The sequence below is a fragment of the Brevundimonas basaltis genome, assembly GCF_014202075.1.
In the GTDB taxonomy this organism is placed as follows: domain Bacteria; phylum Pseudomonadota; class Alphaproteobacteria; order Caulobacterales; family Caulobacteraceae; genus Brevundimonas; species Brevundimonas basaltis.
This window is the reverse complement of record NZ_JACHFZ010000002.1, coordinates 384,874-440,480: the sequence shown is the minus strand read 5'-3', so window position 1 is coordinate 440,480 and position 55,607 is coordinate 384,874. Positions and strand designations below refer to the sequence as shown.

Sequence of the window (55,607 nt, the reverse complement as noted above, 5' to 3'; positions counted from 1 at the left end):
GAGAAAGGGGTTTTCGACGCGAACCGACCCGTAGGTCTGACCGTGGCTCAGGCCTTCGGAATAGAGGACGCGTGCGCCGAGGCGTTCGGCGGCGGCGATGATGGCGCCGTCCCAATCGCTGATCTGATAGCGGCGGGCGTGGTCGATGCCGGCCAGCACCACCTCGGGCGTCACGGGCTGGCAGGGCTTCATCGCGACGATGCGGACCCATTCGCGAGCCTTGTCCGGGGTCAGGGGCGTTGCGCCCTTCCGGGTGGCGTTGTTGTAGAATTCGGCCAGCACCTGACCGGAGGTGCAGTAGTCCTCCGTCAGCACGATCTCACGCGCCCGCGCCCACCGATGACCAGCGTGATCGCGGCCCAGGGCGGCGTAGAGCAGGATGTTGGTGTCGAGGAAGACCTCAGAATTCGCGATCAAACCGTGGTTCCCCGCTGTAGGTCTCTTCCCGGGTGGGGGGACGCCAGCCCTCACCCCCGCGGCCTTCGGACTCGTCGATCAGCTTCAGCAGGGCTTCGCGAGCCTCGTCTTTCGACTGCTCCTGTTCCACCAGTCGGGTCAGGAAGCCGCGCACCATCTCGTTGACGCTGGTCCGCTTCATGGCCGCCAGCACCCGCACCTTGTCCAGCAGGTCGTCGTCGATCGCGAGGGTCAGGTTGCGGGTCACGGCAGAGAGCTACACGGGTTATGTGTGGCACACAATCCGTGGAGCGCCCTCACCAGAAAACATAGCGGCGGACCAGGGTCACGCCGGTCTCGCCGGGCTTCGGCGCGAGCAGATCGGTTTCGACATACTGGTCCGGGTTGTTGCCGTTGACCCAGCGCCATTCGGCGAACTGCCCCAAGGGGGCGGCGGCGGTGACGGTGCCGGGAAAGGTGCCGATCCCCATGCCGTCATAATAGCCTTCCCTGTACTCGCGCAGCATCGCCGTGGCGTCCTCGCGCGTCGCCCCCTCGATGTGCAGCACGCAGCTGACCGCCGAGGTAAAACGGCGCTGGTCGCCATCCCAACCGCCCCGGATGTTGCGGCCGTCCTTGTCGGGGATGGTAAGGAAGCGGGAGTCGTGCACGCCCGGCTTGAGCTGACCGATCCAGAGCGTCGCCCGCACAGGCTGTCCGTCACGCCCGGTCAGGCGCCGGCTGCTGACCCAGCGCGAATCCCGCACCTCCCCGTAGCGGGGATCCGCAACCGGCGCCCCGTCGTCGGGACCCAGTTCCAGTTCAGCCGCCGTCCGTTCGAAATAGGCGAACGACGCCCCGTCCGACATGGCTCCGGTCGGGCAAAGTGCCTCGAGATGGGCGCGCGGCATTTCGTTCAACCGGATCAGCTCGGCGGCGGTTGGCGGCCCGGCGGGGGCGGGCTCGCCGCCACAGGCCGACAGCAAACCGGCCAAACTGAGGGCAGCCACGAACCGCTCACGGGACCCAATCATCTTCATCGCCTGACACCTCGAACGACGGGTCGTCGGACCCACGGAACGCTCCTCCGTCACGGCGGCGATCGCCGGGCCAGGCCAGAACCCCGTCAGTGTGGAAGTGGACCGCGCGACCGGTCAACCCGCGAACGCGGGTATCCCGTCGGGGATCATGGAGGGGCCCGGATGCCGCAACCCCTCCAGAGGGCAGACTAAAAGCCGTTGATGGTCAGGACGAACAGGCCGGGTCCAGACGTCACCCCACCGCCGCCACGATCTTCTGGGCCGCGTCGTCGAGGTCGTCGGCCGCCGTGATGGCCAGGCCGGACTCGTTGAGGATGCGCTTGCCCTCGTCGACATTGGTGCCTTCGAGGCGGACCACCAGCGGCACCTTCAGGCCCACTTCCTTCACGGCCGCGACCACGCCCTCGGCGATGACGTCGCAGCGCATGATGCCGCCGAAGATGTTGACCAGGATGCCCTGCACGGCCGGGTCGGCGGTGATGATCTTGAACGCCGCCGCGACCTTTTCCTTGGAGGCGCCGCCGCCGACGTCGCAGAAGTTGGCGGGCTCCTTGCCGTACAGTTTAATGATGTCCATCGTCGCCATTGCGAGGCCGGCGCCGTTGACCATACAGCCGATGTTGCCGTCCAGGGCGACATAGGCGAGGTCCCACTCCGAGGCCTCGATTTCCTTGGCGTCTTCCTCGGTCTCGTCGCGCAGCGCCTTGATGTCCTCATGGCGGAACAGGGCGTTGCCGTCGAAGCTGACCTTGGCGTCCAGCACGCGCAGGCGGCCGTTGGTCATGACGATCAGCGGATTGATTTCCAGCATCGACATGTCCTTGTCGACGAAGGCCCGGTACAGCGTCGGGAACAGGGTCTCGCCGTCCTGGGCCGCCGCGCCGTCCAGCTTCAGCGCGGCGTTGATCGTGGCCACGTCGCCCTCGGTGACGCCGGCTTCCGGATCGATGACGATGGTCTGGATTTTCTCGGGCGTGTCGTGGGCCACGGCCTCGATGTCCATGCCGCCCTCGGTCGAGACGACGAAGGCGATGCGGCCGTACTGCCGGTCGACCAGCAGCGAGCAATAGAGCTCGCGCTCAATGTCGGCGCCGTCCTCGATATAGAGTCGGTTGACCTGTTTGCCGGCGTCGCCGGTCTGGGCGGTGACGAGGGTGTTGCCCAGCATCTCCCTCGAGTGGGCCACCACCTCCTCGATCGACTTCGCCAGGCGCACGCCGCCCTTGGCGTCGGGGCCGAGCTCCTTGAACTTGCCCTTGCCGCGCCCGCCGGCGTGGATCTGCGATTTCACGACGTACAGGGGTCCGGGCAGTTGCTTCGCCGCCGCTTCGGCCTCGTCGGCCGAGGTGATGGCCACGCCGGCCGCGACCGGGGCGCCGAAGCCCTTCAGGACCTGCTTGGCCTGATACTCGTGAATGTTCATGGATGCCGCCTTCGGGGAAGAGTCGCGCGCTTATAGGACCCGGGCCTTCGCGGGTGCAACCGCCTGGCGCGCGCCGGACAGCGAAACGCCCCCCGCCGGTCGGGCAGGGGGCGCGTCAGGCGGCGGGCGAACCCGGCCGGCTTACTTGACCGGACGGATGGCGGTCAGGCTGGTGCTGTCCGCCTCGCTGGTGACCTGGACGAAGGTCACGTCGCCGGCGCGATAGGCGTCGGCGTCGGGGGCATAGGCGTAGAGACCCGGGTTGGCCTCGACGGCCATCGACACGCCGCCCAGCATGGTGGCGATGCCCGTGGTCAGTCCCGGCTCGGCCGGCAGGCTGGTCAGCATACAGGCCAGACGCTTGCCGTCCGGAGCGGCCTGTTCGCCGACGACCAGATTGCGCTCGACGCCCGCGGCGGTGTGGGTCCAGACGGTCAGGCCGTCCTGCTGGACCGGGGCGGACCAGGCGCCCTGGGCGGCGGTGGCGGCGGTCACCGCCGCGACATCGCCCTTGGTGGCGAGGCAAAGGGTCTTGAAATCGTCGGCCGGCGCCGGGGCGGCGGCGGTCACGGCGGCGAACAGAAGCGTGGCGATCATCAAATCGTACTCTTTCGGCGTAGGGGGGAGGAACCGGGCGCCGCGACGCCCGGCGAGGTTCAGTCTGCCTCGAAAAACAGCCTCAATAAGGCGGCGGGGCGGCGGAGGCCGGACCCGGCCGCTCCGGCTTGGCCTCCCCCGAAGGCGGATCAGCGCACCCAGTCGCGTTCGATGGTGCGCGCGGCGAGGAGGAACAGGACCCCGGCCACCACATACAATGACGCGCCCAGCATGATCGAATACCGCAGCGCCTCATCGCCGAACTGCGGCGTCAGCAAGGTCGAGACCTCGCCCAGCACATAGACGCCCCCGCCGATGCCCAGCAGATTGTTGATCAGCAGGAAGATCGCCGAGGCCATCGCCCGCATGTTCGGCGGGGCCAGGTGCTGGAATGCCGACAGGGTGGGCCCAAGCCAGCTGAGCCCGAGGGCCGTGGGAATGAGGAACAACAGCACCGCCAGCATCGCCGACGGGGCGAGAACCCCGGCGACATACATCGGGAAGGCCAGCAGGAACGCCACGGCGGGGACCACGGCGTAAGCGGTTTTCCTGCCCTTGCCGAGCCAGTCGGCCAGCACCCCTCCGGCTATGATCCCGAGGCTTCCCCCGAAGAACAGGACGGCCCCGAACATCCATCCGGTTTCGATGATGTCCAGTCCGAAGCTGCGCGCAAAGAAGCTGGGCAGCCAGAAGAACACGCCATAGCCCATCATCGACGAACAGGACGCTCCGAGCGTCAGCAGCCAGAACGACGGCTTTTTGGAGAGGTGTTTCAGCGTCGCCACGAGGCCGGGGCGGGACTCGGTCTCCAGCGCCTTGCCCGCCAGGCCCTCGCCTTGCTGGGGGGGATGTTTCAGCTCGGGCGCGGCCGCCTTGCCGGAATCCAGCCCGCCGCGAACAGGCTCGCGCACGAAGAACAGGAACAGGGGTGCGAGCGCCAGGCCCGCCAGGCCGACGATGACGAAGGCGGCGCGCCAGTCGAGATTCTCGCCCATGGCCCCGCCCGCGATCTGGGCGCCGGCGATCACGCCGAAAGCGCTGCCGATGGGAATGCCCAGCGAGTAGAACGCCAGGGCCCGGGCCCGGCTCTGGGGCGGGAAGTAGTCGGCGATCAGCGAATAGGACGGAGCCACGCCTCCGGCCTCGCCGACCCCGACGCCAATGCGCGCGGCGAACAACTGCCAGAAGTTCTGGGCGAAGCCGCAGACGGCCGTGAAGGCGCTCCAGAACGTCAGGGAGATGGCGATGATCCGCACCCGGTTGGTCCGGTCGGCCAGCCATGCGATCGGCACTCCCAGCGTCGAATAGAGCAGGGCGAAAGCGATGCCGCCCAGCAGACCCAGCTGCCGGTCCGAGAGGTCGAGTTCCTCGCGGATCGGGATCGCCAGGATCGAGATGATCTGGCGATCGAGGAAATTGAACGCATAGACGAGGAACAGCATCGCCAGCACCCAGTAGCGGTAGCGCGGGCGTGCGGCCGGATTGGCGGCGACCGTATCGGTCATGACGTTTCCCTCGACTTGTCTGTTCGTTGGTCGGAACGGTAGCTGCGCCGTGGCGCGGCGTAAAAGAAAAAGGGCGGCGGCTCAGGTGAACCGCCGCCCGTGATCACATGCGATCAGGCTTCAGGAGTCTTTCGGATCAGAACTTGACCTGCAGCGAGGCGGTCACCGTCTGCGGCGGGCCGTAGTAGCCGACGACCGAGTTGTTGAAGAGCGCGCCCGGGAAGTTGTAGGCGCCGACGCGATATTCCTCGTCGGTCAGGTTCTTGCCGTACAGGCCGACGGTGTAGCGGTCGGTCGGATCGATCCAGACGATCGACAGGTCGACCAGGGCATAGGCCTCCTGGTCGAGGGTGGGGCTCGGGAACTCAAACATGCTGTAATCGTCGCGGTACGAGACCGACGGCGTCACCGCCAGCTCGCCGCCGCCCACGTCGCCGAACCAGGTCAGACCGAGGTAGCCGGTCCATTTCGGCGCGTTCTGCAGCACCACCTGGTCGGCGATATCTTCATAGACCCTGGTGGTCAGGTTGTAGCGCAGGAACTCGTCGAACTGGGCGTCCAGATATCCGACCGCGAAGTTGGCGTGCAGGTTGTCGAGGATGCGCAGCCGGCCCTCGAATTCGGCGCCGGTTATGGTCGAGGATCCGACGTTGTCGACGAAGCTGGCCACTCCGGTCACCGCGGGCACCTGGGTGGTGACCTGCTGGTCGTTGTACTCGTTACGGAACACCGCCGCCGCGAACGACAGCCGGTCCAGCGAGCCCTTCAGGCCGATCTCGTAGGAGTCGACGGTTTCGGGCTCGTAGCCGTTGACCGTGTCCGGAGTGAAGATGGCGTCGCCGCGCATGTCGAACCCGCCCGACTTGAAACCGCGGGAGTAGGACGCATAGGTCGTTACGTCGTCGGTCAGATCGTAGGACAGGGCGATGCGCGGCGTGAACTGATCGTAGTCGTTCGACGCCGTGTAGTCCGTGCGGATCAACGTCGGCGCGCGCGGCGTGCCGCCCAGCAGCGGACTGCGGGTGGCCGTCGCATAGTTGGCGCGGAACACGGTGGCGGTCTTGTTGTCCAGGGTGTAGCGGGCGCCCAGACCGAGGTGCAGGCGATCGGTCAGGTCCAGGTTGACGTCGGCGAACCCGGCCCAGCTTTCGGTCTCCACCGAACCGGCGGTGCCGATCACGAGGTTCAGGTTGCCGGCGATGGTGTCGAACGCACCCTCGGCGTGGCCGTCGAGGTAGAAGAAGCCGACGACGCCCTGGATCCGGTCATAGTCGAACAGGAGCTGGAACTCCTGGGTGAACTGGTCGTCCGCATAATAGGCCGGGATGTCCAGCGTCGGCGCCGGGGTGTTGTCGAAGTCGATCACGGTGTCCGTGTCGCCTTCCCGCCAGGCGGTGATCGACTTGAAGGTCAGGTTGTTGTTCAGACGGGCTTCCATCGTCGCCGAGGCGCCCTGGTTCATGACCGAGTTCTCGTCGCCGATGCCGGCGTAGGTGTCGTAGACACTGTCCGGCGAGCCGGCGCCCGGCCCGACGCCAGCCACTTCACGGTGTCCGTGACGAGGGTTGGAGTCGTCCTGGACCCGGTCGTAGGCGAAACGCAGCGAGACGTCGTCCCGCAGGTCCCATTCGGCGCTGAGCCGGCCGGCGAGGACATCTTTGTTGTAGTGCTCGGCGCCGGTGTTCAGGTTCTCGCCATAGCCGTCACGCTGGAAGCTGGCGACAGCGCCGCCGACCCGGAAATTATCGGCCAGCGGCAGGCTGCCGGACGCCATCAGATCGATCTGGTTGTAGCTGCCGTAGGCTCCGCGGAGCGTGAGTTCCGGGTCCAGGGCGAGGCGCGAGGTGACGTATTTGACCGCGCCCCCGACGGTGTTGCGGCCGTACAGCGAGCCTTGCGGCCCACGCAGAACCTCGATGCGCTGGACATCATAGATGTCCAGAACCGCGCCCTGCGGACGGGCCACATAGACGTCGTCGACATACAGTCCGACACCGGGCTCGAAGCCCCACAGCGGGTCCTGCTGGCCGACGCCGCGGATGAAGGAGATCAGCGTCGAGTTGGAGCCGCGCGCGACCTGAACGGTGGCGTTCGGGGTCTGCTGCTGCAGCGCGGTGATGTCGGCGGCGCCGGTCTGCTCCAGGCGTTCGGCGCCGAGCGCCGAGACCGAGATCGGCACATCCTTCAGCGCTTCGTCGCGGCGGCGGGCCGTGACGATGACCTCGCCGACGTTGGCGGCGGCTTCCTCGGTCTGGGCCGGCGCGTCCTGCGCGACGGCGATGGTCGAAAGCGCGCCCCAGGCGGCGCCGGCGAGCAAGGCGGTCTTTACGTAGCGGTTCATGTGAAGCCCCATTCTAATGTTTCCAGCCGGAGACGCTTTTATTCAGCGTTCAATGATTTTCCGGGACCGTAACCGTTTTGGCCCTGCTGTCAAACGGTGGCGCTTGTCCGTCGGCAAGGTTCTCGGGACTGTGGCGCCGTTGCCAGCACCGCCCGACCGGGCCTAGCTTCGCCGCCATGACCAAGCTCGACGCGCCCGCTCCCGTCTCCGAGCCCGCTCCCGCCCGGCGCGGCCGGCCGTCGAAGGCCAAGGCCCAGGGCGCCGGCGACACCCGCGAAGGCATCCTCGACGCCGCAGAGGACCTGTTTTCGAAACACGGCTTCTACGGCGTGACCATCCGCGAGGTGGCCCGCGAGGCCGGCGTCGACACCGCCCTGGTGCACTACTACTTCGGGGCCAAGCGAGGCCTGTTCGACGCGGTCTTCCTGCGCCGCGCCGAGGTGTGGAACAGCGAACGCGTCGACGCCGTCAACCGCTACGCCAAGGATCCCGGGCCGGACGGCATGACGCTGGAGGGGCTGTTCGAGGCCTTCCTGCGCCCGCCGTTCCAATGGTCGCTGAAAGGCGGCCCCGGCTGGAAACACTACGCGGCCCTGGTGGCCCAGACCAACGCCAACCCGACCTTCGGCGGCGAAACCATGGCCCGCTATTTCGACCCGGCCATCCGCCGCCTGATCGAACTGGTCCAGCAGATCATGCCCGAGGCGCGCGAGGTCGATCTGTACTGGGCCTGGCACAACATGTCCGGGGCCCTGACCCTGACCCTGGGCGAGACCGGACGGCTCGACCGCCTGTCGGGCGGCCTGTGCCGATCGGGCGATCTGGAAAGCGCCTGCGACTACATGATCCGCTTCGCCGCCGCCGGTTTCCGGGCGGTATGCGCGCCCGAGCCCCGCGCCGGCTGATGGGCGCCTCGATCGTACCCGACGGCGACGGGCGACGACTGCGGCTCGACATCCGCCTCGACCGGGGCGTCGCCATTTCCGTCGGCGCGGGCGTCGTCCTGGCCCTGACCGGCGCCTTCGGCACGGACGCCGTCCCCCTGTGGCTTCGCCTGGCCTACTGGGTGCCCCTGATCCTTGCCGGCGCGGTCTGGGGTCACCTGAGTTCCCGCCTTGTCGAGCGGGTCATCGACCCCGACGAGCGGCCGTGGTTGACGGTGCTGCTGGTATCCGCCGCCACGGCCGGGCCGGTGACGGGCCTGGTCTGGCTGGTCACCGGTCTGGTCTTCGGCGGTGCGATCTATCCGCTCAGCTGGCTCGCCTACTTCATCGGGCCGGTTCTGATCATCACCCTGACCCTGAGCGCCTTGAGCGTCTTCCTCGACCGGCCGCCACCGGTTCAGACCCACGCCGGGGCAGGCGGGACCGCCCCGGCCCGATTCCTCGAGCGCCTGCCGCCACGGCTGCGCGGCGCGACCCTCTTCGCCGTCCAGGCCGAGGACCACTATCTGCGCCTCCACACCGACCGCGGCTCGGACCTGATCCTGATGCGGCTGTCCGACGCCGTGGCCGAACTGGAGGGTCTCGAGGGCGCCCGCACCCACCGCAGCTGGTGGGTGGCCCGCGACGCGGTGCGCGACGTCTCGCGCGGCGACGGCCGGGCCGTTCTGACCCTCGAAGGCGGCGTGACCGCCCCGGTCAGCCGCCGCTACGCCCGGTCCCTGCGCGAGGCCGGCTGGTACTGACTACCCCGCCGCCCAGACGCCGTGGAAGCTGACCGGCAGGGCCGTGTCGGCGCGCCAGCTGACCACCGGCCCGTCCTCGATCCGGGCGGCGTCGAGCACATGCAGCTCGCTCGCCCGGGCGGCGAGGTTGAGCGTCGGCCCGACCAACCAGCCGTCGTCCTCGGTCGTGCCGCCGGGCCGGGGCACAAAGACCATCTCGTCCATCACCTGGTCGCTCCCGAAGTCGAACGTCCGCGTCCGCCCCTCGCGCCAGTCGGTCATCCCGAGCCCGCTGGCGAACGGCCGCCCGGGAGTCTCCTCCGCCGTGTGCAGGGTGAAGCGGCGCGGCAGGCCGGCGCGGCGCGGATCACCGCGCGGAAACTCCGCCACCATTCCGGTGCGCTGCAGGTCCGCCGATCCGTCCGCCCGCAGGTGCGCCAGGGCCAGCCGGGCCGGTTCGCCGCTCAGCGGCACGCCGTTCAGGACCTCGACCGCGCCGCGCGCGGCGAAGTCCATGTCCGGATGGGCGCAGACGTCGAAGCGGATGTCGTCGCCGTCCGACCAGGCGTCGCCGAGGTGGAAGAAACCGAAGGCCGGCAGGTCGAACACCCGCCGCTTCGACAGGTCGTCCTTGTCGACGACCAGCACCTGCGTGCCCTCGTCGGGGCGCCATTCGAAGCCCTCCGAGAAGGGCAGGGTCATCCGCGTCTGCACCCACGGCTGCAGCACGATGACCAGATGGCGGGCCGTGGCCGTGAAGTCGTGGACATAGCTGGCGCGCGGCAGGTCGACCATGGTCGCCGCTTCGAGCTCGCCCGCCGCCGACAGCCGCCAGACCATGGCCTGCCCCCGACCCATACCGAGGTTCCAGATTCGCCCGTCCGGTTCGCGCCGCGGGTGTGCGAGGAAGGGCACGGACTTCAGGTCCGGGCGATGGGTGACCATACCGCGGGTCTCGAGCGTCTCCGGGTCCATGGCCACGGCCGATCCGCCCTCCCACAGCGCCCACAGATCGTCGCCCGCCATCAGCACCGAGGTGTTGGCGGCGTTGACGTCGTCCGGACCGCCTATCCCGGCGCGGGGATCCCCGAGGGTGCCGAAGCCCGGCATGACCATGGCGTCCAGCCGGGACTCCTGCCGTCGTTTCGGCGTGTCGACGAAGCGGGCCGCCAACTCCGCCCGGCCGTCGGAGATGCGGAACCGCCGCACCAGGCCGTCGCCGTCGAACCAGTGCGTCGCCGACCGCCCCGGCCGCCGGAACTTGGCCGGGCCGTTGCGGTAGAGCGCCCCCTCCAGCGCCGCCGGCGCCCGGCCGTGGATCAGGCGCATGGCCGTCGGCGCCACATCGGCCTCGACGTCGGCGGTCGCCAGCCCCCAGTCCGTGGCGATCCGGATCGCCGTCATGGCGCGGACGGCCTCGGGGGTGACGACGGCGGCCGACAGGGCCGCGGCCCCGGTCAGGAAGTGGCGGCGGGAAGCGATCATCTCGTCCTCCCTCAACGCAGATGTATGGTCTGGGCGGTCGGACCCGAGACGGTGAAGCGGGCCCGGTCCCAGCTGGCCGGACCCATGTTGCCGACGGCGTTGTTCGAGAAGGCGTAGGGCTCGACCGGAATGCCGAACGGATTGAAATTCATCTCGCCGTCGCCGTTGACGTCGTGGAAGGCCTTGGCCGCGTAGTCGCCCGCGGGCAGGCCCTCGAAGACGGCGGTCCGCTGTCCCGCCGCCACATCCAGCCTCTGGCGGCCGACCGGCCGGTCTCCGGCGTAGCCCGCCTCGGAATCAAACAGGGCGACCATCACCGCGCCGCGGTCCGCGCCGGTCTCGAAGGTCAGGGTCACGGTGCTTGCCGGAGCGGTCTGGGCCAGGGCGGCGCCGGCCGGCAGCATCAGTCCGGCGGCGGCGAGGGCGATCAGTGACAGGCGCATCATCAACGTCTCTCAAGCGGGTGAGGCCCGACCACCGGACCTCCGGGACCTCGACCGTGAGCGGGTCCCGCGACGGCCGCCACGCCCGATGCGGCGGGCGACGCCTCGCCTTCGTGAACGGCGGGGGGCTGTTCGTTGGCGAAGCGCGAACGGACGCCTAGCTGCGCCGGATGCGCCTTCGCAGCAGCCGGTCGGACAGGGCCTCGGCGTGTTTCAGCGTGAAGGCCAGGGCGGCCGGGCTGCCTCGCTTGGGTCCGACCGTGTCGGCCACCACGGCGCCCCGCTCGCCCAGATCGGCCGGGGCGCCGGTCGTCGTGTCGATCGCGGTCTGGTGCTCGACCTCGGCGTTCAGCTCGGCCCCCATCAGGATGATCTGCACGCTCAGCCAGGTCCACAGCAGGAAACCCATCATGGCCGCCAGCGGCCCGTAGGACGCCGTCCGCACGAAGGTCTGCAGATACCAGCTGAACACCAGCGACAGGGTCAGACTCAGCAGGGCCGCGAAAATCGCGCCTGGCGTCAACCAGCGCCAGCGCGCCCGCGCCCGGCACGGCCCAAAAGCGTAGATCACGGTCAGGGCGGCGACATAGACGGCGCCGAGGATCGGCCAGCGCAACGGCGCCAGATGCGACCACTCGGCGGCCAGGCCGAACACCCCCAGCGCCAGGGGCGCCCCGACGATCAGCAGCGCCGTCACCAGAATGCTGACCAGGCCGGTGACCGTGAAGGCCATGCAGATCAGGTTGTATTTGACGATATTGCGCCGCTCGACCTCGTGATAGGCGATGTTGAGCCCGTAGAAGAGCACCTTGATCGCTCCGTTCGCCGTCCACAGCGACAGGGCCAAGGTCCAGACGAGGGTGAAGGTCAGGGTGGTCTTGGCGTTCTCGGCCAGCCGCTGCATCTCCCCGCCGAGAAACTCCGCCACCCCTGACGGCAGCACCGAATAGAGGAACTGCAACCGTCCCCAGGCGTCCGCCGGATCGGCGAACAGTCCGTACAGGGTCACGAAGGCGGCCAGGGTCGGGAACAGCGACAGCACGACGAAGAAGGTCACGCCTCCGGCCACGAAGCCGACCCGGTCGCCGAAATAGGACGCGCCGACGCGCCAGAAGATGTCGACCCAGCCCTTGTGCGGTATCTGCTCGGGGCGCTGCGCCAGCCGCCCGCGCCCCGGCTCCTTCGCCTCGAAATCCTCGGGCGTCGGGACCCGCGGGGGCGCAGGCGCCGGGCGCGGCGGCCTGAGCTCGACCCCGTATTTGTGCCCGTGCCGGTAAAGCAGGTGCGCCGCCCCGGCTCCGGCGGCCAGCCCGCCGACCACCGACCCGACCAGACCCCACAGCCCGAGGCCGCCCCTTGCTCCAGACCGCTTCTGCATTCTCGCCGTAACGGCTCCGCTCGGACGGCGTTCCGGCGCCGTCGTGCTTGATATCCGCGCAAACCCGCGCCAAGGCCAGAGCATGACCGACGCCGCTCCCACCCTGCTCACCGCCTGGAAGGCCGCCACGGCCCGGCTCAAGGCCGGCCGCATCGACAGCCCCTCGATCGACGCCCGCCTGCTGCTCGAGGTCGCCGCCGGCTGTTCGCGCACCGACATCCTGACCGATCCCTACCGCGCCGTGACGCCGGCCCAGCAGACCGGGCTGGACGCCCTTCTCGAACGCCGACTGCGCCGCGAGCCGGTGTCGCGCATCCTCGGCAAGAAGGGCTTCTGGAAGATCATGCTGAACGTCACCCCCGACGTACTCAGCCCGCGCCCGGACACCGAGGCCCTCCTCGACGTCGTCCTGCTGGCGTATCCTCCGAACAAGGCGTTCGAGATGATCGACCTCGGCACCGGCTCCGGCGCCATCCTGCTGGCGGTCCTGGCCGAGCGTGTCGGCGCCCGCGGCGTCGGCACCGACATCTCGTTCGAGGCCCTCGCCGTGGCCCGGGAGAACGCCACCAACCTGGAGCTCGACAACCGGGCGACCTTCCTGCGCACCGAATGGGCCGCCGGCTTCGGCGATCACAGCTTCGACGTCGTCGTCTCCAACCCGCCCTATATTCCGTCGGGCGACATCCCCGGCCTCGACCCGGAGGTGCGCGACCACGACCCGCATCTGGCCCTCGACGGCGGCCCCGACGGCCTGCAGGCCTATCGCGACCTGGCCCCGGAGATCATGCGCATCCTCAGGCCCGGCGGCCTGTTCGCCGTCGAGATCGGCTGGGACCAGGGCCCGCAGGTCAAGGCGCTGTTCGAGGCGGCGGGCTTCACCGACGTCATCGTGGTCAAGGACTTGTCGGAACGGGACCGCGTCGTCACCAACGGCCCGAACCCCAGGACCAACCCCGTACCGAAGATGTAGCGCTCCGCCCCTCCGGGGAAGGGACCGCCCGAAGGGGGTGGATTGCGGCCCCAACAAAACCGCTTGGAAACCGCACACGCACACGCTAAGTCTTCGATGTCTCCCACCCAAACGCACGCCGATGGACCGCTTCAGGCCCATCCCGCGCGCCCAGGGCATCTGACGGTCAGGTCACTCGGCCCGGCGGACCAGGGGGCGGCAACGGATTTCCGATCACATCGTCAGCGGGGATTGGCCCCGGAACGAAGCGGAACGACCAGACGGACAGCGCCGGAGGCCTTCGCCCCGGACCGTCCCTCATGCAAAGCACGGTAGCGTCCGATGAGAGATTTCAAGGGCATGAAGCGTCAGCGCGGACGCAACAGGAAGCCCGGCGGCGGCGGCGGCAACGCCAATGCGACCAATCCGAACCGTTCCTGGGACTCCCAGGGCCCGGAGAACATCAAGGTCCGCGGCAACGCCCAGACGGTCTATGAGCGCTATATGCAGCTGGCGCGGGACGCCTCGGCCGCCGGCGACCGCGTCCTGGCCGAGAACTACACCCAGCACGCCGAACACTATTTCCGCGTCCTGCGCGCCCTGCAGCCCTCGCGCCCGGTGTCCGAGATCGCCCAGCGCGAACTGGCCGGCCAGGGCTTCGACATCGATTTCGAGGACGAGACCGGGGCCCAGGCCGCCGCCATCATGGCCGCCGAGAAGGCCGAGGCCGACCGTCTCGCCCAGCAGGAACAGCGCCAGCGCGACAACGAGGATCGCCAGAACGACCGCCAGAACGACCGCCAAAACGATCGTCAGGGCGGCGACCAGCCCCGTCGCGAATGGCGCGACCGCGACGACCAGCCGCGCGAACCCCGCGCCGACGGCGACAACGACGGCGGCCGCCGCGAGACGCGCCGCGAACGCTGGGAACGCCGCCAGCAGGAGCGCAACCAGCGCTTCCAGAACGAACGCGCCGAGGCCGGCGAGGGCGGCGACGCTCCCGCCGCCGCCGAACAGGCTGCGCCCGCGACCGAAGTCGTCGCCGACGCTGCGCCGGAACGCGCTGAAAAGCCCCGCCGGGAGCGCCGCCCGCGAGCGGAGAAGGTCCCCGCCGCCGGCGACGACGCCCCGACCGCCCTGCCCGGCTTCCTGACCCGCTCGGCCGCGCCCGCCGCCGAGGCTGCGTCTGGAGACAGCGACGCCGAGACCCCCGCGCCGAAGCGCCGCGCCCCGCGCCGCAAGGTCGAGACGCCGGCCGCGGAAGGCTGACCCTCGATCCCACGCTCAACGGGCGAGGCTGCTTGACGCGCGGCGTCGGCGCCGGTCCAAGCCAGGCTACTGTCGTTGATGGACGCGCGCCCCGCCTTCCGCGGGACGGCGGGTCCGCGAGCCACGGGAGCACCGTATGACCCGCCTGACCCGGCCGTCGGTCCTGATCGCCATGGCCGCTCTTTCCATCGCCGCCTGCGCGGCCGTTCCGCCCCCGCCGCCGATCCCGGACGGGCCGGGCTCCCGCCCTGTGCTGCGCGACTGGCGCGGCATCGTCACCGCTTCGGACCGGAACCGATACAGCCGACTCGACGCCGCCTGGGACCTGGCCCTGCAGCAGGCCCGGCGCCAGCGCGGCTCGGGCGACCTGGCCTCGACCGGCGAGCTGATCGATCCCGACGCCGCCCGCCCCGGGGTCGCGCCGCCCCCCGGGGACTACCGGTGCCGCACCGTCAAGCTCGGTTCGCAAGGCGGCGAGGACGGCCTCGGCTACGTCGTCTACGGCTGGTTCGGCTGCCGGATCGAACAGACGCCGGGCGGCCTGAAATTCGTCAAGACGACGGGCAGCCAGCGTCCGGCCGGCCTGCTCTTTCCCGAGGACGAGCGCCGCATGGTCCTGCTCGGCTCCATGGCCCTCGCCGACGAACCGCCCGCCAATTCCTACGGCCAGCGGCCCGAGCGCGACCTGATCGCGGCGCTGGAGCGGATCGGCGAGGCCCGCTGGCGCCTGGTCATTCCGTGGCCGCAGTATGAATCGAACCTCGACCTGATCGAACTGGTGCCGGCCTGATCTTTTCCAGGGGGCCTGAACCGTCCCGCTTCCCATCCGTTCGGACAGTCCATTCGACTGGAGATTCCCGGATGCGGACGCTCGCCGCCGTCGCCTCGCTCGCCGCCCTGCTCGCCGCCTGCGGCGACGCCGCGCCGCCGCAAGCGCCCGCAGCGTCCGATAGGATCGAAACGCCCGTGACCGGCCCGGCGTCTCCGCCGTCCCCCGAAGGCGAGCAGGGCGGGACCGCCGACTGGCACGAGGTCGCCTCCAGCGCCGACGCCTCGCGGCTCGGCCGTCTCGACCAGGCCTGGCGGATGGCCCGGGCCGAAGCCGAGGAGAAGGGCTTCGCCGACCAGGTCGAGGCGCTCGGACCGCTGGTGGATCCGAACGCGGCCCAGGCCGGCCGACTCCAGCCCCCGCCCGGGACCTACCGCTGCCGCACGATCAAGCTGGGCTCGAATTCGCCGGGCGGCCTCGGCTATCTCGAATACCCCTTCTTCCGCTGCACCATCGAGCTGACCCCGGGCGGCGACCTGATCCTGACCAAGACCACCGGCTCGCAGCGCACCCGCGGCCTGCTCTACCCCGATACCGACCGCCGTCTCGTCTTCGTCGGGGCCCAGGCCTGGGGCATGGATGAGACCGGCTACCCGGCCTACGGCGACCAGCCGGTTCGGGACCAGGTCGGGGTCTTCGAACGCATCGGGGCCGAGCGCTGGCGGCTGGTGGTTCCCTGGCCGAAGGTCGACTCCAAGCTCGAGATTCTCGAACTGGTCCGGTGAGCTTGACCCCCGCGTCCCGGGCCGCGAGTCTGGGCCGGCGGGACCACTCCCGCGTCTTCAGGGGGTCGCCATGCGCGGAGCCAGTTTCACCATCGGCGTCGTGATCGCCGTCGTCGTCGTCGCCGCGCTCATGCTGATCGGCCTGCCGACCTACAACGTCTATTCCAAGACCATGGCCGGCAAGGCCGCCTACGAACAGGCCGTGCAGGACCGCCGCATCCGCGTGCTCGAAGCCCAGGCGGCGCTCGACTCCGCCCAGCTCACCGCCCAGGCCGAAATCGCCCGCGCCCGCGGCACCAACGAAGCCAACCGCATCATGGCCGAGAGCCTTGGCGGAGCGGAAAATTATCTGCGCTGGGCCTATATCAACATGCTGGAGGAGACCGCCGGCAAACAGGGCCGCGAGGTCATCTACATCCCCACCGAGGCCGGCATGCCGATCCTCGAGGCCGGCCGCCGGTCCGGCCAGTAGAGCGGCAAGCCTATCCTGCCGTGCAGGCGATCGCCTGGCGGTACAGCACGGTCGCCGGGTCCAGCCGGCGGGCCTCGGCCAGGGCGATTTCCGCCTCGGCGCAGCGTCCGGCGCCGGCGAGGGCGGCGGCGAGACTGTGCCGGATCGGCGCGATGTCCGGCGCCCCCTGCACCGCCTTTTCGCAATAGGGCAGGCCCTCGGCGGGCCGTCCGGCCCGCACCAGAATGTAGCAGTGATTGTTCAGATAGCCGGCGTTGGCAGGTTCCGCCTTCACCGCCACCCGGCTGGCCTCCAGCGCGCCGCCGAGATCGCCCAGCTGCTCCAGCACCAGCGCCAGGGCGGCGTGACCCTCGACATCCTTGACCGGCAGGGCGCGGAAGTCGGCGAATGCCTCGTCGAACACGGGGTCGCGGCCCTTCTTGAGGATCGGCAGGATCAGGCTCAGCAGGTATCGCCGCTCGTCGTCGTAGGCGGCATCGGCTGCCGGCCGCGCTTCGCGGGGAGGCGACCTGTGCGAAGCGGCCATGATCAGCCATGCGGCTCGCGCAGCGGCGGCCGCCTCCTTGTCGCGGCCTACCTGCTGATAGGTGTCGGCCCGGAACGCGTATTGTATCTCCGACGCCAGCGGTGCGAGGTCGCCAAGCTGATCGTAGACTCGTTCAGCTGTCCCGTAATCCCGGTTGAGATAGGCCTCGGTGGCCTGATTCAGCCGGGCCAGCCGCTGCTGCGGCGACCCCTCCGGCAGGGCCTCGACGCAGGCGGCCCAGTCCGGCGCCACCCCGGGCGCCGGCTCGCAGACGGCGGGAATTTCCTGCGGCGCGGCGGTCAGAAACAGGCCAAGGGCAAGCGCGAGCATCGGATCAGACCCGGGTCAGACGCAGGTCGTGGAAGTCGTAGCTGAAGTCCGCGTCGGGCGAGACCGCCTTCATCGTCGCCGTCACCGGCCGGCCGTTCTCGATCTTGAAGGTGACGAACACATCCTCCTCCCGCTTATCGGGGAAACGGGTGCGCAGCATGTCGCCGTCATAGGCTTCCAGCGGCCCCTGCAGCGAGGGCGTGCGGCTGAACGCCAGCCACAGGCCGCGCCCCCGCCGCTCGATGGTGATGTCGCCATACCAGGGATCGCGCCACGTCCCGGCATAGGCCGCCAGCGGCAGCGATGGTGGCGCGCCCGCCGTCTGTTTGGCGTCGATTTCGGCGGCCGCCTTGATCGACCTCGCATCGCTCGCGTCGCGCAAACGGATGCTGTCGGCGATCCAGTCGAAGCCGGTCTTGCCCATGACGATGTCGGCGATGCCGCTGCGCAGCGCCCGGGTCAGATAGCCTTCCTCGGCGTTGGTGAAATAGCTGAAGCCGGCGTCGCGCCCCGGGATCAGCACCGTGCCCGAGATGTATCCCGGCGCCCCGCCGCCGTGGGTGATGAAGCGTTCCCCGCGGTAGTCCATCACCTGCCAGCCCATGGCGTAGGTCGAGGCGATGGCCCGGCCCGGCAGGTCCGGGGTCGGTCCGGCCGAGTTGGAGACGATGATGTTCGGCTTCCACATCTCATTGCCGCGCGCCTCGGAATAGAGCCGCGAGCCGTCGGGCAGTTCGCCCCGCTTCAGCTGGACCGCGATCCACTTGGCCCAGTCGACCGGATTGGTGACGAAGCCGCCCGCGGCCCCGGCGGACGACCAGTTCCACACCTCCTGGATCGACTGGCCGATGGTCTGCATGCCGCCCTGATAGCGCAGCGGCGGCCCGAGCCGGCCGTGCGGCAAGGCCGAGGTCGCCGGATCGGCGGCGGTCATCAGCGGCAGGGTCTCCGTCATGCCCAGCCGGTCGAGGATACGGGTCTGGACGAAGGTCTCCCACGGCAGGCCCGAGGCCGCCGCGATCACCTCCCCGGCGACCACGAACATCAGGTTGCAGTAGTGATAATTGGCGCGGAACTGATCCTCGATCGGCACACGCGGCACGGCCGCCATGATCTCCGCCCGGGTGCGGTCGCTGTTGGGCCAGAACAGCAGGTCCCCGGCCCCGAGGCCGAAGCCGATGCGGTGGCTGATCAGGTCGCGCACCGTGACCATGTCGTTCAGCTCGGGCTTCGACAGCGAGAAGTCCGGCAGCCAGATTCGCACCGGCTCGTCCCACTTCACCTTGCCCTCGTCGACGAGGATCGCCAGGGCCGCCGCCGTCACCGCCTTGGTGTTGGAGGCGACGGCGAAATGGGTGTGCTCGTCGATCGCCGCTCCGCCGATGGCGCGTGCGCCATAGCCGCGCGTCAGCACCGCCTCGCCGTCCTTGACCACCGCCACCGAGACCGCCGGCTGCTCCGGGAAGGCCGCCATGGCCTTGACGACATAGGCGTCGACCGCCTCCGCCAGCGCCCCGCCGGCCGGCGCCGGGCCGGTCTGCGCCCATGACAGCGAGGGCAGGGCCACGCCGGCGGCGTACGAAACCAGCGCAGCGCGGCGGGTGAGACGGATGGACATGCAACGCTCCCGACAGACTTTGGCCGGAACGCTAGCCTGCCGCTCGGGCGTCGTCATCCCCGCCCGCCCCCGAGGTCGCTCCCGGGCGGTTTCCGGATCGATCCCGTCGGCTCTGCGTCGACCGGGCGGCGGAAAGGTGTTCTCTCCTGAACAACCTGTAATGACATGAAAAAGATGTAACTCGTTGAGGTTCCGGGCGGGTGCTATGGAAAGGACACTTGACGGGCCATGAGCCCAACTTGCGCAGGGGGCGCCCAATGACTTCCATCCGCTTCCTGCTGCTCGTCGGCACGGCGCTCGCGACCTCGTCCGGCGCAGCTTTCGCCCAATCAACCCCGCCGCCCGCGCCGCAGACGCCGCCCCCCGCCCAGCAGCCCGCTCCGGCGCCCGGGGAAGAGGAGGACGAACAGTCCGCCGAGGTCGAGACCGTCATCGTCGAAGGCCGGACCACCGACGTCCGCACCTCGATCGACTCGGTCAGCTACAGTCTCGCCGACGACCTGCAGGCCCAGACCGGCACCCTGGCCGAGGCCCTGCGCAACATTCCCTCGGTCGAGGTCGACCCGGACGGCAATGTCAGCCTGCGCGGCGACGCCGGCGTCACCATCCTGATCGATGGCCGTCCCTCGACCCAGTTCAACGGCCCCAGCCGCGGCCAGATGGTGCTGCAAATCCCGGCCAGCCAGTACGCCCGCATCGAGGTGATGACCAACCCCTCGGCCGCCTACAGTCCCGAAGGCGGCGGCGGGGTGATCAACCTGATCTCCAAACCCAACGCCGTGCGCCCGGGCCAGACCACCACCGGGTCGCTCCGCGCCAATATCGGCGACGACGGCCGCTATAATTTCGGCGGCAACATCGCCCACGTGATCGACAAAACGACCCTCACCGCCGATCTGGGGGTGCGCCACGACGGCTTCCTGCAGGAGATCGAGCGCCTCCGCACCCGCTTCGACGCCGGCTCGAACCAGTTCCTCGGATCCCGACAGTCGCAGGTGATCGACGGCGTCTCGGACGTGGTCTTCGTGCGCCTCTCCGCCGAGCACAATCTGGACGACAAGACCCAGATCGTCGGCGAACTGCGCCACACCGACGTCGAAAGCCTCGCCGACGCCGTCGATCTCTACGAGGCCGAGAACGCCGTCGGCGGCATCGCGGCGGCCTATCGCCGGGACTCCAGCGGCGGCTTCCTCGGCCAGTTCTCGGGCGCCACGGCCCGCGTGCTGCGCCGCTTCAACGACGCCGGCCACGAGTGGACCAACGAGGTCCGCCTCGACCGCAACCGCTTCACCTTCGGCTTCGACACCGTCGTCGACCAGCAGGTCCCCGCCAGCCCCCTCTTCTACGAGGACGTCGAGAACAAGAACCGCCAGAACCAGGTCGGCGTCACCAGCGCCTATGTCCGCCCCTTCTCCGACGGCGGCCGTCTGCGTCTCGGCTACGAGCTTCAGGCCTTCAACCTCGAGCTCGACAACTCGGTCGCCCGCGGCCCGACGCCGACCACGCTCGTCCCCGATCCGATCGTCTCCAACGAATTCCACGTCGATCAGGCGGTGCACGCCCTCTACGCCACCTGGGAGAAGCCGTTCAGCGAGAAGCTGTCGGCCCAGTTCGGCCTGCGGCTGGAGCAGGCCGACATCGACCTCGACCAGGTCACCACCGACATCCAGTCGTCCAACGACTATTTCCGCGCCTATCCGACGATGCACGTCTCGTACACGATCGGCGAGGGCGAGAGCCTGCGCGGCAGCTATAGCCGGCGCATCGCGCGGCCCGGCCCGCAGATGCTGAACCCCTTCCTGACCTATCAGGACAACCTCAACTATCAGTCGGGCAACCCCGACCTGCTGCCGCAGGAGACCGACTCGTTCGAGGTCATGTGGCAGAAGCGGGTGCAGCAGACCTTCTACCAGGCCACCCTCTACCACCGCGACACCCGGGACGCCTTCACCCAGGTGACCACCGACCTCGGTGGCGGCGTCTTCCTGAGCCGGCCCGAGAACCTCGGCTCCAGCACCTCCACCGGTCTCGAACTGGTCGCCAACGGCGCCCTGCATCCGACCCTGCGCTACAGCGCCAGCGTCAACGCCTTCCGGCAGGAGATCGACGCCGCCGGCATCCCCGGGGCCTCCGACCGCGCGGGCGACAGCGTCTCGGGCCGCCTGACCCTCAACTGGTCGCCGACCCAGAACGATTTCGTCCAGGTTTCCGGCATCTGGAGCGGCGACCAGCAGCTGGCTCAGGGCGTCCGCGAGCAGGCCACGCTGGTCAACCTCGGTTACCGCCGCAAGCTCAACAAGGACTGGTCCTTCCAGGCCACCGTCCGCGACGCGCTCGATGAATACGGGTCGACCACCATCCTCGAGACCCCGACCTTCACCGACCGCACCAGCATGACCTTCGGCGGCCGGGCGGCCTACATCGGCCTGACCTGGAACTTCGGCTCCGGCCAGCGGCGCCCCGAACAGTTCGACTTCTCGGCCCCACCGACGGGCAGTTGACGGCCGCGGGCTGGCGGAGTTCGCCGAACAATGTCTTGAATGGAACCGGGGCGAGGTTACCCGGGGGACTGTTCATGATCTATCGACGCCATCTGTTCGCTGCCGCCGCCGCGACGGCAGGTCTCGGCATAACCTCCCGGGCCTTGGCGCAGACGCCGCCGCCCACGTCCGATGCCGTCGCGGCTCTCGACTCATTGAGGATGGGGAAGGACAGCGCCGGCGGCGTGCTTGTCGCCGTTCGCGGGGGCCGCGCCGTCGCCGTCTATCCGTGGGGCAGCGCCTCCCTGCCCTTCGATGTGCCGGTCACCGAGCGTACGCTGTTCCACCTCGGTTCAAACGCCAAATTCATGACCGCGGTCGCGGTGACCCAGCTGGTCGAGGCGGGCGCGCTGGGCTTCGACGATCCGATCGGCCAGCATCTGCCGGACCTGCCGCCCTCGATGGCCGGCGTCAGCGTTAGCCGCCTGCTGCACCACACGTCGGGCCTGATCGACTATTTCGAAGTCCTGCCCGACTGGGACCGGCCCCAGACACGCGAAATCGTTGTCGCCGCGATGAAGGACCAGGCCGTCCTGTTCCAGCCGGGCGAGAGCTGGAGCTATTCCAACACCAACTATCTGATGCTCGGCTGGCTCATCGAAGCCCTGTCGGGCCAAAGCTACGCCGACTACATCCAGTCGAGGGTCTTCACGCCCGCCGGCGCTCCGACCGCCCGTGCCGACGCCGCCCAACAGGTCGTGCCCAACCGCGCCGAACCCTACGAGGTTCAGGATGGCGCGTTTCACCACGCGGTGCGGATGGAGGACGGGGTTTCGCGCGCCGCCGACGGCGGCCTGCTGTTCTCCGCCCTCGACGCGGCGCCGTGGCGGACGGCGCTCGACCGCGACCGGCTGGTCTCCGCCGCGAGCATGCGGCGCATGCTGACGCCCGCAGCGCTGACCACCGGACGGCTGGCGCCCTACGGCTACGGCGTCTTCCTCGAACGAACGCGCGGCGCGCCGTTCAGGCAGCACGGCGGCGGGGTGCCGGGTTTCATCAGCAACTGGATGACCTGGCCTGAAGCGGACCTGTCGATCCTGGGCCTGACCAACAGCATGGCCCGGAACGCCCCCTCGCTGACCGACATGATCCTGGCTCTGGCCGAGTCGCTCCAGCCAGGCGTCAGTTGGCGCGACATGGCGCCGGCCGGCGACGGATCCGATCCCCGGACCCGGGCCCTGCGATCTCTGCTGGAGCGGCCCGAGGGCGCGCCGGCGCCGGACGGCCTGCTGGGGCCGGAGCTGGCCCTCCGTCCCGCCGCCCAGCTGCGCCGGGCGTCCGGTCTGACCAATCTGGCGCCGCTCGAGCGCTGGACGATGGGGGATGGCGCCGAACAGGGCGAGATGGTGCGCTATCGCGTGACCACGGCCACGGCCGTGCGCGACCTGGTGGTTGGCTGGACGCCGGATGACCGTATCTACTGGATGTAGCGCTCCCACGACCTTGCGAGACGATTCCGCCACACCCACCTGATCGATCAGCCGCACGGCGCGTCGCTTGCATGAGGGCGCGTCGGTGGTTCCGGCCCCACGCAGCCCATCGGGCGGGAGGCCGGAGAAGAATATCCGCCATCAGGGGATGTCCGACGTGAATCTCGACCTCTACTCCGACCGGGCCAAACAGGCCGTCCAGTCCGCCCAGTCGCTGGCCCTCGCCCGCCGGCACCAGCAGTTCGCCCCCGAACACCTGCTCAAGGTGCTGCTTGAGGAGCGCGACGGCCTCGCCCGCAATCTGATCAGCGCCGCCGGCGGCGACCCGGCGAAGGCCGAGTCCGCCGTCGAAACCGCCCTGCAGAAGCGCGCCCAGGTCTCCGGCGGCTCGGGCCAGCTCTATCTGGACGGCGACACCGCCCGCGTCTTCGCCGCCGCCGAAGCCGCCGCCAAAAAGGCCGGCGACGCCTTCGTCACCACCGAACGCCTGCTCTGGGCCATCGCGAAAGAAGGCGGGGTCGCCGCCACCGTCCTGGCCTCCGTCGGCGCCACGCCCGACAAACTCGACGCCGCCATCAACGAGGTGCGCAAGGGCGCAACGGCGGATTCCGCGGGCTCCGAAGACGCCTGGGACGCCCTCAAACGCTACGCCCGCGACCTCACCCAGGCCGCCCGCGACCAGAAGATCGACCCCGTCATCGGCCGCGACGAGGAGATCCGCCGCACCATCCAGGTGCTGGCCCGTCGCACCAAGAACAACCCGGTCCTGATCGGCGAGCCCGGCGTCGGCAAGACCGCCATCGTCGAGGGCCTGGCCCTGCGCATCGTCAACGGCGACGTGCCCGAGAGCCTCAAGGACAAGACCGTCATGGGGCTCGACATGGGGGCCCTGATCGCCGGGGCGAAATACCGCGGCGAGTTCGAGGAACGGCTCAAGGCCGTGCTCAACGAGGTCACCGCCGCCGAGGGCCAGATCATCCTGTTCATCGACGAGATGCACACCCTGGTCGGGGCCGGCAAGGGCGACGGGGCCATGGACGCCTCCAACCTGCTCAAGCCCGCCCTCGCGCGCGGCGAGCTGCACGCCGTCGGGGCCACCACCCTCGACGAATACCGCAAGCACGTCGAGAAGGACGCCGCCCTCGCCCGCCGCTTCCAGCCGGTGTTCGTCGAGGAGCCCAGCGTCGAGGACACCGTCTCCATCCTGCGCGGCCTGAAGGAGAAGTACGAGGTCCACCACGGCGTGCGCATCGCCGACGGCGCCATCGTCGCCGCCGCCACCCTCAGCAACCGCTACATCACCGACCGCTTCCTGCCCGACAAGGCCATCGACCTGATCGACGAGGCCGCCAGCCGCGTGCGCATGGCCGTCGACTCCAAGCCCGAGGCCCTGGACGAGATCGACCGCCGCGCCGTCCAGCTCAAGATCGAGCGCGAGGCCCTCAAGAAGGAGACCGACAAGGCCTCCGTCGCCCGCCTCGAAAAGCTCGAGGCCGAGATCGCCGACCTCGACGCCCAGTCCGAAGACCTCACCGCCCGCTGGAAGGCCGAGAAGGAAAAGGTCGGTCAGGGCGCCCAGCTGCGCGAAACCCTCGACCGGCTGCGCGCCGAACTGGCCGCCGCCCAGCGCGCCGGCGACCTGGCCCGCGCCTCCGAGATCGCCTACGGCCAGATCCCCGGCATCGAGAAACAGCTCGCCGAGGCCGAGGCCAACGAGGCCGACAAGGCCGGGCCCCTGACCCCCGAGGTCGTCGACGCCGAACAGATCGCCCAGGTGGTCTCCCGCTGGACCGGCGTCCCGGTCGACAAGATGCTGGAGGGCGAACGCGAGAAACTGCTGTCGATGGAGGACGCCCTGTCGGCCCGCGTGGTCGGTCAGGACGCGGCCCTGGCCGCCGTCTCCGACGCCGTGCGCCGGGCCCGCGCCGGCCTCAACGACCCCAACCGCCCGCTCGGCTCCTTCCTCTTCCTCGGCCCCACCGGCGTCGGCAAGACCGAGCTCACGAAAGCCCTGGCCGAATTCCTGTTCGACGACGAGGCCGCCATCACCCGCATGGACATGTCGGAATATATGGAGAAGCACAGCGTCTCCCGCCTGATCGGCGCCCCGCCCGGCTACGTCGGCTATGACGAAGGCGGCGCCCTGACCGAGGCCGTGCGCCGCCGCCCCTATCAGGTGGTGCTGTTCGACGAGGTCGAAAAGGCCCACCCCGATGTGTTCAACGTCCTGCTCCAGGTGCTCGACGACGGCCGCCTGACCGACGGCCAGGGCCGCGTCGTCGACTTCCGCAACACCCTGATCATCATGACTTCCAACCTCGGCTCCGAAGCCCTCGCCGGCCAGTCCGAGGGCGACGACGTCGAATCCGTCCGCCCCTACGTCATGGACCAGGTCCGCGGCCATTTCCGCCCCGAGTTCCTCAACCGCATCGACGAGATCATCCTGTTCCGCCGCCTCGGCCGCGACCAGATGGCCGGCATCGTCCGCATCCAGCTGGGCCGGTTCGAGCGGTTGCTGGCCGACCGGCGGCTCACCCTCGCGCTGGACGACACGGCCGCCGCCTGGCTCGCCGACAAGGGCTACGACCCGGTCTACGGCGCCCGGCCGCTGAAGCGCGTCATCCAGAAGGAGCTGGTCGACCCGATCGCCCGCAAGCTGCTGGCCGGCGAGATCGAGGACGGGTCCGTGATCGCCGTGTCAGCCGGCGAGGGCGGGCTGGAGATCGGGAAGGCGCGGGTGCATTAGGCGGCGGCAGCGGAGCCCCAAGAGTCGCTATGACGGTTGTCAGCAGGAACTGTCATCCCTGCGGCCGACTGGAATGCCGGTCGACTATTCTCCCAAGATCTGACGCTGGACTATCTCGACTGCATTTTTCATCCAGCCGGCTTCGGAAATCCTACCCGCAACGCCCGTCATCTGGGTGGCGCCCGCTATCGCGACCGACATCAACGCAACGACAGCAGCCTTAGCCACGGCGTCAGATACTCCATCGGCCGTCTTTTTCGCGGTGTTGCCGATAAAGTCCGCACCAAAATTGAAAACCGTCGCGACGAAATTTTCAATCGTTCTCAACAGTGCAAATGCCGCTTTCCTTAGGGTCGTCGATGGATCGCTTGTGAGGTTCCTGATCGCTCGGATCGTTTTTGGAACATCTTCGTCGGCCAACTCTGGTCGGCCTTCGACGTGGGAAATGATCTGGCTCGCGGCGCGGTTAATCTCTTCGATATCGGCGGGCATGAGCTCTGCAGCAGCCGCATTCTCCGAGAACCTTTGCCATTCTGGAAACTGAGCAACGAACATGGCCACTGCGGTCGTATGACCTTGAATCATCCCGCATACGGCATCTGGCAACTCGGCTTTCGCCAGATTGCACATGGCTTCACAACCAATATTCGTAAGTCCGAGTTCTATTATATTATCGCTTTCGGCAAGCTTCGCCTGAAGGCCTTCCAAGCCTTCGATCAACCGGCGGTCGCAGTTCGAGGCCCTCAAGGCATCGATGATGCGGTTTCCGGACTGGTGTAGGTGAGATCGGGCCGCATCGGCGCTCCCAACATCATCTTTCATCGGACTATGATGCTGTGAAACAACGACAATCTTTCCAGCAGAAATCCCAAACTTGGCGGGAGAAATTTTCTGGTCTGGGATGATGCGCTGGAGGCGGCGAAGCTCTTCCTTGTCGACTAGGTCAAACTCAGCTTGGTTGCGGGTGGCCCAGATCGCCCCGGACAGGTCGATCGCTTTGATGAGAGCCTCTCCGGCCGGGATGCCGCGATACTTCTCCATTGCGGCGCGTTCACGCTGAGAAGCAATAAACACCAATAACTTCATGGACGAGATCGTTTCCATGATCTCGGAGTCTGCTGAAATGGAGATCAGCTTGTCGTGCGCCTCGTGAACCAATTCGGCTTGGATAGAGCCGCTACGGCCGTCCCTAGCGGCTTGGCGTAGAATCACCCGGACTTCTTCAAGGGCAAGCAACGTGCGGCGCCATTGCGCCGTGCTAATCCCCCCGATCCCTCTAGGCGGTCGGTCCTCTACCGTCCGTCGCAGGGAGTGCACCAAGAAGGTAAGCTCTCGGTGAAGATCAAACTCGTCAGCCAAGAACATCTCCGGGCGCTGCCGCTAAGCCTAAGCTGCATAGCCTAACGCCGGACAATATGCAGCCGACTATCTGCCGTCCCTTCTATGCTTCAACGCCCCCCTTTCGTCATCCTCCGGCAAGCCGCGCCTTCGCGGCGCAGACCGGGGGACCGAGCGGCGCCGAAGGCGACCTGTTCAGGCAGGCTGGTTCGGCGGCGACGCTCGCCGGGTATGACGCCACCCCTTGGTCGTCGCCCGCCCCATCTTCCCCACCGCCCAATTCCCGGTCAGGATGCGTCATGACCGAAGACGCCGTCCCCGTGGGAACCGCCCTGCAACGCGCCTCCGACGGCCGTTCGGGCCCGGCCCTCGACCTCAGCAAACCTGCGACGTGGCGGGCTCTGGGCCGTGAGTTCGGCGCCCCCGGCCTGGTCCTGTTCGGCCTGCTGGCCATCGCCTTCATGATGCAGTGGAGCCATGGTGGGCCGCAGGCCTGGGGCCTGTCCGGACAGGCGTTGCGCGACGGCCGCTGGACCACCCTCGTGTCGCACATGTTCGCCCACGGCGGTTTCGCCCATTTTTTGATGAACATCAGCGCCCTGATGGCGCTCAGCCCGATCGTTCTGGTCCGTCTCGGCGCGGGGCCGGCGAGCTGGCTGCGCTATGCGGCCCTGTTCCTGTTCGCCGGCTGGGCGGGCGCGGCCCTCTATCTGGCGCTCAATCCCTTCGGCGCCGTGCCGATGGTGGGGGCGTCGGGCGCCATCTGCGGCCTCTGGGGCGCCGCCGCCCGGGTGGACTTCGACGGCGGGTTCGTGCCGCTGCGCTCGGCTCAGGTGTGGAACCACGTCAAGGCCTTCGCCAAGACCAACGCCATTCTGTTTCTGGCCCTGTTCGCCCTCGTGCGGCTGACCGGCGGGGTCGGCGGGCTGGCGTGGGAGGCCCATCTGGGCGGCTTCCTGTTCGGCCTGTTCGCCATGCCGCTGCTTTCCGGAATGCGGGCCGAAGCGATCACAGCCGATGTTCCTTCTCCCCCTGAGGGAGAAGGTGCCCCCGGAGGGGGCGGATGAGGGGTGAGGCACCCATCCGTCCGGTCAGCCGCTAACCTTCTCGCGGCGGAGGAACGGAAACAGCCCCCTCATCCGGGCCTCCGGCCCACCTTCTCCCTCAAGGGAGAAGGATCAGGGTTTGACCGCCACCGCCGCCACCCGATCCGTCCACGCCCTCTTGCACGCCGCATAGGCCCCGCTGTCGTCCAGGTGCAGGGCCGCGCAGCGCGCCTTCTCCCGCGCATAGGCGGCGGCCGTCTCCGGCTCGGCCCTCAGCCGGTCGCGGAAGGCCAGATGCCAGGCGATCATCGGGTCCCCGGCCGCATGGACGTGCAGGTGGGCGGCCCGTTCGCCGGTCTCCGGGTCGTCGCGGGTGAGATAGCGCCGCCCGGCCACGCCGTTTTCGCCGCGCCAGCGCCAGCCCAGCCCCTCCAGCGCCGCCCGCGCCGCCGCGATCCCCGCCAGCGACCCGGCCTCGCCCAGCAGGTCGACGACCGGCTTGGCCGCCAGCCCCGGCACGGCGGTCGAGCCGATGTGATGCAGGGCGCAGAACACCCCGGGCGCGGCGGCGTGCAACTCGGCGATCCGGGCCTCGGCCCGGACGCTCCACTGCGGATCATGGGGCGCGAGCGCGACGGGCCGGGGCATGCGCCATGATCTGGAGCGCCGCCGCCGGGGTCAAGCGCGGGCCACGCCTCCTTATCGTCATCCCGGGGCAAGCGGCGCAGCCGCGCAGACCCCGGGACCCAGCGGCGCGCGCGAGCGCGAACCTGTCGTGAGCGCCGCTATTCACAGCAGCCTGTGGGAACAGATCGCCTTCGGCGCCGCTGGGTCCCGGGGTTCGCTGCGCGCCCCCGGGATGACGAAAGGAAAAAGAAAGCGCAGGTTGCGCGGATGGAGACGCATCGCACCTTCATCGCCACCTATATCATGGCAAACCGGCGCAACGGCGCAATCTACACGGGTATGACCGCCAACCTGACGGCGCGCGTCCGGAAGCACCGGAACGGGGTCTTCGACGGCTTCAGCAAACAATACGGCTGCACCCGCCTCGTCTGGTATCAGCGCTTCGTCTGGGTGACCTCGGCGATCCGTCGCGAGAAACAGATCAAGGAGTGGAAGCGCGACTGGAAGCTCAAACTGATCGAGGGCGCCAATCCCGAATGGCTGGGTCTCGCCGCCGACTGGTATCCGGAGAACGACCCGGACTGGGTCCCGCCCGAAGAGCCTGACTGACCGCGAGCAGCCCGCCACGCTCCTATGTCGCTGTGCTCACAATCCGCGGAATTACAGTCGGATTCAGCCGACGAAACCTCGCCGTTTCAACGCCCTGGCCGAAACTAAACCCGATCTTCCCGCCCCATGAAAAACCCGGCGTACACTTCCCGTCTCCCTTCGCCGGGAGCCGGTCTTTGACAATCGCACCGCCGTCCGCCGCCCGAGGCGCTCCGGCTCACCCCATCGGCCCCGATGCCGACTCTGCCGACTCTGCCACACGGAATTCCGGCGCCGACTCTGCCGACTCCGCCACACCCAATTTTTCGATTTTCACCCGGGTCGGACCCGCCGCTACTCCGCCGGGCGGAACAGCAGGGCCGAGACCTTGCCCTCGGGGGTCAGGCCGATCCTCCATTGGGTCTCGGCGTTGGCGAAGATGACGTTGAACAGGTCGATGTCGTCGCGGCTGCCGAGGAAGGCGACCGAGACGAGGGCGCCGAATCCCTGCACCACCGGCGTCACCACCGTCGCCTGCGGGCGCACCTGGGCGGCGAGGTCGGCGGTCATCCGGTCGTAGTCGATCTCGCCGGCCTGCAGGCCCTCGATGACGGCCCGCAGCGTCTCCTCCGAGGCCGCGTCGGCCGGCTCGGGCGACAGCTCGGCCGGGGCGGCCTGCGGCGCGGGGGCCGGGGCGGCGGGGGCCGGCCGGGCGTTCCGGTCGTCGAAGGTGTTGGGCAGGGTTCCGGCGGCGACCTGGGCGTGGGCGGCGGCGGGCGCCACGAGGCAGAGGGCGGCGGCGAGCAGAAGCGGCTTCATGGGATCGTCTCCGGGAACGGGTCTCAGACGATGGCGGGCCAAAGCGACAGAACAAGGGCGGCGCCCGCCGTCGCGACGGCCAGGGCCACGCCGAAGCCCACCCACGCCGGGGTCCGGACCTCGCGCACGACGACCGTGGCCGGCTCCGGCGGGTTCTGCGCCAGCCGGGACAGAGCCTTCAGCGTGGCCCGCAACTCCTCGATCGCATCCCGGATCTGGGCCTGCGGCCCCAGTTCGCGCCGGATCCAGCGCTCGACCACCGGCTGGGACGCGGCCCACAGGTCGTGGTCCGGGTTGAGCCTTCTGGCCACGCCCTCGACCGAGACCATGGTCTTCTGCAGCAGGATCAGTTCCGGCCGCAGATGCATGTCGAACAGGGCGGTGATCTCGAACAGCTGGCCCAGCAGCCGGCCCATGGAGACCTGGCTGGCCTGCTTGCCGATGACCGGCTCGCCCACCGCCCGCAGCGCCTGGGCGAAGGTCTCGACGGCATGTTCCGGCGGCACGTATCCGGCCTCGAAATGGACCCGGGCGATGCGGTCGTAGTCGCGGCTCAGGAAGCCCCACAGGATCTCGGCCAGATAGCGCCGCTCCGACGGCCCCAGCCGCCCGACGATGCCGAAATCGATCGCCGTCAGCTCCGCCGGGGCGTGGCAGAACAGATTGCCCTCATGCAGGTCGGCGTGGAAGGTCCCGTAGTCCAGCGCCTGGGTCAGGAAGGCCTGCACGACGTGATCGGCCAGGGCGTTGCGGTCCAGCCCCGGCTGCTCGACCGCCGCTGGATCGGTCATGGCCACGCCCGGGGCCCACTCCAGCGTCAGGACCCGCTTGCCGACCCCGTCCCAGACCACCGCCGGGGCGGTCATGCGGCAGCCGCCGTCGGCGCGGGCCTTGTCCATGATGTCCTTCAGCTCGGAGGCGGCGGCGGCCTCCAGCCGCATGTCCAGCTCCAGCTGCAGGGCCCGGGCAATGGTCTCGACGAAGGCCGAGGGCTCCAGACGCCGCGCGGGGGCGACGAATTTCACCGCCAGCCGCGCCGCCAGCCGCATCGAGTCCAGCCCCTGGGCCACGCGCCGCTCGACCCCCGGCCGCAGCACCTTGACCGCCACCTTGCGGCCGTCGGCCAGGGTCGCCGGATGGGCCTGGGCCAGCGACGCCGCCGCCACCGAGGGGCCGAAGTCGGCGAACAGGGCCTCCACCGGCCGGCCCAGCGAGCGCTCGATCTCGCGCCGCGCCTGATCGACCGGGAAGGGCTCCAGCGCGTCCTTCAGCCGGCCCAGATCGCGGGCGAACTCGACCCCGAAGATATCGGCCCGGGTGGCCAGCACCTGGCCCAGTTTGATGGCCACGGGGCCCAGATGCTCGAAGGCCTTGCCCAGCCGCTGGCCCGGCCGGCCGTCCCGCCCCTCGCGCCCCGCGAAGGCGTGCAGCAGATGGGCGATCCAGCGCACCCAGATCGGCAGCAGCGGCGTGATCTCACGGGGCGCCAGGGCGTCGTGCCGGACCAGCACCCAGCCCCAGCCGAGCAGGCGCACGAAGGCGTCCACCGGGCGCCGCACCGGCACGGTGGCGGGCGGCGGCGGCGGGGTCGCGGGGTCGATCCGGCGGCTCAGATCGCCCACCCGTGATGGATCGCCGCCACGCCGCCCGACAGATTGGTCACCGTCACCCGGCTGAAGCCGGCCGCCTCGATCATGGCCCTGAAGGTCTGCTGGTCCGGGAAGCGCCGGATGCTCTCGACCAGGTACTGATAGCTGTCGCGGTCCCCCGCCACCCAGCCGCCGATGCGCGGAATGGCGTGGAAGGACCAGGCGTCATAGGCCTTGCGGATCGCCGTCGCCGTCGGCCGCGAGAACTCCAGGCACAGGAACCGCCCGCCCGGCTTCAGAACGCGCCGCGCCTCGGCCAGCGCCTGCGGAATATCGGCCACGTTGCGGATGCCGAAGCTGATCGAATAGGCGTCCACCGAGGCGTCCGGCATCGGCAGGGCCATGGCGTCGCCGACGCTCCACGACATCTCCGGCTCCCCGCCCTTGTGGACCCCGGCCATGATCATCTCGGCATTGTAGTCCAGCACAATGACAGAGGCGTCCTCGCCCCCTCGCCGCATCTGCGCCGCCCGCGCCATCTTCGCATAACGCCGCGCCATGTCGCCGGTCCCGCCCGCAACGTCGAGAAGGGTCTCGCCCGGCTGCGGGTTCAGCTTCGCCGCCGCCGCGTCCTTCCACAGCCGGTGCACGCCCCCGCTCATCAGGTCGTTCATCAGGTCGTAGTTCGAGGCCACGCTGTCGAACACGCCACGGACCAGCCGCACCTTCTCCCGGGCGTCCACGTCGCGGAAACCGAAGGAGGAAGTCTTGCCGGAAGAAGCGTCGGAGGCGGCCGCGTCGGTCATTGTGGCGGTCTAGCGCGTCCCCGCCGCGCCGTCATCCGTCCGCATGGCCGCAGCATTGGCGGCGGACGCTCAGTGCGGTCCGTCGTGGGGCCGCGGCACGCCGAGATCCTTCATCACGCCGCGCATCAGGGCGTAGCAACCGCAGGAAGCCGCCTCGAGAGCCTTGCGATCCAGCACCTCCACCCAGCCCCGTCCGCGCCGGATCAGCCCCTTGTCCTCCAGCCCTGAACCGACCTCGGACACCGTGGCCCGCCGCACGCCGAGCATGCCCGCGATATCGGCCTGGGTCAGGGCGAACCGGTCGGCGTCGGCCCGGTCGTGGATGGTGAGCAGCCAGCGCGCCAACCGCTCGTCCAGCCGGTGCTGGGCGTTGCACGCCGCCGCCTGCTGCACTTGGGCGAACAGGCTCTCGGTGAATTTCGAAAGGGCCGCCCGCATGGACTCGCTCCGGCCCAGCGCGTCGGCGAAGACGTCGGACGGGCAGCAGGCCGAGACGCCCTCGACCTGGGCGATGGCGCGGCTGGCGGCCCGGCCGTTCATCGGGCCGCAGGTGACCCCGACCAGGCCTTCGCGACCGATGGCGGCCGTCTCGATCATCCGGTCGCCGTCCAGAACGGTCATCAGCGACACCACCCCGCTCATCGGAAACCAGACGTCTTCCACCGCTTCGCCGGCGTCATAGAGCAACTGCCCCTGACTGAAGGGCCTTTCGCTCAGGTGCGGCTCGATCCGCTTACGATCGGCGGCGTCGAGCGCGGCGATCCACAGATTGTCCATTTCAAAGCCCTCCAAGGTCGACTGGCGACGCTCGGTAACGCTCAAGCTTTCGACTGCGTTCCTCTGTGGAAATTCGGCGGTTGTGGCTCCAGAAGCGGCGGGATACGGCTTTGAACGGACCGGAGGCAAACGAGGGATGAGCGAGATGACTGAACGGCTGGACGTCAACGAGGTCCTGAAATCCCTGCCGTCGTGGAGGCCCCGCGACGGCGACCGCCCGGCGATCGAGCGCAGCCTGGTTTTCGCCGATTTCAACGCCGCCTTCGGCTTCATGGCCCGCGTAGCCCTGCTCGCCGACAAGGTCGATCACCATCCCGAATGGTTCAATGTCTACAACCGGGTCGACATCGTGCTGACCACCCACGACGCCGAGGGCGTGACCCGGCGCGACCTCGATATGGCTCGCTTTATCGACGAGGTCGCCGCCGCCATGGGCGCGAAGGCGTGAGCGGCCGCGTCGGGGGCAAGGCGGCCCTGATCACCGGCGCCGCCGGCGGTCTGGGTCAGGCCATGGCGCGGATGCTGGCCCGCGAGGGCGCCAAGGTCACGCTCACCGACGTTGACCTGGCCGGGGTCCGGGCGCTGGCCAGAGCCATAAACGCCGATCACCCGGGCGCGGCCTTCGCCTTCAGCCATGACGTCACCGACGAGGCGGAGTGGGTTTCGGTGATCGATCAGGCCGTCGACGCGATGGGCGGGCTGTCGATCCTGATCAACAACGCCGGTATCGGCGGCGACCTGGTGTGGTCCGAGCAGGATACGCTGAGGAACTGGCGACGGGTTCAGGCGGTCAACGTCGAGTCGATCATGCTCGGCTGCAAGCACGCCATGCCGCACCTGCGGACCTCGGGCGCCGGCTCGATCATCAACATCAGTTCGGTGGCCGGCCTCGCCGCTGCGCCGGGCATGGGCGCCTACAACGCCACCAAGGCCGCGGTCTGGATGTACACCAAGACCATCGCGCTGGAGGCCGCGAAGGGCGGCTGGAACGTGCGCTGCAACTCGATCCACCCGGTCTTCATCAAGACGCCGATCCTCGACCCGTTCGTGGCCTTGGCCGGCGGCGACGAGAAGGTGGCGCACGAGAAACTCGCGCGCGGCATCCCGCTGAAGCGCATCGGCGAGCCCGACGACGTGGCGTACTGCGTCCTCTACCTCGCTTCGGACGAGTCGAAATTCGTCACCGGCGCCGAGTTCAAGATCGACGGGGGCATGTTGGCTCAGTGAGCTGTCAGTCGATATCCGCCGGCAGGATCTGGCTCGAGAGCAGCGTCTCCATCGCCGCCCAGCGATTCGGCCCCTGCCGTTCGACCCAGGCCTGAACGACGTCGCGACCGAGGCCGTAGTTGATGATGTAGCTGCGGTAGGTGTCGATGAAGCGCAGCCGCTGCGTCGCCTTGGCCCGGTCAGCGAGGCTGTATCTCATCAGCTGTTCGATCGCCGTGTCGCGGTCGATGTGCCCGGCTAGATAGGCGTCAGCGATGGTGTACTCGGCCCGCGCGAGCTGTCGCGTCAGCGCCTGCAGCTGCGCCTTCTTCTCCGCCGTCGCCGGATCGAGGCCGGCCAGGGGGAACAGGACGTCCCTCTCGAAATCCGTGCCCTCGTCGCCCGGAAACGCCAGGTCGATGCCGTAGTTGGCGCTGCCCTCGGCCACGAACGACATCGGGCTGAACAGCGGATAGACGCTCATTTCGACCCAGCCGCGGTCGGTGACGAAGGTCTTCTCCAGCAGGGCGTTGTAGACGTGGTGGCCGGGATAGCCCTCGTGGCAGCCCAGATCGATGGCCCGCTCGGTGTAGATCGGGAAGTCCGCGTTGATCTCGATCTTCGACTGCGAATTCCCTTGGTAGTAATTGTACCCGGACCACGGTTTGTCGCCGACGAAGGCGAGGGTGAAGTTTTCGTTGGCGGGCAGGGCGATGTGCCGGGCGGTGCGGCGCCGGCACTCGGCGATGGCGGCGTCCATCACGACCTGCAGCCGGTCCTTCGGAATCACGTAGTGCGACTTGAACTCGGTGACGCGGTCCGCGAGCGATCCCGGTCCCGGCAGCAAGGCGTCGATCTCGGCCAGTATGGGATCGTAGGCGGACAGCGGCCGAAGTTCGGGGCGGACGCCGAACAGCGCCTCGGCCTCGTCGGCGAAGCTCATTTTTTCGCCCGACAACATGCGCAGCCGCGCAGCCGCCGCCGAGACATGGGCCAGCAGATAGGCCTTGCGCTGGGCCAGGGCCGGGTCGGCGCGGGCGGTCGACACCGCGTTCAGCCGGTCGGTCAGGGTCGCGGCGCCCTGGATCAGCTGGGGCACGCTGCGAGGGTTCGCCTTGGCCGCGGCGGCCCATTCCGGCGGTCCGTAGTAGGCGTCGACATAGCCGTCCTCGTGCTCGCCGATTTCGAGAATCAGGGCGACGTAGTCGCGGGCGATGGCGTCCAGGGAGTCTCCGGACGCAGCCGCCGGAGCCGCGGGGGCCATGGGGGTGGCGCAGGCGCCGACCAGCAACAACAGGGCGAGAACAACCGCGCGCATCGAAAACCCTCCATCGTCGAAGCGGCCGCACGCTAGAGCAGGACGCCCGGCGGCGAACCATTACAAATCGTCCAGAAAGCCCCTGGGTTCAGTCGCGCATTCGGGATTGAGGGCGGCGCGGTCCTGCTGTAAGGCCCTTCGTCCCGGCTTTCGCCGCCAGACGCACCCGTAGCTCAGCTGGATAGAGTACTGCCCTCCGAAGGCAGGGGTCAGAGGTTCGAATCCTCTCGGGTGCGCCATTCCTCCTCCCCTCCTGGTCTGACTGCGGCGGAGCTTGCCAACCGCGCGGCTTGCGGCATCAATGGCGATGTTGATCTGGGGAGGTCGTTATGAGAATCGCCATTCTGGCCGGCACCGCGGCGCTTGCGGTCGCGGGGTCCGCCGCCGCCGACACTTGGCAGGCCTTTTCGCGAAGCCAGAACAACGCCTTCATGGCCGAGGTTGACGGCATCGTCACCGAGGGCGAGGTCACCTCTATCCGGGTCGCCACCGTACCGCGCGCCGGCGATGCCGGAGACCTCAGCCATTCGATCGAGATCTATCAGTTCCAGTGCGGCCGGTCGCGCTGGCGCACCGCCGGCGTGACCGAGTTCGGTCACGATGGGTCGGAGGCGGGTCGTTATCCCGAGGAGGGCGCGGAATGGGAGGCGGTTCGCCCCGACACCATGCCCCGGTATCTGCAGGCGATCGCCTGCGACGGCGCCCGCGCCGTGCCGCCGCATTGGCCATCGATCCAGGCCTTCATCGAGGCCGGACGGCCGTAACCGGCGTCAGGCGTCGACGGCGGCGTCCAGGGCGTTGGCCTGGATGAATTCCCGGCGCGGCTCGACCACATCGCCCATCAGTTTTGCGAACAGGTCCGAAGCGTCTTCCTGATGTTCGACGGACACCTTCAGCAGGGTGCGGGCGTTGGCGTCCAGCGTGGTCTCCCACAGCTGCTCGGGGTTCATCTCTCCCAAGCCCTTGTAGCGCTGGATGGCGATACCCTTCTTGCCCGCGTCCAGAACCGCCTCGAGCAGATCCATCGGGCCCCGGACGGTGACCGTCTTGTCCTTGCGGCGATAGACGGCAGGCTTGTCGAACAACCCCTCGAAAGCCGCCGAACGTTCAGCCAGACGGCGGGCGTCCAGCGAACGGATCAGGGCCTCTTCCAGAACGATGCGCTCGGTGACGGCCCGGCGCACCCGCTCGAACACCACGGCCCCTTGCGCGCCATGCGAACCGGCCCAGTCGCCGTCGCCTTCCTCGGCGTAGAGGTTGAGGCGGGCCGCCGCCTTCGACGGATCGGCGGGTTCCTCATCGAACAGACCGGCCAGGGCCGCCTGCTCGATAGCGAAGGCGGGCGCGCGCTGGCTGAGGCGGTCGACGCCGGCCTTGAACGCCTTGGCCTCGCGCACCAGCACCTGCAGATCGAGACCGACCCGCCGCTCGCCGTTCGGCAGGTCCAGCTCGGCCTCGGCCGCCCCCTCCTCGATCAGGTAGGAATCCATCTCGGCCTGGTCCTTGAGGTAGCGCGACTGCTTGCCCTTTGAGACTTTGTAGAGCGGCGGCTGGGCGATGTAGACGTGGCCGCGCTCGATCAATTCGGGCATCTGGCGATAGAAGAAGGTCAGCAGCAGAGTCCGGATGTGGGCGCCATCGACATCGGCGTCGGCCATCAGGATAATCTTGTGATAGCGCAGCTTGTCGGCGTTGAAATCGTCGCGGCCGATGCCTGTGCCCAACGCCAGGATCAGGGTCCCGATCAGGTCCGAACTGAGCATCCGGTCGAAGCGGGCGCGCTCGACGTTGAGGATCTTGCCACGCAGGGGCAGCACGGCCTGGTTCTCGCGGTTGCGGGCCTGTTTGGCCGAGCCGCCTGCGGAATCGCCCTCTACGATGAACAGTTCGGACTTGGCCGGATCGCGTTCCTGACAATCAGCCAGCTTGCCGGGCAGGGAGCTGATCTCCATCGCCGTCTTGCGGCGGGTCAGGTCGCGGGCCTTGCGGGCCGCCTCGCGGGCGGCGGCGGCCTCGATGATCTTGGCGACCACCTGCTTGGCCTCGACCGGGTGTTCCTCGAACCAGGTCGAGAGACCTTCGGAACACAGGCCTTCGACGGCCGGGCGGACCTCGGACGAGACCAGTTTGTCCTTGGTCTGGGAGCTGAATTTCGGATCGGGCACCTTGACCGACAGCACGCAAGTCAGACCCTCGCGGGCGTCCTCGCCAGAAACCGAGACCTTTTCCTTGCGGGCCGCGCCGGCGGCGTCGATGTAACTGCCCATGACACGCGTCAGGCTGGCGCGGAAGGCGGACAAATGGGTGCCTCCATCCCGCTGGGGGATGTTGTTGGTGAAGCACAGCATGGTCTCGTGGTAGCTGTCGTTCCACCACAGGGCGAGATCGATCTCGATCCCCTCCTTCTTGCCGCGGATGACGATGACGTCTTTCAGGATGGGCGTCTTGGACTTGTCGAGATGGCGCACGAAGGCCTCGACCCCGCCCTCATAGTGCAGGATTTCCTCAAACGGCTCGGCCCCGCGGTTGTCGCGCAGCTTGATGACCACGCCCGAGTTGAGGAAGGCCAGCTCGCGCAGCCGGTGCTCAAGCGTCTTCAGGTCGAAGTCGATGTGCGAGAAGGTCGTCACTGACGGGAAGAAGGTCACCTCGGTGCCGGATAGAACCTTGCCGTTGTCGCGCACGGGGGCGTCACCGGTGACGCGCAGGCTTTCTACCGTGTCGCCGCGCTCGAACTTCATCTCGTGACGCTTGCCATTGCGATAGATGACCAGCTTCAGCCAGTCCGACAGGGCGTTGACGACCGAGACGCCGACGCCGTGCAGGCCGCCGGAGACCTTGTAGGAATTCTGATCAAACTTACCGCCGGCGTGCAACTGGGTCATGATGACCTCGGCCGCCGAGACGCCCTCCCCCTCGTGGATGTCGGTGGGGATGCCGCGACCGTTGTCGGTGACGGTGACCGAGCCGTCGGCGTTGAGGATGACCTGGACAAGGTCAGCGTGACCGGCCAGAGCCTCGTCGATGGCGTTGTCGACCACCTCATAGACCATGTGGTGCAGGCCCGAGCCGTCGTCGGTGTCGCCGATATACATGCCGGGCCGTTTGCGGACCGCGTCCAGGCCCTTGAGGACCTTGATGGAATCGGCGCCGTAGGCCGCCTCTTCGGCGGTATCGACGTTGCGCGCGGTCGGAGTCTGGTCGGTCATATATTCGGTCGGATCATCGCCCGGATCGGGCCGGAAAGGGCGGCGTTGGCGCCGCCCGAAATCGTCAGGTTCCGGACCACGAATCTGATCCGCGCCGGAACCGACAAGATATAGGATTTTCCGGGAAAATTGCGAGCGAAACCGACGCCGGGCCGGGTTCGGGAAACGGTCCCTCCCGAGCCTGTGATCAGGGCGGCGGCAGAGGGTCCGCAACCTGGTCGACGGCGAGGGCGCAGCGCAGGGCTTCGGCCTGCATCGGCACGTGATTTCGGCCGACGACGGCGAAGACCCTTTCGCCGGAGCGCGCCGCCCGCGCCAGCAGGCGGTACATGTGCACGTCCCTCGCTTCGCTGGAGGCAGCGTTGATCGCGGCCATGAACCGACCTCCCGTCCGCGCATCGTCCGCACCCGGGTCGAACCAGGTTGAAGGGGCGGCGCGCCAGTCCGATCCGTCGCTCCAGTGGCGGCTGTATGCGGCCCGCAGACCGTCCAGATCCGAGAAAGGAAGCGCCATCCCCGTCCCTTCGGTCATGCCGGCGAAGCGCGACAAAAGCGTCGCCACCGCACTCTCCAGCGCCTCGGGGGTCAGATGCTCACGGTCGCGCAGGCGCGCCGCTTCGCGCAGCACGAAGAATAGTTCGATCTGATCGACCGGAAACCGGCCACCGAGGACGTTGAACTGGTCCAGCGGCGACGGCTCCAGCGATACGGCGCGCGCGCCGCTCTGCGCCGCCAGCCAACGGGCGTAGCCGGACTCCCCTCTGGTCTCGATTGTGCCCGGGCCGTCGGCCCCGACCCCCCGATCCGGACCTTCGAAGAAGACCACCGTCGGGGCGGCGTCCCGGAAGGCGTGTTCAATGTCCACGAACTGCGGATCGGCTGCGTCCCGCACGTGGCGCGCGCCGAGGTAGACAAGGCGTCCATCGGCCTGAGCCGGAATATCCAGTCTCCAGACGGTGTCGGGCGTCTCGCGCCAGCCGGCGTAGGACACAAGCCGGCTCTCGCAGTCCGCGACGGGGTCGACGGACAGCAAGGTGGTCGCGGCGAGGATTGCGAACATGATAAGGGCCCGTCGATCTGTGACGGGCCCTTCATGGCGCCGGCGAAGCTGGACGTCAGCTTAAGCTTTGGTCAGGCGAGCGAGCCGTCGATGTCCTTGCAGGCCTGGATCAGCCCCTGGACCGACTCGACCGACTTCTTGAACATGGCCTTTTCATCGTCGTTGGTGGTGAACTCGATCACCTTCTCCACGCCGCCGGCGCCGATCAGGGCCGGCACGCCGACGTAGAGGTCTTTGAGGCCATATTCACCCGACAGCCAGACGGCGCAGGGCAGGACGCGCTTCTGGTCCAGCAGATAGGAGCGGGCCATGGCGATGGCGCTCTCGGCCGGGGCGTAGAAGGCCGAACCGGTCTTGAGCAGGGCCACGATCTCGCCGCCGCCCTTGCGGGTGCGGTCGACGATGGCGTCGAGCTCGGCCTGGGTCATGAAGCCGGCGGCGACGGCGTCGGGCAGGGGCAGGCCGCCGACGGTCGAGTGGCGCACCATCGGCACCATATCGTCGCCGTGACCGCCCAGGGTCCAGGCGTTGATGTCCTGCACCGAGACGCCGGTCTTTTCGGCGAGGAAATAGGCGAAGCGCGCCGAGTCGAGCACGCCGGCCATGCCGACGACCTTCTCCTTGGGCAGGCCCGAGAATTTCTGCAGGGCCCAGACCATGGCGTCGAGCGGGTTGGTGATGCAGATGACGAAAGCGTTGGGCGCGTGGGCCTTGATGCCCTCGCCAACGGCCTTCATGACCTTGAGGTTGATGCCGATCAGGTCGTCGCGGCTCATACCCGGCTTCCGGGGAACGCCCGCTGTGACGATGCAGACATCGGCGCCGGCGATATCGGCGTAGTCGTTCGCGCCCTTGAGGGCGACGTCCGTGCCGATCACGGCGGTGGCCTCGGCGATGTCCAGCGCCTTGCCCTGCGGCGTGCCCTCGGCGATGTCGAACAGGACGATGTCGCCCAGCGCCTCGCGCGCCGCCACATGGGCCAAGGTGCCGCCGATCATGCCGGCGCCGATGAGGGCGATTTTCGCGCGAGCCATATGCTTCTCCGTTTGGCCTGGCGCGCTGACGCGCGACTTGGGGCCGGTCAGTGTTGGGTTGAGGAGGGAAACCGTTGGCGGCGGTCTAGACCCGCGCGCGCGGGCCTGCAACCGTGACGCCACGTCAGGAGAACCCATGGCCGGTCCGCCCGAAATCATCAGCGCCGAGGACACGCCGTCCGGTCTGGTCACGGTCGTCGACGAGACCACGGTGCGGGCCGAGGTCGAAGCGTGGCGGGCGCGGGTTCTGAGACCGCCCGGCCTGTGGGACAAGGCGACGCGCGGGACCCAGGAGCGCATCAACCGCATCGTTCCGGAGCGGGTCCACGCCATCGTCACCTCGGGCGTCGAAGCGATGACGAAAGGCATCTTGTTCGGGTCCGACCTGATCCAGGCGCGACCCGTGTCCGACGGATCGCTCGCGGCGCGCGAACAGCGGGCCCGGGCGGCGATCCGGACGTATCGCAACACCGCCAGCGTCGAGGGCGGGGTGACGGGCGCCGGCGGCTTCGTGCTGGCCGCGGCGGACTTTCCGGCCCTGATGGCTATCAAGGTGCGGATGCTGGGTGATGTCGTCGCCGCCTACGGCTGGGGCGGCGACTCGGTGCGCGAGCGGCTGTTCCTGCTGCACATCTTTCACCTCGCCTTCGCCAGCGCCAAACGACGGCCCACGGCCCTGGGGGAACTGGAGCGATGGGTCGCCGGGATCGACCAGCCGGACGCGATCACCGACTACGACTGGCGGCGGTTCCAGATCGAGTACCGCGATTACATCGATCTGGCCAAGCTGGCCCAGCTGATCCCGGTGGTCGGGGCGCCGGTCGGGGCGGTGGTCAATTGGCGGCTGGTCGAGCGGCTGGGCGAGACGGCGATGATGGCCTGCCGGATGCGCTGGTTTGGTCCATGTCGATAGCCTGCGTCGATTGGCTTTGATTTGCGGATAATGACGGCCTATCTGCGCCGATGCTCCCGACCCTGCGCCAACTCCACTATCTCAAGCTCCTCGCCGAGCACGCCTCGTTCAGCCGGGCCGCCGAGGCGGCCCATGTCAGCCAGCCGGCTCTGTCGGCCGGGGTGCAGGAGCTCGAGAAAATTCTCGGCGCGGCCGTGGTCGAGCGCACCCGGGGTAATGTCCAGTTGACCGCCGTGGGCGCCGAGGCCGTGCGGCGGGCGGAAGATGTGCTGGCGCGGACGGAGGATCTGGTGGAGGCGGCGAGAAACGCCGGCAAGCCGCTGTCCGGCCGGTTCCGCCTTGGCGTGATCCCGACTGTCGCCCCCTTTTTGCTGCCGGCTAAGCTGCCCGCGCTGAAAGACGCCTATCCGGCCCTGCGGCTGTTCATTCGCGAGGATCTGACGCCCCGTCTGGTGGCGGCCCTGAAGGCGGGGCAGCTCGACGCGGCGGTGATCGCCCTTCCCTATTCCGCTCATGGCATCGACCACGCCCGCATCGGCGATGACGAAATCCTGGCGGCGGCGCCGGTCGGCCACGCCCTCGCCGGCACGGGACCGATCCCGCCGGGGTCGCTGAAGGCAGAGGACCTGATCCTGCTGGAGGACGGTCACTGCCTGCGTGATCAGGCGCTCGCCGCCTTCGACATCGACCCCCCGAAGGGGGACGACGTGTTTGCGGCCACCTCGCTGCACACCCTCGTACAGATGGTGTCGTCGGGACTGGGCGTCAGCTTCCTGCCCGAGATGGCGGTGCGCGCGGGGCTCGCCGACATGCCGGGCGTGGTCGTGCGCCACATCTCGGCCAGGGCGCCGCGCCGCGAGATCGTCGTCGCCTGGCGCAGTGGCTCCAGTCGCGCGGCCGAGGCGAAACTGCTGGCCGAGGCGCTGCGGCTCGACTGAGCCCTCGCATTACGACTCCGTAAGGTGCGCCCGCTTTTCGCCCTGATAGGGTCGCCCTCGCCCGCCGTCCCGGGCGTCCGGAGCCGATCCCATGAAGTCCCGCCTGTTCGCCGCCGCCTCGATCTCCGCCCTGCTGATGGGTGTCGCCGCCTGCGCCACCGTCGATGCGCCGCCGGTGCAGGCCCCCGCCGCCGCATCGGCCCTGAGCTGCGAACCGGTCCCGGCCGCCGCTGACGTCGCGCCGGGCGAGGTTCCGCCGCTGGGCTTCCGCGAGTGCGTACTGCCGAACGGCCTGAAGGTCTTCACCCTCCGGGATGCCTCGACCTCCAATGTGACGGTCCAGGTCTGGTATCGGGTCGGCTCCAAGGATGATCCGGCCGGCCGTTCGGGCTTCGCCCACCTGTTCGAACATCTGATGTTCAAATCCACCGAGAACATGCCGACCGAGACCTTCGACCGGCTGACCGAGGACGTCGGCGGGTTCAACAACGCCTCCACCTGGGACGACTTCACCAACTACTACGAGGTGGTGCCCGCCAATCATCTGGAGCGGCTGATCTTCGCCGAGGCTGACCGGATGGGTTCGCTGGTCGTTGACGCCGACGTCTTCGCCTCGGAGCGGGACGTCGTGAAGGAAGAGTACCGCCAGAGCTATCTGGCCAATCCCTACGGCCGCTTCTTCGGCCTGTTCGCGCCCCAGACCATCTATCAGGACCATCCCTACCGGCGCCCCGGCATCGGCTCGATCGAGGAGTTGAACGCCGCCACGATCGAAGACGTGCGCCGCTTCCACGCCACCTACTACCGGCCCGACAACGCCGTGCTGATCGTCGCCGGCAATTTCGATCAGGCGCAGCTGGACGGCTGGATCGAGCAGTATTTCGCCGGCTTGACCAACCCGGACACGCCCCTGCCGGCCAACAACGTCAGCGAGCCTGAGCCGACAGGCCCGCGCGAGGCGACCTTCTACGGCGCCAACGTGCCGCTGCCGGCGGTGATGCTGGCCTGGCCGACCGTGCCCTACGGCCACCCGGATCGCGCCGCTCTCACCGTGCTGGACGGCATCCTGTCGACCGGCGAGAGCAGCCGCCTGTACCAGTCGCTGGTCTATGATCAGCAGATCGCGGCCCAGGCCAGCTCCAGCCCCGACTTCGCCCAGCAGGCGGGCAATCTGACCGCCTACGCCATCATGGCCGACGGCCAGACGGCGGACGCCGGCGTCGCCGCCCTGCGCGCCGAGGTGGCCCGTTTCCGCGATGAGCCGGTCAGCGCCGCGGAGTTGGCCGAGGCCCGGAACGAGCTGGTCGCCAACCTGCTGCGGCAGCGCGAGGGCGTCGACGACCGCGCCAATGCGCTCGGCTTCGCCCTGATGTGGGACGGCGAGGCCGCCGCCGCCGACCGCGAGGTCGCCGCGCTCCGGGCCGTCACCGCCGCCGACATCCAGCGGGTGGCCCGCCGCTATCTGACCGAGCAGCGCATGATCACCATGCGCTACCTGCCGGCCGACGAGGCCAATCCGCCCACCGAGGCGAACACCAACGTCGACGCCCCGGTCAACGTGGCCGACCTGGCCCCGGTCGGTGAGCCGACCGTGCTCCTGCCCGAGGGTCAGCGCGCCGCCATCCCGGCGCCGGGACCCGAGGTCTCTCCGGCCACGCCCGCCGTCGCCGACTTCCGTCTGGCCAACGGCCTGCGCGTTCTGGTCGCGCCGACCGAAGGCGTGCCGCTGATCTCCGCCCGCCTCGGCTTCGACGCCGGCACGCGTGATGACGGCGGCAAACCGGGTCTGGCCACCATGACGGCCGGCCTGCTGACCCAGGGCACCGCCACCCGCACAGCGCCGCAGATCGCCGCCGAGATCGAGGGTCTGGGCGCCACGGTCGGCGCCGGCGCCGGGGTGGACTTCACCAATGTCTACGCCAATGCGCCCGCCGAGGTCTTCCCGCAGACCCTGGCCCTGATGGCCGATGTGGTGCGCAACCCGGCCTTCGCCGCCGAGGAGCTGGAGCGCCAGCAGTCGCAGACGCTGGACGGCCTGCGCGTGGCCCTGAGCCAACCGGGCCAGATCGCCTCGCAATCGGTCGGCCGGGTCATCTACGGCGCCGCCCCCTACGGCGCACCGGGCTCGGGCACGATCACCTCGGTCCCGACCCTGACGCGCGAGGATGTGGTCGCCTTCCACCGCGACCGCTTCTCGCCGGCCGACGCGACCCTCGTCTTCTCGGGCGCGATCACTCCGGAGCAGGCCCGGACCCTGGCGGAACAGGCCTTCGGCGACTGGCGCGGAAACGACGCGGCCGCAGCGCGGGCGGATGATCCGGCCGGCGCTGCGCTGGCGCCCCGGGTGGTGGTCATCGACCAGCCCGGCGCGGGCCAGGCCGCGGTCGTGGTCGCCGCGCGCGGCGTGTCGCGCACCGACGCCGACTATTTCCCGCTGGCGCTGGGCAACACCCTGCTGGGCGGCGGCTATTCCTCGCGCCTGAACCAGGAAGTGCGGATCAAGCGCGGGCTCAGCTACGGCGCCGGGTCGTCGCTGGGCGCCCGGGCGGACGAGGGCCTGTTCACCGCCAGCGCCCAGACCCGCAACGACGCCGTGCCCGATGTCGCCGCGCTCATCCTCGAGGAGCTTGGCCGCATGGGTTCGGAACGCATTCCCGAGAGCGAACTGTCGCCGCGGCGGGCGGTGATGATCGGCGGCTTCGGCCGCTCGCTGGAGACCGTTGACGGCCTCGGCGGCTTCATCGCCAACCTGGCCCTGTATGATCTGCCGATGAGCGAGCTGGCGGCCTACGCCGGCAAGGTCCGGGCGGTCACGCCGGAGCAGATCGAGGCGGCCTTCGCCGGCCACCTGCCGGCCGCCGGCGCCAGCCTCGTCATCGTCGGCGACGCTTCGGTCTTCCTCGAGGCGCTGCGGGCCAAATACCCGGACCTGGAGGTCGTTCCCCTGACCGAGCTGAACCTGGACTCGGCGACGCTGCGGTAGGCCTCAGGCCGACAGGCAGACGACCTGGGCGACGCGGAGGTCGCGGCGCATCTCGTCGGCGACGAGACCGTAGTTCTCGATGTTGATGCGGCGTCCGGTGAGGGGCTCATCGGCCTTCTGCAGGCCACGCACGGCGGGAGCGAAGGTGTCGGGGGCGGTGGTGTAGATCCGGCCGCGGCGTGGGCTCTCGGCGATGGTCACGCCGACGGCGCGGCCCTGACGGTCCAGCACCGGGGCGCCGGAAAGGCCCGACAGGGTGCCGCCCAAGCGGTCGGTGCGGCCCACCTCGGCCCAGGCGAGAACGGGTTCGTCGCGCTGGTCCCGGCCCCGCACGCGCAGGGTCTCGCGGCCGAGCAGGCGAGAAGTCACCTCGCCGGCCCGGCCCTGGGGGTAGCCGGGATGGAAGGCCCGCTGGCCCTTGCGCAGGGGTTCGGTCACGGCCAGCGGCAGGGCCGCCGGCCCCCCGGCGGTCTGCAGCACGGCGATGTCGGCTCGGGGGGCGAGGCGGACGTCGGCGGCGACGGCGCGGCCGCCGCCGACCAGGATGGCCGGACGCCGGCAACCTTCGACGACATGGCGGGCGGTGACCCAGCGGCCCTCGCGGGCGATCGAGAAGGCGGTGCCGGAGGACGGCTGGAACGGGATGTCCGGGGCGTTGACAGTGACGGCGGGGTCGAAGGGGGTGACCGGCCCGAGCAGGGCGCCTTCCATCTCGTCCGGCGGCGGCGGGGCCGGCGGAGCGTCGGCGTTCTCGCGCTGGCCCAGCGACAGGCCGATCAGGGCGGCGAGGACGATGACGTAGACGACCCAGTCGGGCGGACGCGCCATCGGTTCAGCCGGTCAGGGCGGCGGCGAGGATGACCGCGGTCGCCAGCTTGGCCCCGACCAGCAGGACGGCGGCCGAGACCTCGCCTTCGCGGATGCGCTGGGGCAGGCCGGTGAGCAGCAGGTCGACGGTTCGGAACACCAGCAGCTGGAGCACCACCGTGGCCACGCCCCAGATCAGGATGTCGCGCACCGAGGTGGAGACGCTGAGGCTGACCGCCAGCGGGATGGCGAGGCCGACCAGCACGCCGGCGAAGGCCACCGAGGCGGCGGCGTTGCCCTCGCGGATCAGCCCGATCTCCTTCCACGGCGTCAGCATGGCGTAGATCACCGCGCCGGCGATCAGCAGGCCCAGCGTCACCGACAGATGGAGCACGGTGGTGGGAAAGCCCGTGGCGAAGGCCTGAACCTCGGGGCTTTCGAGCACGGCGGCGAGAGTCGGGGATTCCATGGCGGTCCGGGCGGCTGACACAGCAAGGCTGTGCCCCAATCCCGCCCTAATCCGCAAGCGCGTCAGCGCCACACTTGGTGAGGAATTGTTACGGCAGGACTTTGAGGGCTATCGCGCGTCGCGCCGCCTGAAGCCGGACCGGGCCTCCGTCAGGCCGCTTCGACGGTTCCGGCGGCGGCGGTCTGTTCGGCGCGGCGGACGCTGGCCCGGACCTTTTCGCTTTCGGACTTGAGCTGGCCGCAGGCGGCGAGGATGTCGCGGCCGCGAGGGGTGCGGATCGGCGAGGCGTAGCCGGCCTTGTTGAGGATGGCCGCGAAGCGCTCGATGGTCTTCCAGTCCGAGCATTCGTAGTCGGTGCCCGGCCAGGGATTGAACGGGATAAGATTGACCTTGGCCGGGATGCCCTCGATCAGCCTGAGCAGGGCGCGGGCCTCTTCGGGGCTGTCGTTGACGCCCTTGAGCATGACGTATTCGAAGGTCACCCGGCGGGCGTTGGACAGGCCCGGATAGGCCCGGATCGCCGCCAGCAGCTGTTCGAGATTGTACTTCTTGTTCAGCGGCACCAGCACGTCGCGCAGGGCGTCGTTGGTGGCGTGCAGGGAGATCGCCAGCATGGCCTGGGTGCGGGTTCCTAGCGCGTCGAGCTGAGGGACGACGCCCGAGGTCGAAACCGTGATCCGGCGGCGGGACAGGGCGATGCCCTCGTTGTCGGAGATGATGTCGATGGCGTTCGACACATGGTCCAGATTGTAGAGCGGCTCGCCCATGCCCATGAAGACGATGTTCGACAAGCGGCGGTCTTCCTTGGGCGACGGCCACTCGCCGAGGTCGTCGCGGGCGACCTGGACCTGGGCCACGATCTCGGCGGCGGTCAGGTTGCGGACCAGCTTCTGGGTGCCGGTGTGGCAGAAGGTGCAGTTGAGGGTGCAGCCGACCTGCGACGACACGCACAGGGCGCCGGCGCGGCCGACGTCGGGGATGTAGACGGTCTCGATCTCGATGCCCGGGGCGGTGCGGATCAGCCATTTGCGGGTGCCGTCCTTCGACACCTGGCGCTCGACGATCTCGGGGCGGGCGAGGGTGAAGGCCTCGGCCAGTTTCGCCTGCATGTCCTTCGCCACATTGGTCATCGCCGCGAAGTCGGTGACGCCGTAGTGGTGGATCCAGCCCCACACCTGCGAGGCCCGCATCTTCGCCTTTTCGGGCGGGCAGACCCCGGCGTCGATCAGCGCCTGACGCAGTTCGCCGCGCGTCAGACCGGATAGGTTGACGGGGGCCGCCGGGGCGGTCGCTGACGTGCGAGAAAGGTCGAGCGTGAGGCTCAAGGCTGCATCCTTGGGTGGCGGGAGGCGCGGCTTATACCACAGATCGGGCTGGTTTTAAGGCCGGGGCGGCCGCCGGGCGCCGACTAAAAAAACGGTGTGGCGGAGTCGGCAGAGTCGGCAGGGTCGCGGTGGAAATTCATGATGGCAGAGTCGGCAGAGTCTACATCCTCAAATGGCGAGCGCCTGCGGCGGCGGTCGGGGGATTTGATTGTCAAAGACCGCGGCAACGGACACCCGCCCATTATACGCCGGCTGTCTCCTCAGGCGGATTGATGACGCTGTCGCCGGGACGTTGTGACGGGAAAACAGCAGGTTGGTCGCTGAAAGTATGATGGCTGGCGGCGGATTTGCAGCGCAGCAATTGCCTTTCGTCATCCTCCGGCGAGCGCAGCGAGACCGGGGGACCCAGCGGCGCCGAAGGCGATCTGTTCGGGCAGGCTGTCGTGAACAGCGGCGCTCCCCGACAGGGTCGCGCTATTGCGCGCCGCTGGGTCCCCCGGTCTGCGCGGCTGCGCCGCTTGCCGGAGGATGACGAAAGAGGGGCAGGGAGCGCTCCATCCTTGCTCCAGCCCCTCAGTCCGCCCCATCCTCGATGTGGTGGATCTGGTCGTCATCGAGGCCGAAATGGTGGCCGATCTCGTGGATCAGGACGTGGGCGATGATTTCGGACAGGCCGACGTCGCCGCGCTCGCACCATTCGTCGAGGATCGGACGGCGGTAGAGGAAGATGCGGCTGGCCTCGGGCGCCGGGCCCATGCCGTCGCGCAGGCCGATATCGACGCCGTGATAGAGGCCGGTCAGCTCGAACGGGTCCTCCATCTCCATCATCGCCAGGGTCTCCTCGTCGGCGAAGTCGTCGACGCGGATGAGCACGTCGCCGGCCAGCGAGCGGAACGGCTCCGGCAGGGCGTCGAACGCCTCGCGCGCCAGCCGGGCGAAGTCGTCGAGGGAGGGGGCGGTCTGGTCGGTCCAGTCGGTCATGGGCACCAGGGGCTAAGGGCTAGGGGCTAGGGGCCAAGGGCTAGGGAGAGGTGACGTGGGAAACGTACACGGGCGGATCAATTCCCCTTAGCTCCTAGTCCCTAGCCCCTAGCCCCCCATCAGGTATGGTTACCGAATCACGCCGGGGAGCTGACCAGACCAGATGGCCGAGGCCGACATCGCCTATGTCGCGACTGCGGGCGCCGCGGGCCTTGCGCTGGCGCTCAGCGCCTGGGCGGCGCGGCTGCGCGGGCGGCTGGCCCGGCGCGCCGATGCGGCCGAGACCGACCTGGCCGCCGCGCGCGCCGCTTTGGCCGACCGGGACGGGGCGCTGGCGGCGTTCGAGGACGCGCGGCTGGCCCTGACGCCGGACGGCCAGACGACCCGGCTGGGCGCGGCGGCGGCGTGGACCGCCATCACCCGCGAACTGGCCGGTCAGGAAGGCCCCGAGGTCGATCCGGCGCTGGTGGTGCTCGACGCGGTTCGGGCCACAGCGGGGCCGCGGCTGGACGCCCTGATCGACCAGGGCGAGCCGTTTGACACGATTCTGGACGGTCCCGGCGGGGCCTGGGCGGTCGAGGGCCGGTCGTCGGCCGGGGCGGCGTGGCTGCGGCTGTCGCGCCTGGGGCTGATCGGCACGGCGGCCGAGAGCGGGCTGGGGATGCTGGCCGACGCCTATCCCGCCCCGACATGGATCACCGACGCGGCCGGACGGCTCGCCTGGGCCAACAGGGCGTGGCTGGCCGAGATGAAGGCCGACAGTATCGACGCCGCGCGCGAGAAAGGCCTCAGTTTCGACCGGGGGGCCGACACCATCGTGGCCGAGGCCGGCCGGCTGCATCAGCGGCAGGAAGGCTTCCGCTGGACCACCGGCGGCGGCCGACGGCGGGCGTGGCGGATCGTGGCCGAACCGGCGCCGGGCGGGGCGGGCGCAGTTTTGGCCTTTGCTCTCGACATGACCGAGGCTGAGGAGACCCGCGACACCCTGCGCCGCCACGTGGAGGCCCATGACGAGACGCTGAACCACCTCGCCGACGCGGTCGCCATCTTCGGCCCGTCCAAGCGGCTGGCCTTCCACAACACCGCCTTCCAGCAGCTGTTTAACATCGATCCGGCCTGGCTGGACGAGCGGCCGACCCACGCCGAGTTGCTGGACCGGCTGCGCCAGCGCCGGCTGCTGCCCGAGGTCATCGACTACGCCGGCTGGAAGGCCAATGAGCTCGACTTCTACGGCGCCGCCGAGGCCGCGCCCGACGACAGCTGGTCCCTGCCCGACGGCCGGACGTTGCGAGTGGTGCGTCAGCCGCACCCGCTGGGCGGCGTGCTGCTGCTGTTTTCGGACATCACCGACGAGCTGCAGCTGCGCAGCCGGTTCAACGCCCAGATCCAGGTGCAGACGGCGACGCTGGACAAGCTCAACGACGCCGTGGCGGTGTTCGGCTCGGACGGCCGCATCCGCCTGCACAACGAGGCCTTCGACGCCTTCTGGGGCATCAGCGGCGAGGCGCTGGACGCCGCTGGGGATTTCGACGCCGTAGCCGCCCTGTGCCACGCCACCATGCCGGACCCGGCCCTGTGGCTGGGGCTGAAGGCGCGGGTGGCCGACCCCGATCCCGAGAGCCGGGTGCCGATCTCGGGCGAGGGGCGGACGGCGGACGGGCGCATCGCCTCGTGGCAGACCCGGCCCCTGCCCGACGGCGCGACGCTGGTGGCCTTCTCGGACATCACAGCCCGGCGCGGACTGGAGCAGGCGCTGGCCGCCAAGGCCCAGGCGCTGGAGGAATCCACCGCCCTGAAGCGCGAGTTCGTGGGTTCGGTCAGCTATGAGCTGCGCACGCCGCTGACCACCATCGTCGGCTATTCCGAACTGCTCGAGATGCAGCCCGGTCTGCCGGAACGCAGCCGCCAGCACGCGGGGGCCATCCGCGTCGCCGCCAGCCAGCTGGCCGGGTCCATCGACGACGTGCTCGACATGGCCCAGATCGACGCCGGAGAGATGGAGCTGACGCTCGGCGACGTGCGGGTAGGCGACCTGCTCGACGAGGCGGCGGACAAGGTGCGCGAGCGGATCGAAGGGCGCGGCGCGAGCCTGACCGTGACCTGCCCCGCGGCGATGAAGCCGATCCGGGCCGACGCCCAGCGGGTCGGGCAGGCGCTGGGGTATCTGCTCGACAACGCCGCCCGCGCCGTGTCGGAGGGCGGGGCCGTGACTCTCATCGCCGAAGCTGCGCCGGCCGAGGTCCGCATCCGCGTCGAGGACACCGGACGCGGGATTCCCTATCATCTGCAGGCCCACGTCTTCGACCGGTTCGTCAAGCGCGAGCGCGGCGGGCCGGGGGTCGGCCTGGCCCTGGTCAAGGCCTTGGTCGAACTGCACGGCGGCTGGGCCGAGGTGGAGAGCGAGCCGGGCAAGGGCGCGGCCTTCATCCTGCACCTGCCGCTGGAGGCCGAGAGCGCGGCGGCGGCGCCGGAGTTGCGGCTGGGGTAGGGGCGAGGGCTTAGGGCTTAGGGCTTAGGGCTTAGGAATTTGGGATTAGGAGAGCAGGGACAGCCGGGGTGGGTGTCCAAAGGCGTGGCCGGGCGTTATCCCCGTCACGAAGCCCCAAGCCCTACGACCTTCCCTGGACCCTCCAATGGCCAAGCCCCTGAAAACCGCCCTGATCTACGACTTCGACGGCACCCTGGCGCGGGGCAATATGCAGGAGGTCACCTTCATCCCCTCGGTGGGGATGGATATCGGCGACTTCTGGGGGGCGGCCGACACGCTGACCCGCGAGGCCGACGGCGACAACATCCTGATGTACATGCAGCTGATGCTGCAGCGGGCGCGCGAGAACGAGCAGCCCATCACCCGCAAGCTGCTGGCCGAACACGGCGAGGACGTGAAGCTGTTCGACGGGCTGAGGTCCGACCTGACCGGCAAGGGCTGGTTCGACCGCATCAACGCCATCGGCGCCAAATACGGGCTGGAGATCGAGCACTACATCATCTCGGCCGGGCTGGAGGAGATGATCGACGGCTGCCCGATCCGGCCCGAGTTCCGGCACGTGTTCGCGTCGAAATTCGTCTACGACGACAACGGGGTGGCCATCTGGCCGGCGGTCGGCGTCAACTACACGACCAAGACCCAGTACCTCTTCCGCATCAACAAGGGGGTGCTGAACCACTGGGAGCACGAGAAGATCAACCGCTTCATGGCCGACGACGACCGGCCGGTGCCGTTCGAACGGATGATCTTCCTCGGCGACGGCGATACCGACGTGCCGACCATGAAGATGATGCACACCAAGGGCGGCTTCTCGATCGCCGTCTACGACCCACGCAACTCCGACCGCGACCAGCAGAAGATCTACGGCCTGATCTCGGAGGACCGGGTCAATTTCGTCGCCGCCGCCGACTATCGCGAGGGCTCGGCGCTGGACCTGATCGTCAAGGGGCTGATCGGGCGGATCGCCATCAACGCGGGGACGCTGGCGGCGGTTTGAGGCTAGCGCCCGCCGGCCCTCTGCAGGGCGGCGCGGGCGGCGGCGAGGCGGGAGGGCACCAGGCCGCGCAGGGACGAGGGGGCGCCGAGGCGTTTGACGCCGGCCTCCTGCCCCTTGCGCCAGACCACCTGGGCCTCGACCACCGTGGCCTGGGCGATGTCGATGATCGCCACCTGTCCCGGCAGGGCGAGGTTGCGGTCCAGCCGCAGCCGCGCGCCCGAGCCGGACTGGTCGACGATCAGACACGGCAGTTCCAGACCGGGCGCGAGCACGAGACCGCGCACGCTGGCGGGGGAACGGGGCTGCAGCCGGCGGTCTTCGGGACGGTCCATCAGGGAATAGCTATCGGCTGGCGGTTTCGATCCAGCTTCACCGTCACGTCGGCGCGGACGCCGCCGTCGAGCATGCGCCGGGTGATGCGCTCGAAATACTGGATGAAGCCGGCAAGACGCCGGCGCTCGTCGGCGGGCAGGTCGCGCGGCGCGACGCCGAGCAGGTCGGCCTCCTGCTCACAGCGCCAGTCCAGCACCACGTCGAAACCGGGCGCTTCGAGAAACAGGATGGCGTCGAACCGCTCGGCGAACTCGGCATAGGCGCCGGCGACCGACCGGTTGACCGCCTGCCGCCAGACGCCGTCGGGGTCGTGGTTCCGCTCCAGCGCATTGACCGGTTCGGCCAGTGCGGCCTCGTCCTCGGGCAGGGCGCCGAGACACCAGGCGTCGACGAGAATGGCCTTGGGCCGTCCCGAGTAGATGCGCCAGTCGCGGATCGGACGGCGGTCGTCGCCGCGCTTGTCGAACTCGGGAATCAGCACCTTGTCGTCGGGCCGCGCCGTGGTCAGCGATTTGATCAGCCGGGTCAGCAGGCGGAGATCGTGCGTCCCCGGCGGGCCGCGGGTCAGGAACAGCGGGTGGACCTCCTCGGCCATCATTTCGCGCCGGGCCTTGGTCAGATAGACGTCGTCGATCGAGATCTGCGCCGCCCCGAAGGTCTCGGCCGCCTCGCGCGCGAGGGTGGTCTTGCCCGACCCCTGGGCCCCGACGATGCCGATCAGCGGCGGCCGCTCCCACGGCCCCTCGACGATCAGCCGGCCGACCCGGTCGATCAGGCGCGGATCGGCGCGGCCCGGGGGGGTCATGCTCAGTGCTGGTTTTCGGGCAGACGCACGATCAGGCCGTCCAGATCGTCGGAGACCCGGATCTGGCACGAGAGGCGGCTGTTCGGCTGAACGTTCTCGGCGAAGTCCAGCATCGACTCCTCCATCGCCGAGGCGCGGCCGGTCTCGGCCTGGAAGGCCTCGTCGACATAGACGTGGCAGGTGGCGCAGGCGCAGGCCCCGCCGCAGTCGGCGTCGATGCCCGGCACATTGTTGCGGATCGCCCCCTCCATCACGGAGAGGCCGTTCTTGACCTCGACGACATGCTCGCGGCCGTCGTGCTCGATGTAGGTGATCCGAGCCAAGATCAGACCGCCGCTTCCGTCTTCTTCCGGCTCGGCGAGACCATCAGCTTCTTGGTCTCGGCGATGGCCTTGGCCGGGTTGAGGCCCTTGGGGCAGACCTGGGCGCAGTTCATGATGGTGTGGCAGCGGTAGAGCTTGAACGGGTCCTCGAGGTCGTCGAGGCGCTTGTCCGTGGCGTCGTCGCGGCTGTCGGCGATCCAGCGGTAGGACTGCAGCAGGGCGGCCGGGCCGAGGTATTCGGTCTGGTTCCACCAGTAGCTCGGGCACGAGGTCGAGCAGCAGGCGCACAGGATGCACTCATAGAGGCCGTCCAGTTTGGCGCGCTCTTCCGGCGTCTGCAGGCGCTCGGTCTCCGGGTCCGGCTCATCGGACTGGAGGTAGGGCTCGATCGAGTCGTACTGGGCGTAGAACAGGGTCAGGTCGGTGACCAGATCCTTGACCACCGGCTGGTGCGGCAGGGGCGCGATCGAGATGGTCGAGGACGAGCACTCCTCCCAGCCCTTGGTGCAGGCCAGGGCGTTGCGGCCGTCGATGTTCATCGAGCAGGAGCCGCAGATGCCTTCGCGGCACGAGCGCCGGAACGACAGGGTCGGGTCGATCTCGTTCTTGATATGGATCAAGGCGTCCAGCAGCATCGGGCCGTGGTCGTCGGCCGAGACCTCATAGACGTCCCAGCGCGGGTCGGCGTCGACCTCGGGATCGTAGCGATAGACCTTGTAGGTCTTGACGTTCGTCGCGCCTTCGGGGGCCTTGTGGACCTTGCCCTTGGAGGGCTTGGAGCCTTTGGGGAGAGTCAGCTGGACCATCAGTACACCCGGGCCTTGGGTTCGATGTAATCGATGTCCTTCGACATCGTGTAGTTATGGACCGGGCGGTAGTCGATCTTGACCGGCTCGCCCGGGACCTTCCACGACAGGGTGTGCTTCATCCAGTTCGCGTCGTCGCGGTCGGGATAGTCCTCGCGGGCGTGGGCGCCACGCGACTCGGTGCGGTTGGCCGCGCTCTCGATGGTGACCAGCGCCTGATCGATCAGGTTGTCGTATTCGAGGGTCTCGACCAGGTCGGTGTTCCAGATCAGGCCGCGATCGGTGGTGCGGATGTCGTCGCCGGCGGCGTGGAT

The 55,607-nt window shown here is 69.0% G+C and carries 51 protein-coding genes and 1 tRNA gene (2 of these 52 only partly in view); 21 read left to right on the top strand and 31 right to left on the bottom strand.

Features of this window, described 5'->3' with window-relative positions; genetic code table 11:
* The 7 genes from HNQ67_RS06630 to HNQ67_RS06600 form a co-directional block, all read right to left on the bottom strand.
* On the bottom strand, positions 1–417 hold the 5' portion of the coding sequence (locus tag HNQ67_RS06630) for a PIN domain-containing protein (protein ID WP_183253591.1). The gene continues 9 nt to the left of window position 1, outside the view; the window shows 417 of its 426 coding nt (coding positions 1–417); the start codon lies at positions 415–417; its stop codon lies beyond the left edge, outside the window.
* Positions 401–664: a ribbon-helix-helix protein, CopG family gene (locus tag HNQ67_RS06625; RefSeq protein ID WP_183253589.1), complete on the bottom strand. Its 264-nt coding sequence runs from the start codon at positions 662–664 to the stop codon at positions 401–403. The genes HNQ67_RS06630 and HNQ67_RS06625 overlap by 17 nt, the downstream gene beginning before the upstream one ends.
* A 49-nt stretch (positions 665–713) precedes the next feature.
* Positions 714–1,406, bottom strand: a complete 693-nt coding sequence (locus HNQ67_RS06620) for a hypothetical protein (protein ID WP_183253588.1) — start codon at positions 1,404–1,406, stop codon at positions 714–716.
* A 262-nt stretch (positions 1,407–1,668) separates the two neighbouring features.
* Complete coding sequence (gene sucC, locus HNQ67_RS06615; protein WP_183253587.1) at positions 1,669–2,859, bottom strand: ADP-forming succinate--CoA ligase subunit beta; 1,191 nt, start codon at positions 2,857–2,859, stop codon at positions 1,669–1,671.
* Between the two features lie 141 nt (positions 2,860–3,000).
* Positions 3,001–3,456: a hypothetical protein gene (locus HNQ67_RS06610; protein ID WP_183253586.1), complete on the bottom strand. Its 456-nt coding sequence runs from the start codon at positions 3,454–3,456 to the stop codon at positions 3,001–3,003.
* A gap of 149 nt (positions 3,457–3,605) precedes the next feature.
* Complete coding sequence (locus tag HNQ67_RS06605; RefSeq protein WP_183253585.1) at positions 3,606–4,961, bottom strand: spinster family MFS transporter; 1,356 nt, start codon at positions 4,959–4,961, stop codon at positions 3,606–3,608.
* 136 nt (positions 4,962–5,097) lie between these two features.
* On the bottom strand, positions 5,098–7,302 hold the full coding sequence (locus tag HNQ67_RS06600) for a TonB-dependent receptor (protein ID WP_183253584.1): 2,205 nt from the start codon (positions 7,300–7,302) through the stop codon (positions 5,098–5,100).
* A 176-nt stretch (positions 7,303–7,478) separates the two neighbouring features.
* On the opposite strand from HNQ67_RS06600, the gene HNQ67_RS06595 reads away from it, so the two are divergent.
* Positions 7,479–8,207: a TetR/AcrR family transcriptional regulator gene (locus tag HNQ67_RS06595; protein WP_183253583.1), complete on the top strand. Its 729-nt coding sequence runs from the start codon at positions 7,479–7,481 to the stop codon at positions 8,205–8,207.
* A complete protein-coding gene (locus tag HNQ67_RS06590) occupies positions 8,180–8,989 on the top strand; it encodes a LytTR family DNA-binding domain-containing protein (RefSeq protein ID WP_246347473.1) in 810 nt (269 codons plus the stop codon). The genes HNQ67_RS06595 and HNQ67_RS06590 overlap by 28 nt, the downstream gene beginning before the upstream one ends.
* Here the strand turns inward: HNQ67_RS06590 and HNQ67_RS06585 are convergent, their stop codons facing one another.
* The 3 genes from HNQ67_RS06585 to HNQ67_RS06575 all read right to left on the bottom strand — a co-directional run bounded on the left by HNQ67_RS06585 (position 8,990) and on the right by HNQ67_RS06575 (position 12,274).
* Positions 8,990–10,453, bottom strand: coding sequence for a carotenoid oxygenase family protein (locus HNQ67_RS06585; RefSeq protein WP_183253582.1), 1,464 nt, complete (start codon positions 10,451–10,453; stop codon positions 8,990–8,992).
* 11 nt (positions 10,454–10,464) lie between these two features.
* Complete coding sequence (locus HNQ67_RS06580) at positions 10,465–10,899, bottom strand: DUF2141 domain-containing protein (RefSeq protein WP_183253581.1); 435 nt, start codon at positions 10,897–10,899, stop codon at positions 10,465–10,467.
* Positions 10,900–11,053: 154 nt separating this feature from the next.
* Positions 11,054–12,274, bottom strand: coding sequence for a YihY/virulence factor BrkB family protein (locus HNQ67_RS06575; protein WP_183253580.1), 1,221 nt, complete (start codon positions 12,272–12,274; stop codon positions 11,054–11,056).
* 82 nt (positions 12,275–12,356) lie between these two features.
* On the opposite strand from HNQ67_RS06575, the gene prmC reads away from it, so the two are divergent.
* The 5 genes from prmC to HNQ67_RS06550 all read left to right on the top strand — a co-directional run bounded on the left by prmC (position 12,357) and on the right by HNQ67_RS06550 (position 16,518).
* The gene (gene prmC / locus HNQ67_RS06570; protein WP_183253578.1) at positions 12,357–13,244 is read left to right on the top strand and encodes a peptide chain release factor N(5)-glutamine methyltransferase; all 888 of its coding nucleotides are present in this window, start codon (positions 12,357–12,359) and stop codon (positions 13,242–13,244) included.
* 339 nt (positions 13,245–13,583) lie between these two features.
* A complete protein-coding gene (locus HNQ67_RS06565; RefSeq protein ID WP_246347472.1) occupies positions 13,584–14,492 on the top strand; it encodes a DUF4167 domain-containing protein in 909 nt (302 codons plus the stop codon).
* A 136-nt stretch (positions 14,493–14,628) separates the two neighbouring features.
* On the top strand, positions 14,629–15,282 hold the full coding sequence (locus HNQ67_RS06560) for a DUF4893 domain-containing protein (protein WP_183253576.1): 654 nt from the start codon (positions 14,629–14,631) through the stop codon (positions 15,280–15,282).
* A 71-nt stretch (positions 15,283–15,353) separates the two neighbouring features.
* Positions 15,354–16,046 carry a DUF4893 domain-containing protein gene (locus HNQ67_RS06555; protein WP_183253574.1) on the top strand — a complete coding sequence of 231 codons (693 nt, stop codon included), beginning with the start codon at positions 15,354–15,356 and terminating at the stop codon, positions 16,044–16,046.
* 70 nt (positions 16,047–16,116) lie between these two features.
* Positions 16,117–16,518 (top strand): SPFH domain-containing protein, encoded by a 402-nt coding sequence (locus tag HNQ67_RS06550; protein WP_183253573.1) that lies wholly within the window; start codon positions 16,117–16,119, stop codon positions 16,516–16,518.
* Between the two features lie 10 nt (positions 16,519–16,528).
* Here HNQ67_RS06550 and HNQ67_RS06545 read toward each other — a convergent pair whose 3' ends face one another.
* Positions 16,529–17,374 (bottom strand): tetratricopeptide repeat protein, encoded by an 846-nt coding sequence (locus HNQ67_RS06545; RefSeq protein ID WP_183253572.1) that lies wholly within the window; start codon positions 17,372–17,374, stop codon positions 16,529–16,531.
* 4 nt (positions 17,375–17,378) lie between these two features.
* Positions 17,379–18,992, bottom strand: a complete 1,614-nt coding sequence (locus tag HNQ67_RS06540) for a serine hydrolase (protein WP_183253571.1) — start codon at positions 18,990–18,992, stop codon at positions 17,379–17,381.
* A gap of 257 nt (positions 18,993–19,249) precedes the next feature.
* Between HNQ67_RS06540 and HNQ67_RS06535 the strand changes: the two genes are divergently transcribed.
* The 3 genes from HNQ67_RS06535 to clpB all read left to right on the top strand — a co-directional run bounded on the left by HNQ67_RS06535 (position 19,250) and on the right by clpB (position 25,708).
* A complete protein-coding gene (locus HNQ67_RS06535) occupies positions 19,250–21,493 on the top strand; it encodes an outer membrane beta-barrel family protein (RefSeq protein ID WP_183253570.1) in 2,244 nt (747 codons plus the stop codon).
* Between the two features lie 74 nt (positions 21,494–21,567).
* On the top strand, positions 21,568–22,962 hold the full coding sequence (locus tag HNQ67_RS06530; protein WP_183253568.1) for a serine hydrolase domain-containing protein: 1,395 nt from the start codon (positions 21,568–21,570) through the stop codon (positions 22,960–22,962).
* Between the two features lie 157 nt (positions 22,963–23,119).
* Entirely contained in the window at positions 23,120–25,708 is a 2,589-nt protein-coding gene (gene clpB, locus HNQ67_RS06525; RefSeq protein ID WP_183254022.1) for an ATP-dependent chaperone ClpB, read from the top strand.
* A gap of 84 nt (positions 25,709–25,792) precedes the next feature.
* On the opposite strand, the gene HNQ67_RS06520 is transcribed toward clpB, so the two are convergent.
* Complete coding sequence (locus HNQ67_RS06520) at positions 25,793–27,067, bottom strand: hypothetical protein (RefSeq protein WP_183253567.1); 1,275 nt, start codon at positions 27,065–27,067, stop codon at positions 25,793–25,795.
* A gap of 278 nt (positions 27,068–27,345) precedes the next feature.
* Here HNQ67_RS06520 and HNQ67_RS06515 point away from each other — a divergent pair, with 278 nt between their 5' ends.
* The gene (locus HNQ67_RS06515) at positions 27,346–28,113 is read left to right on the top strand and encodes a rhomboid family intramembrane serine protease (RefSeq protein ID WP_183253565.1); all 768 of its coding nucleotides are present in this window, start codon (positions 27,346–27,348) and stop codon (positions 28,111–28,113) included.
* Between the two features lie 111 nt (positions 28,114–28,224).
* Here HNQ67_RS06515 and HNQ67_RS06510 read toward each other — a convergent pair whose 3' ends face one another.
* A complete protein-coding gene (locus tag HNQ67_RS06510; RefSeq protein WP_183253564.1) occupies positions 28,225–28,740 on the bottom strand; it encodes a GrpB family protein in 516 nt (171 codons plus the stop codon).
* Between the two features lie 246 nt (positions 28,741–28,986).
* On the opposite strand from HNQ67_RS06510, the gene HNQ67_RS06505 reads away from it, so the two are divergent.
* Entirely contained in the window at positions 28,987–29,328 is a 342-nt protein-coding gene (locus HNQ67_RS06505) for a GIY-YIG nuclease family protein (protein WP_183253563.1), read from the top strand.
* Between the two features lie 333 nt (positions 29,329–29,661).
* On the opposite strand, the gene HNQ67_RS06500 is transcribed toward HNQ67_RS06505, so the two are convergent.
* The 4 genes from HNQ67_RS06500 to HNQ67_RS06485 all read right to left on the bottom strand — a co-directional run bounded on the left by HNQ67_RS06500 (position 29,662) and on the right by HNQ67_RS06485 (position 33,343).
* Positions 29,662–30,126: a hypothetical protein gene (locus tag HNQ67_RS06500; RefSeq protein ID WP_183253561.1), complete on the bottom strand. Its 465-nt coding sequence runs from the start codon at positions 30,124–30,126 to the stop codon at positions 29,662–29,664.
* A 23-nt stretch (positions 30,127–30,149) separates the two neighbouring features.
* Positions 30,150–31,748, bottom strand: coding sequence for a 2-polyprenylphenol 6-hydroxylase (gene ubiB, locus HNQ67_RS06495; RefSeq protein WP_183253559.1), 1,599 nt, complete (start codon positions 31,746–31,748; stop codon positions 30,150–30,152).
* Positions 31,736–32,521 carry a class I SAM-dependent methyltransferase gene (locus HNQ67_RS06490; protein ID WP_183253557.1) on the bottom strand — a complete coding sequence of 262 codons (786 nt, stop codon included), beginning with the start codon at positions 32,519–32,521 and terminating at the stop codon, positions 31,736–31,738. Before HNQ67_RS06490 ends, ubiB begins: the two co-directional genes overlap by 13 nt.
* Before the next feature lie 69 nt (positions 32,522–32,590).
* On the bottom strand, positions 32,591–33,343 hold the full coding sequence (locus tag HNQ67_RS06485) for a Crp/Fnr family transcriptional regulator (protein WP_246347471.1): 753 nt from the start codon (positions 33,341–33,343) through the stop codon (positions 32,591–32,593).
* A gap of 100 nt (positions 33,344–33,443) precedes the next feature.
* Between HNQ67_RS06485 and HNQ67_RS06480 the strand changes: the two genes are divergently transcribed.
* Complete coding sequence (locus HNQ67_RS06480) at positions 33,444–33,746, top strand: 4a-hydroxytetrahydrobiopterin dehydratase (RefSeq protein ID WP_183254018.1); 303 nt, start codon at positions 33,444–33,446, stop codon at positions 33,744–33,746.
* The gene (locus HNQ67_RS06475; RefSeq protein ID WP_183253555.1) at positions 33,743–34,525 is read left to right on the top strand and encodes an SDR family oxidoreductase; all 783 of its coding nucleotides are present in this window, start codon (positions 33,743–33,745) and stop codon (positions 34,523–34,525) included. The genes HNQ67_RS06480 and HNQ67_RS06475 overlap by 4 nt, the downstream gene beginning before the upstream one ends.
* Positions 34,526–34,529: 4 nt before the next feature.
* Here the strand turns inward: HNQ67_RS06475 and HNQ67_RS06470 are convergent, their stop codons facing one another.
* Positions 34,530–35,822 carry a hypothetical protein gene (locus HNQ67_RS06470; protein WP_183253554.1) on the bottom strand — a complete coding sequence of 431 codons (1,293 nt, stop codon included), beginning with the start codon at positions 35,820–35,822 and terminating at the stop codon, positions 34,530–34,532.
* A 162-nt stretch (positions 35,823–35,984) separates the two neighbouring features.
* Here HNQ67_RS06470 and HNQ67_RS06465 point away from each other — a divergent pair.
* Positions 35,985–36,061 (top strand) — tRNA-Arg (locus tag HNQ67_RS06465).
* Between the two features lie 90 nt (positions 36,062–36,151).
* Entirely contained in the window at positions 36,152–36,586 is a 435-nt protein-coding gene (locus tag HNQ67_RS06460; RefSeq protein ID WP_183253552.1) for a surface-adhesin E family protein, read from the top strand.
* A 6-nt stretch (positions 36,587–36,592) separates the two neighbouring features.
* Here the strand turns inward: HNQ67_RS06460 and gyrB are convergent, their stop codons facing one another.
* From gyrB to mdh, 3 genes are all read right to left on the bottom strand, one after another.
* Positions 36,593–39,031, bottom strand: coding sequence for a DNA topoisomerase (ATP-hydrolyzing) subunit B (gyrB, locus tag HNQ67_RS06455; RefSeq protein WP_183253550.1), 2,439 nt, complete (start codon positions 39,029–39,031; stop codon positions 36,593–36,595).
* A 187-nt stretch (positions 39,032–39,218) separates the two neighbouring features.
* Complete coding sequence (locus HNQ67_RS06450) at positions 39,219–40,091, bottom strand: hypothetical protein (protein WP_183253549.1); 873 nt, start codon at positions 40,089–40,091, stop codon at positions 39,219–39,221.
* A 71-nt stretch (positions 40,092–40,162) separates the two neighbouring features.
* Entirely contained in the window at positions 40,163–41,125 is a 963-nt protein-coding gene (gene mdh, locus HNQ67_RS06445) for a malate dehydrogenase (protein ID WP_183253547.1), read from the bottom strand.
* A 136-nt stretch (positions 41,126–41,261) separates the two neighbouring features.
* On the opposite strand from mdh, the gene HNQ67_RS06440 reads away from it, so the two are divergent.
* The 3 genes from HNQ67_RS06440 (at position 41,262) to HNQ67_RS06430 (ending at position 45,959) form a co-directional block, all read left to right on the top strand.
* Positions 41,262–42,038, top strand: a complete 777-nt coding sequence (locus HNQ67_RS06440) for an EcsC family protein (protein ID WP_183253545.1) — start codon at positions 41,262–41,264, stop codon at positions 42,036–42,038.
* 50 nt (positions 42,039–42,088) lie between these two features.
* Positions 42,089–42,976 carry a hydrogen peroxide-inducible genes activator gene (locus HNQ67_RS06435; protein WP_183253544.1) on the top strand — a complete coding sequence of 296 codons (888 nt, stop codon included), beginning with the start codon at positions 42,089–42,091 and terminating at the stop codon, positions 42,974–42,976.
* A 91-nt stretch (positions 42,977–43,067) separates the two neighbouring features.
* Positions 43,068–45,959 (top strand): M16 family metallopeptidase, encoded by a 2,892-nt coding sequence (locus HNQ67_RS06430; RefSeq protein WP_183253542.1) that lies wholly within the window; start codon positions 43,068–43,070, stop codon positions 45,957–45,959.
* A 3-nt stretch (positions 45,960–45,962) separates the two neighbouring features.
* Here the strand turns inward: HNQ67_RS06430 and HNQ67_RS06425 are convergent, their stop codons facing one another.
* The 4 genes from HNQ67_RS06425 to HNQ67_RS06410 all read right to left on the bottom strand — a co-directional run bounded on the left by HNQ67_RS06425 (position 45,963) and on the right by HNQ67_RS06410 (position 49,541).
* Positions 45,963–46,787 carry a S1 family peptidase gene (locus HNQ67_RS06425; RefSeq protein ID WP_183253539.1) on the bottom strand — a complete coding sequence of 275 codons (825 nt, stop codon included), beginning with the start codon at positions 46,785–46,787 and terminating at the stop codon, positions 45,963–45,965.
* Between the two features lie 4 nt (positions 46,788–46,791).
* Positions 46,792–47,235, bottom strand: coding sequence for a DUF350 domain-containing protein (locus tag HNQ67_RS06420; protein WP_183253538.1), 444 nt, complete (start codon positions 47,233–47,235; stop codon positions 46,792–46,794).
* A gap of 149 nt (positions 47,236–47,384) precedes the next feature.
* Positions 47,385–48,560: a dual-specificity RNA methyltransferase RlmN gene (rlmN, locus tag HNQ67_RS06415; RefSeq protein WP_183253535.1), complete on the bottom strand. Its 1,176-nt coding sequence runs from the start codon at positions 48,558–48,560 to the stop codon at positions 47,385–47,387.
* A gap of 573 nt (positions 48,561–49,133) precedes the next feature.
* Entirely contained in the window at positions 49,134–49,541 is a 408-nt protein-coding gene (locus tag HNQ67_RS06410) for a metallopeptidase family protein (protein ID WP_183253533.1), read from the bottom strand.
* Between the two features lie 163 nt (positions 49,542–49,704).
* Between HNQ67_RS06410 and HNQ67_RS06405 the strand changes: the two genes are divergently transcribed.
* Both HNQ67_RS06405 and HNQ67_RS06400 read left to right on the top strand, forming a co-directional pair.
* Positions 49,705–52,029 carry a sensor histidine kinase gene (locus tag HNQ67_RS06405; protein ID WP_183253531.1) on the top strand — a complete coding sequence of 775 codons (2,325 nt, stop codon included), beginning with the start codon at positions 49,705–49,707 and terminating at the stop codon, positions 52,027–52,029.
* A gap of 145 nt (positions 52,030–52,174) precedes the next feature.
* A complete protein-coding gene (locus HNQ67_RS06400; protein WP_183253529.1) occupies positions 52,175–53,026 on the top strand; it encodes an HAD family hydrolase in 852 nt (283 codons plus the stop codon).
* A 2-nt stretch (positions 53,027–53,028) separates the two neighbouring features.
* On the opposite strand, the gene HNQ67_RS06395 is transcribed toward HNQ67_RS06400, so the two are convergent.
* The 5 genes in view from HNQ67_RS06395 to sdhA are tightly spaced (at most 2 nt apart) and all read right to left on the bottom strand, a layout consistent with a single transcriptional unit that may run on beyond the window.
* Positions 53,029–53,358 (bottom strand): PilZ domain-containing protein, encoded by a 330-nt coding sequence (locus HNQ67_RS06395; protein WP_183253527.1) that lies wholly within the window; start codon positions 53,356–53,358, stop codon positions 53,029–53,031.
* Complete coding sequence (locus HNQ67_RS06390) at positions 53,358–54,164, bottom strand: kinase (protein WP_183253525.1); 807 nt, start codon at positions 54,162–54,164, stop codon at positions 53,358–53,360. Before HNQ67_RS06390 ends, HNQ67_RS06395 begins: the two co-directional genes overlap by 1 nt.
* Before the next feature lie 2 nt (positions 54,165–54,166).
* Positions 54,167–54,487 (bottom strand): 2Fe-2S iron-sulfur cluster-binding protein, encoded by a 321-nt coding sequence (locus HNQ67_RS06385; protein WP_183253523.1) that lies wholly within the window; start codon positions 54,485–54,487, stop codon positions 54,167–54,169.
* Positions 54,488–54,489: 2 nt separating this feature from the next.
* Positions 54,490–55,293 carry a succinate dehydrogenase iron-sulfur subunit gene (locus tag HNQ67_RS06380; protein ID WP_183253521.1) on the bottom strand — a complete coding sequence of 268 codons (804 nt, stop codon included), beginning with the start codon at positions 55,291–55,293 and terminating at the stop codon, positions 54,490–54,492.
* Positions 55,293–55,607: the 3' portion of a succinate dehydrogenase flavoprotein subunit gene (gene sdhA, locus HNQ67_RS06375; protein ID WP_183253519.1), read on the bottom strand. 1,470 nt of this gene lie beyond the right edge of the window; the window shows 315 of its 1,785 coding nt (coding positions 1,471–1,785); its start codon lies off the right edge, out of view; its stop codon occupies positions 55,293–55,295. Before sdhA ends, HNQ67_RS06380 begins: the two co-directional genes overlap by 1 nt.

What these genes read in the sequence shown, in the direction of transcription:
- HNQ67_RS06425 (WP_183253539.1), bottom strand. Translation starts at nt 46,787, where the DNA reads ATGGCGCGTCCGCCCGACTGGGTCGTCTACGTCATCGTCCTCGCCGCC.
- HNQ67_RS06510 (WP_183253564.1), bottom strand. Translation starts at nt 28,740, where the DNA reads ATGCCCCGGCCCGTCGCGCTCGCGCCCCATGATCCGCAGTGGAGCGTC.
- HNQ67_RS06410 (WP_183253533.1), bottom strand. Translation starts at nt 49,541, where the DNA reads ATGACCGACTGGACCGACCAGACCGCCCCCTCCCTCGACGACTTCGCC.
- HNQ67_RS06565 (WP_246347472.1), top strand. Translation starts at nt 13,584, where the DNA reads ATGAAGCGTCAGCGCGGACGCAACAGGAAGCCCGGCGGCGGCGGCGGC.
- HNQ67_RS06450 (WP_183253549.1), bottom strand. Translation starts at nt 40,091, where the DNA reads ATGTTCGCAATCCTCGCCGCGACCACCTTGCTGTCCGTCGACCCCGTC.
- HNQ67_RS06560 (WP_183253576.1), top strand. Translation starts at nt 14,629, where the DNA reads ATGACCCGCCTGACCCGGCCGTCGGTCCTGATCGCCATGGCCGCTCTT.
- mdh (WP_183253547.1), bottom strand. Translation starts at nt 41,125, where the DNA reads ATGGCTCGCGCGAAAATCGCCCTCATCGGCGCCGGCATGATCGGCGGC.
- HNQ67_RS06550 (WP_183253573.1), top strand. Translation starts at nt 16,117, where the DNA reads ATGCGCGGAGCCAGTTTCACCATCGGCGTCGTGATCGCCGTCGTCGTC.
- HNQ67_RS06420 (WP_183253538.1), bottom strand. Translation starts at nt 47,235, where the DNA reads ATGGAATCCCCGACTCTCGCCGCCGTGCTCGAAAGCCCCGAGGTTCAG.
- gyrB (WP_183253550.1), bottom strand. Translation starts at nt 39,031, where the DNA reads ATGACCGACCAGACTCCGACCGCGCGCAACGTCGATACCGCCGAAGAG.
- HNQ67_RS06610 (WP_183253586.1), bottom strand. Translation starts at nt 3,456, where the DNA reads ATGATCGCCACGCTTCTGTTCGCCGCCGTGACCGCCGCCGCCCCGGCG.
- HNQ67_RS06440 (WP_183253545.1), top strand. Translation starts at nt 41,262, where the DNA reads ATGGCCGGTCCGCCCGAAATCATCAGCGCCGAGGACACGCCGTCCGGT.
- HNQ67_RS06530 (WP_183253568.1), top strand. Translation starts at nt 21,568, where the DNA reads ATGATCTATCGACGCCATCTGTTCGCTGCCGCCGCCGCGACGGCAGGT.
- HNQ67_RS06490 (WP_183253557.1), bottom strand. Translation starts at nt 32,521, where the DNA reads ATGACCGACGCGGCCGCCTCCGACGCTTCTTCCGGCAAGACTTCCTCC.
- HNQ67_RS06470 (WP_183253554.1), bottom strand. Translation starts at nt 35,822, where the DNA reads ATGCGCGCGGTTGTTCTCGCCCTGTTGTTGCTGGTCGGCGCCTGCGCC.
- prmC (WP_183253578.1), top strand. Translation starts at nt 12,357, where the DNA reads ATGACCGACGCCGCTCCCACCCTGCTCACCGCCTGGAAGGCCGCCACG.
- HNQ67_RS06595 (WP_183253583.1), top strand. Translation starts at nt 7,479, where the DNA reads ATGACCAAGCTCGACGCGCCCGCTCCCGTCTCCGAGCCCGCTCCCGCC.
- HNQ67_RS06555 (WP_183253574.1), top strand. Translation starts at nt 15,354, where the DNA reads ATGCGGACGCTCGCCGCCGTCGCCTCGCTCGCCGCCCTGCTCGCCGCC.
- HNQ67_RS06500 (WP_183253561.1), bottom strand. Translation starts at nt 30,126, where the DNA reads ATGAAGCCGCTTCTGCTCGCCGCCGCCCTCTGCCTCGTGGCGCCCGCC.
- HNQ67_RS06585 (WP_183253582.1), bottom strand. Translation starts at nt 10,453, where the DNA reads ATGATCGCTTCCCGCCGCCACTTCCTGACCGGGGCCGCGGCCCTGTCG.
- HNQ67_RS06480 (WP_183254018.1), top strand. Translation starts at nt 33,444, where the DNA reads ATGACTGAACGGCTGGACGTCAACGAGGTCCTGAAATCCCTGCCGTCG.
- HNQ67_RS06580 (WP_183253581.1), bottom strand. Translation starts at nt 10,899, where the DNA reads ATGATGCGCCTGTCACTGATCGCCCTCGCCGCCGCCGGACTGATGCTG.
- HNQ67_RS06605 (WP_183253585.1), bottom strand. Translation starts at nt 4,961, where the DNA reads ATGACCGATACGGTCGCCGCCAATCCGGCCGCACGCCCGCGCTACCGC.
- HNQ67_RS06540 (WP_183253571.1), bottom strand. Translation starts at nt 18,992, where the DNA reads ATGTCCATCCGTCTCACCCGCCGCGCTGCGCTGGTTTCGTACGCCGCC.
- HNQ67_RS06400 (WP_183253529.1), top strand. Translation starts at nt 52,175, where the DNA reads ATGGCCAAGCCCCTGAAAACCGCCCTGATCTACGACTTCGACGGCACC.
- HNQ67_RS06505 (WP_183253563.1), top strand. Translation starts at nt 28,987, where the DNA reads ATGGAGACGCATCGCACCTTCATCGCCACCTATATCATGGCAAACCGG.
- HNQ67_RS06435 (WP_183253544.1), top strand. Translation starts at nt 42,089, where the DNA reads ATGCTCCCGACCCTGCGCCAACTCCACTATCTCAAGCTCCTCGCCGAG.
- HNQ67_RS06460 (WP_183253552.1), top strand. Translation starts at nt 36,152, where the DNA reads ATGAGAATCGCCATTCTGGCCGGCACCGCGGCGCTTGCGGTCGCGGGG.
- HNQ67_RS06430 (WP_183253542.1), top strand. Translation starts at nt 43,068, where the DNA reads ATGAAGTCCCGCCTGTTCGCCGCCGCCTCGATCTCCGCCCTGCTGATG.
- HNQ67_RS06590 (WP_246347473.1), top strand. Translation starts at nt 8,180, where the DNA reads ATGCGCGCCCGAGCCCCGCGCCGGCTGATGGGCGCCTCGATCGTACCC.
- HNQ67_RS06515 (WP_183253565.1), top strand. Translation starts at nt 27,346, where the DNA reads ATGACCGAAGACGCCGTCCCCGTGGGAACCGCCCTGCAACGCGCCTCC.
- HNQ67_RS06600 (WP_183253584.1), bottom strand. Translation starts at nt 7,302, where the DNA reads ATGAACCGCTACGTAAAGACCGCCTTGCTCGCCGGCGCCGCCTGGGGC.
- HNQ67_RS06535 (WP_183253570.1), top strand. Translation starts at nt 19,250, where the DNA reads ATGACTTCCATCCGCTTCCTGCTGCTCGTCGGCACGGCGCTCGCGACC.
- sucC (WP_183253587.1), bottom strand. Translation starts at nt 2,859, where the DNA reads ATGAACATTCACGAGTATCAGGCCAAGCAGGTCCTGAAGGGCTTCGGC.
- HNQ67_RS06405 (WP_183253531.1), top strand. Translation starts at nt 49,705, where the DNA reads ATGGCCGAGGCCGACATCGCCTATGTCGCGACTGCGGGCGCCGCGGGC.
- HNQ67_RS06380 (WP_183253521.1), bottom strand. Translation starts at nt 55,293, where the DNA reads ATGGTCCAGCTGACTCTCCCCAAAGGCTCCAAGCCCTCCAAGGGCAAG.
- HNQ67_RS06575 (WP_183253580.1), bottom strand. Translation starts at nt 12,274, where the DNA reads ATGCAGAAGCGGTCTGGAGCAAGGGGCGGCCTCGGGCTGTGGGGTCTG.
- HNQ67_RS06395 (WP_183253527.1), bottom strand. Translation starts at nt 53,358, where the DNA reads ATGGACCGTCCCGAAGACCGCCGGCTGCAGCCCCGTTCCCCCGCCAGC.
- HNQ67_RS06390 (WP_183253525.1), bottom strand. Translation starts at nt 54,164, where the DNA reads ATGACCCCCCCGGGCCGCGCCGATCCGCGCCTGATCGACCGGGTCGGC.
- HNQ67_RS06545 (WP_183253572.1), bottom strand. Translation starts at nt 17,374, where the DNA reads ATGCTCGCGCTTGCCCTTGGCCTGTTTCTGACCGCCGCGCCGCAGGAA.